We start from the raw sequence: 56,018 nt of genomic DNA, 5'->3' as shown, positions 1-56,018 counted from the left end.
CGCGATCGCCTCGACACCGCAGTCGCCGCTTTCAGGGATCGCCAGTTCGGCCGGGCAGCGGACGGCTTGCGCCAGCTTGCGAGCGAACTCGCGCCGACCGACATGCCGTGGGAACTGCTGGCCAACGCCGAGGCGGCGACCGGCGACAGGGCAGCAGCCATGTCGGCGCTCGATCGCCGGCTGGCGCTCGATATCCGGAGCGTGCCAGCGCTGCTCCTCAAGGCGCAGCTGCTCGAGCAGGACGGCGATTCCGGGGGAGCGACGAGCCATTACCAGGCTGCGCTCAACCAGAATGCGGTTTCGGGAGGGTGTCCGGAGCAGTTGCGCCCGCTCCTGGAGCACGGGCAGGCGTACATTGGCAAAAGCCAGCAGCGCTATGCGGAGTATCTGCGCGACACGATCGGCAAGCCGCCGAGCCCGCGGCTCGCGATGGCGCTGGACCTCATGGCGGGGAAGCGGGAGGTTTTCCTGCAGCAACCGTCGGTGTTCTATTTTCCCGAGCTGCCGCAGCGGCAGTTCTACGAACCGGCTGAGTTCCCCTGGCTGGAGCCAATGCTTGCCTTGGTTCCCCGGATGCAAGCCGAGCTTGAGGCGGTCGAGAACGCGGCGGGCGCTGCGGATTTCACACCTTACGTCAAGGCCGAGCCCAATCGTCCCGCGCCGAACAACCCCTTGCTCGACGATCCGGCCTGGGGGGCATTCTATTTCTGGCGGGGCGGGGAGCGGGTGGCGGCCAACGCCGACCGGTGTCCGGCGACCATGGCTGCGCTGGAGCTTGCACCGATGCCGCGCATCGATGCCCGGTCACCCGTCTCGCTCTGGTCGCGCCTCTTGCCCGGGGCGCACATCCGCCCTCATCACGGGATGCTCAACACGCGGCTGATCTGCCACATTCCGATCCGAACCGCGCCGGGATGCACCTTGCGGGTCGGCAACGAGGTGCGTGAATGGCGGGACGGGGTGCCCCTAGTGTTCGACGACAGCATCGAGCACGAGGCGCGCAACGATGGGGACCGGTCGCGCACCGTGCTGCTGTTCGAAATCTGGCGACCGGAAATCGCCCCCGACGAGCGTGAGGCGCTGGCCCGGCTTTTCGCTACGATCGCCGCCTACAACGAGTAGACCCCGGTCCCAGGCCCTTGCCTAGGCCAGGTGCTCGGCGAAGAACGCCTCGGTGCGCGAGTCGGCGAGGTTCGCGCCGGCTTCGTCGCGGCGATTGCCCATCTCCGCAGCGAAACCGTGATCGAGGCCTTCGTAGTCGTGCAGAGTGACCTTGGGGTGGTCGTCGAGCCCGGCGTGCATGTTTGCCTGGGCGTCCGGCCCGACGAAATGGTCGGCGGTCGGGATATGCAGCATCAGAGGGTTGGCGATGGCGTGCGATTCGCCGAGCATCTGGTCGATCATCACGCCGTAGTAGCCGACCGAGGCATCGATGTCGGTCCGCGCCGCGGCCATGTAGGCCATCCGTCCGCCAAGGCAGAACCCGACGAGGCCCACCTTCGCGCAGCCAGCCTCGCCCTTGAGCCAGTGGATCAGCGCCTCGATGTCGCGGACGCACGCATCCGCATCGAATTGACCCATGTTTTCAAGGGCTTTCTGGAACTGCTCGGGCACGTCGGGGTCCAGTTCCTCGCCCTCTGCGAAGCGCCAGAAGATATCGGGTGCGGCGGCCAAGTAACCTTTCGCAGCCCAGTCGTCGCACTTGGCCCGGATGCCCGGGTTCACCCCGAATATCTCGGGAATGACGATGATCGCGGCGGTCGCGTCATGCTCTGGACGCGCGACATAGGCGGGGAACGCTTCGTCCCCCTCAAGGGTCGGGATTCGGGTGAGGTCGGTCATGGTATCTCCCTGGCTTATGCAAGAGCGTAACGGCGCGTGATGGACTTTGCCAAGCCCGTGTGACAGGTGTCGCAGGCGATAACGCAGGAGCGCGGGATGAAGGTCCATATCGAGATCGACTGCACCCCCGAGGAAGCGCGTACCTTCATGGGGCTTCCCGACGTGGGCAAGGCGAACGAGGTCTACGTCGATCTCATGGCGAAGGCGATGAAGGGCGTGGGCAGCGTGGACAAGCTGCAGGAAATGGCCGGACAGATGGCGCCGATGGGCCAGATCGGCATGAAACTGTTCCAGAATTTCATGGAAGGGGCCACCGCTGCGAGCAAGGGTTCGCAGGGCGGGCGTAGCACGAACAAGGACGAGTAGCGCGCCGCCGCACTGGGCCGGCCGTTCGGATCGAACCGATGGATACCATCTTCGCGCTGTCCAGCGGTGCTCCTCCCGCGGGAATTGCAGTCGTGCGGATCAGCGGGCCCGAAGCGAGCGCTGCGCTCGCGGGCCTCGCCGGCCGACTGCCCGCCCCGCGCCATGCAACCGCGGCAACCTTGCGTCGCTCCGACGGAAGCGAGCTCGACCGGGCGCTGGTGATATGGCTGCCCGGTCCGGGAACCGCCACCGGGGAAGACGTTGCCGAGCTCCATCTCCACGGTGGCCGCGCGGTCGTGGCGGCCGTCGAAAACGCTCTGGCCGCCATTCCAGGTCTCCGGCACGCCGAGCCGGGAGAGTTCACCCGCCGCGCCTTTGCGAATGGCAGGATCGATTTGTCCGAGGCCGAAGGGCTGGCGGATCTTCTTGCCGCCGAGACCGAGCAACAGCGGCGTGCAGCGCTTGCGGTGGCGGGCGGGGCTCTTTCGCGGCAGGTCGATCGGTGGCGGGAAAGGGTGCTTGCGCTCTCGGCGGCGGTCGAGGCCGTGCTCGATTTCGGTGATGAGGACGACGTCGGCGAGCTTCCGGGGGATTTCGTCCACGGGGTTTCCGCATTGGCCGACGAGATAGCCGCCTGGCTCGCGCGTCCCCCGGCCGAACGGCTGCGCGACGGGGTGAGGGTGGTTCTCGCCGGCCCGCCCAATGCTGGAAAGTCCAGTCTGTTCAATGCGTTGCTGGAGACCGACGCGGCCATCGTTACCGACATCCCCGGGACCACGCGCGACACGCTGGAGCGGCCGGTCGCGGTCGATGGAACTCCACTGGTCCTCGTCGACACGGCGGGCGTGAGGGCTAAAACGAGCGATCCGATCGAAGCCATGGGCATTGCCCGTGCCGAGGCGGAGTTCGCGCAGGCGGACATCGTATTGTGGCTGGGACCCGAAGGGGAGGGTCCTGCGGGAGCGTTCGAAATCGACGCCAAGATCGATACGCAAGCGGGACGCAAAAGCGCGCCGTTCGCTGCCGTGTCCGCTTCGACCGGCGAGGGGATAGCGAGGCTATGGGCCTATATCGTGCGGGAAGCACGGGCCGTGTTGCCCGTTCCCGGCGAGGTTGCTCTCAATCGTCGCCAGCGGGAGGTTCTGGAAGTCGCGATAGACGAGCTGAGGGACGGGTTCTTGAGCGACCCACTGATCGTGGCGGAGCGACTGCGGATCGTGCGGCATCAGTTCGATCGGATCACGGGCCGCGCCTCGACCGAAGACATGCTCGACGCGCTGTTCGGGCGGTTCTGCATCGGAAAGTGATGTTTCACGTGGAACATCGGAGGTTTTGACCGCCGGGCGTCGCTCGACTAGGGGCGTGGCCATACCATCATGCGCGAATTCGACATCATCGTAGTCGGCGGAGGTCACGCCGGGGTCGAGGCGGCAGCCGTTGCCGCCCGGATGGGTGCGCGCGTCGCACTGGTGACTTTCGATCGCGCAACGATCGGTGCGATGAGCTGCAACCCGGCGATCGGAGGACTGGGCAAGGGCCACCTCGTGCGCGAGGTCGACGCCTTCGACGGACTGATCGCCCGGGCAGCGGACACTGCCGCCATACATTATCGGATGCTAAACCGGTCCAAGGGCAGCGCAGTCTGGGGCCCACGCATCCAGGCCGATCGCACCCTTTTTCGTGGCGCAGTTCAGGCACTTCTGGCGCGGCAGGGTGACCTGACAGTCATGGAGGGCGAAGCAGCGGCCCTTTCTCTCTCCGGCGACCGGGTATCGGGACTGTCGCTTGCCGATGGCACCGCGCTTGCGGCGAAGGCTGTCGTTCTGTGTACCGGGACCTTTCTTGGTGGGCGGTTGTTCCGCGGAGAGGAGCGCCTTGAGGGTGGGCGTATCGGGGAGAACGCTGCCCATCGCCTCGCCTCACAGCTGCGAGACGCCAACCTACCCATCGCGCGGCTCAAGACTGGAACGCCGCCCCGGCTGGATGGGCGCACGATCGATTGGGCCGTTCTGCCCGAGCAGCACTCCGATCCTGACCATTGGACAATGTCCCCACTGACCCGCGGACGGTGCAATCCGCAGCTAGCCTGCGCGATCACGCGGACGAATGTCGCAACGCACGACCTGATCCGTGGCGCGCTTGATCGGTCGCCGCTCTTCAGCGGCGCGATCGGCGCAGCGGGGCCGCGCTATTGCCCGTCAATCGAGGACAAGATCCATCGCTTCGGTGACCGGGATGGCCACCAGGTCTTTCTGGAGCCCGAGGGACTAAGTTCGCACCTCATCTACCCGAACGGGATCAGTACGTCGCTTCCCACCGACGTCCAGATCGCAATGGTTCGCACCATGCCGGGTCTCAAGAACGTAGAGATTGTGGTGCCCGGTTACGCGGTGGAGTACGACCATATCGACCCGCGAGCACTCGATCGCACCCTTCAGGTGCGCGCGATTCCAGGTCTTTTCTGCGCTGGTCAGATCAATGGGACCACGGGATACGAAGAAGCAGCCGCCCAGGGCCTCGTCGCCGGTATGGGTGCTGCGGCATCCGTCTTGGGCCGCGAACCGGTGTCGCTCGACAGGTCTAACTCCTATCTGGCGGTCATGGTCGACGACCTCACATTGCACGGAGTTTCAGAGCCCTATCGGATGCTTACGTCGCGAGCTGAGTATCGGCTCCGTCTGCGCGCAAGCAATGCCGTGACGCGCCTGACGCCTATGGCGGCGTATATCGGCGCACTGGGCCCGGAACGATCGGAATGGGTTCGAGAGAGGGACGAGCTGCGTTCCACGTGGAACAACGCGCTGGATCGGAACGTGTCCGGAAAGGAACTCAACGAGAGCGGCGTGGAAGTGCGCCGAGACGTTGCGGCAAAATCTCTCCGCGAGTGGATATCCCACGGACTTGGGGCAGGCGAGCTGTCGACGATGCTACCCGAGGGTTTCACGGCGGACGAAGTAGGTGTCGAGCTACTCGAGGACGCCGCGTATGCCCCCTACGTGGCGCGCCAAGACGAAGAATTGCGCAGCCTCAAAGCGGCGGAGAATCACGCAATCCCGGACGATTTCGCGTTCCGCTCCGTACCGGGCCTCTCCAACGAGATGATCGAGCGTCTGGAAGCAGCGAGGCCTTCGACGCTCGCCGCGGCCGGTCGGGTGAGGGGGGTAACCCCGACCGCACTGGCGGCACTCATGGTTCATATCCGGCGCCCGAGAGCAGAGGCGGCATGATCGTCGATGAGGCGCAAGCGCGGGCGTTCGTCGCCGAGCGGTGCGATGCCGACGCGCTGGATCGGCTCGAGGACTTCGCGGAGACGTTGAGGGAAGAGAACGGGCGCCAGAACCTGGTATCGGCTGCATCGCTCTCGACAATATGGCAGCGGCACATTGCGGATAGCGCACAGCTGCTCGATCATCTCCCCGCTGGCCACAATGGACCTTGGATGGACCTCGGCACGGGCGCGGGTTTTCCGGGACTGGTTATCGCGGCAATGCGCCCTGGGCTGGAAGTTGAGCTGGTCGAATCGCGGCGGCTGCGAATCGACTGGCTGGAACGGTGCAAGGAGGCCCTGCACCTTGCGAACTGCACCGTCATCGGTTCGCGTCTCGAGCTCGTCCCCGACCACAAAGTGAACGTTTTGAGCGCGCGCGCGTTCGCGCCGCTGCCCAAACTCGTTGCGCTTGCGCGCCGCTTTTCCACAGGCGACACAGTGTGGTTGTTGCCCAAAGGACGGTCGGCGGAGCAGGAAGTCGCGGAACTACCGAAGCGATTGCGCCCGATGTTTCACGTGGAACACTCGGTCAGCGACCCCGAGGCGGGCATCGTGGTCGGAAAAGTGGCGGAAGGATCCGGTCGATGATCACCATTGCAGTCGCCAACCAGAAAGGCGGGGTGGGCAAGACGACCACGGCGATCAACATCGCCACCGCCATGGCTGCAACCGGCTGGAAAACCTTGCTTATCGACCTCGATCCGCAAGGAAACGCCTCGACCGGGATGGGTGTCGGCACCGACGACCGCGAACGATCGAGCTATGACCTCCTCGTCGATGGGGCATCGCTCGAATCGTGCATAGCGCCGACGTCGATCCCGGGCCTGGATATCGTCCCGGCTACGGTCGACCTGTCCGGAGCGGAGGTGGAACTCGTCAATGTCGAGGACCGAACCGCGCGACTGACCAAGGCCCTGGCAGACCACCGGGGGCACGAAATCGCCTTCATCGACTGTCCGCCGTCGCTCGGCCTGCTGACGCTCAACGCGCTTGGTGCCGCCGATACCCTGCTCGTGCCGCTGCAGTGCGAATTCTTCGCGCTGGAGGGCTTGTCGCAGCTCCTGCTCACGGTCGAGCGCGTCCAGCAGCGTTTCAATCCCGACCTCGGGATCATCGGCGTGGTGCTCACCATGTTTGACCGCCGCAACCGCCTGACCGACCAGGTCGCCGACGATGTCCGCGCCTGTCTTGGCCCACTCGTGTTCGAATCGGTGATACCGCGCAACGTCCGCCTCTCCGAAGCGCCCAGCCACGGGCTTCCGGCACTCGTCTACGATCACAACTGCACCGGCAGCCGCGCCTACATGGCCCTCGCGCGCGAACTGATCGGCCGTCTTCCTGCCGAAAGGAAAGCTGCATGAGCGATCCGACCGACCCGATTCGCTTCTCGATCCCCGATCGACCGAAGGACGATACGCGCAAACGGCTCGGAAAGGGGCTCGGTGCGCTGCTCGGGGAGACACGGCGCGAGGAACCTCTCGTAACGTCAAAAAGCGATGGAAGTTCAACCAGTTCCGTGTCTGGCGGACTCGCATCCCTGCCTGTATCGGCGATCGAGCCGTTGCCCGGACAGCCACGCCGTCGGTTCGACGAGGCGGCGCTGGAGGAACTCGCCGCCTCCATCGCGCAGCGCGGGGTGATCCAGCCGGTTATCGTCCGGCCGCTTGCTGGTGGACGCTTCCAGCTGGTCGCCGGCGAGCGGCGCTGGCGGGCGGCGCAGAAGGCGCGCTTGCACGAGATTCCTGCGCTGGTGCGCGACCTCGAAGAGCGCGAGGTGATGGCGCTTGCGCTGATCGAGAACCTCCAGCGCGAGGACCTCAATCCGGTCGAGGAGGGGCGTGCCTACCAGAGCCTCGCCGAATCGGAAGGAATGAGCCAGGCCGAGATCGCCGCTTTGGTCGACAAGTCCCGCAGCCACGTCGCCAATCTCCAGCGGCTGCTCCAGCTTCCCGAGCCGGTGCTCGACCTCGTCGAGGAAACCAAGCTCTCGATGGGGCACGCGCGCGCTCTGATCGGTCATCCCGACGCGGTCATGCTCGCGGCGAGGGCGGCACGCGACAACCTGTCGGTTCGCGAAGTCGAATCGCTCGTCCGTCGCAGCACCTCCAAGGAAGGAACGCGCCGGCAAGCCCGGGTTGCCCGCGATCCGGCGAAGGACGCGGATATCGCCGCGGTCCAGCGGCACCTTGAGGAGTTCCTCGGTCTTACAGTCCGAATCAAGACGGACGACGATCCGCGCTCCGGCGCAGTAACGATCCGTTATCGAACGCTCGACCAACTTGACCTTATTTGTCAAAGGCTTACGGGCGGCGATATCTGAAGTCCGATCGTCCTTTCGCGACAAGGTGAGCAAGCAGGCTTAAACGGCCGGTAAGTATTTGCCGCTAATGGCCCGCTCTGATGGGGGCCACTTGCCTTTCTTGCGCCAGGCAACTGCGCGTGCTCGTGATGGCGACGGGCGCGGTTGCCGCGCTATGCGCTTCACCGGCCAGTGCCCGCGAGAAGACCGCCACGACCGAAGTGCTCCTGCGCGTTGCGTCGACCTGTCGGGTGCAGGCTGACTGGCTCAATTTCGGATTTCCGCCCAAGGGCGCCACAACCGCGACTGCCTCGACGACGGTGACGCTTCAGTGCACGCCGGGCGTCGCCTACCGCGTAGGCATCGACAACGGCCTTCATTTCGACGGAGCAAGCCGACGGATGTATGGCGGTCAGGCCCAGGGCAAGGTCTGGTATGCGACATATCGCATCTATCGCGATGCGGCGCGGTTGCTCCCTTGGGGCGATACGCCGGCGAACAGCGTCCTCGGCACCATGCCGCTGACCGGTACGACCGTGCTGCCCGTCTTCGGCACCGCCGACCTCAAGAACGTACGTGCCTCGGAATACCGGGACACCGTCACCGTTACGCTCGAATTCTGATCAGCGCCACTTTCGAACAGCTCGGGATGTGCCCGGGCCGGAAGCGCGCATCTGCCTGCGTGTTTAACTTCGAATTAACCACGATGTCCTAGGTATTCGAACGGACGGAAGAACTAACGGGCTGTCAAGCCTTTAGCGAATTTTCAAGACTTGCGGCGTTATGGCGCACCCCGGCCGATTGGCCAGAGACCTAAGGGGACCTTTCACATGCGTAAGATTGCCGTAACCGCCGCCCTGGCTGCCGCGCTGGCCGCGACGCCTTCGCTTGCCGCCGAAAAGACCGCTGACATGGAAGTCACGCTCAACGTGCTCAACAACTGCACGCTGCAGACTCCCGCCGCCCTCGACTTCGGCACCGTGACCGACGTGACGACGGCGACCGCCAGCGGCACCGCAACCGTCAACTGCACGATCGACACGGCCTACGACCTGTCGATCAGCATGGGCGAAAACGAATCGGGCGGCTTCCGCCGCATGGCGAATGCCGACGCGACTGCATTCGTGCCGTACTACATCGAGATCGACGGCTCCTCCGGCGCCTTGAGCGGTACCGGTACCGGCGCCGATGTCGACCACTCGCTCGCGGGCGTCCTGAGCCCGTCGGGTCCGGTGGCCGCCGACAGCTACGCCGACCTCGTCGTCGTTTCGCTGCAGTACTGACCCACTTCAAGGAAAGCCCCTGCCGATGATCCGTCGTTCCCTGTTCTTCAGCCTCGCTGCAGCGCTCGGGATCGGCGGATCGCTGGTCGGGATGGCGTCCACTGCTTCGGCCCAGGGCCAGGCGGAGGCCGCCCAGATCGCCGACATCGGCGGTGCCAGCCTGTCGATCGCTCCGCTTCGTACGGAGATCGACAGCGGCACCTCCGGGGCGACGGTCTATCTGAGCAATACCTCGTCGCGCGAGATTGCTGTCCAGTCGCGCCTCTTTGCCTGGAACCAGGCCGAAGGTGCGGATGCTTATGCGCCGACGAACGAACTCGTTCTTTCCCCGTCCATTTCGATGATCCCTCCCGGGGAGACCCAGATCGTGCGCATCTTGCGCAAGGCCGGGTCAAGTCCGGGGGAAAAGCGGTTCAGGCTGGTCGTCGACCAGTTGCCGGACCCCAAGAGCGTGAAGGCCGGTCAGGCCGCAACGCGCATCCGCTTCTCGCTTCCCGTGTTCGTCGATCGCGACACGGCCACAGCCCCCAGCTTTGCCTGGAAACTGAAGGACGACCGACTCGAACTCGCCAACAGTGGCGGTGCGACGGCGCGGATCGTGAATCTCGCGGTGAAGACTCTTGGTGGGGAAGACGTCCAGCTCGGCGAGAACTCGCTGCGTTACGTCCATGGCAACTCGACAATCACCTGGCCGATCGGAAGGGGCTGCTCTCTCGGCGCGGTGAAGATCGTTGCGCAGATCGACGGCCAGACGGTCGATGCGCAGCCCATCGCTTCGTGCAGCTAGACCGCTTCTAGCCCTCGCGGCCGGTTTCGCCGGCCTCCTCTCCCACTCCGCACAGGCGCAAAGCGACCCGTTCGCCCTGCCCAAGACGCTGACTGTGGATTCGGCCCAGTCGATCGAGACCGGGCCCCTGCTGTCGGAAATCGTCGTCGACGGGCGCCAGAAATCGCGCATGGTCACAATCGAGGGCAAGGGGGACAATGCCACCATCGATGCCGAGGAGGCGCGTGCGGCAGGGCTGCCCGTTCCTTCCGGCGCCAAGGGCCAGATCGCGCTCGCCTCGCTCAAGCTTTACCAGTGGAAGTACGATTCGTTTCGCCAACGGCTCACCGTGGCGCTGTTCCGGCAGAACGACGGGCCCAACTTTCGCGACCTGAGTGCGCGCAACTATGGTCCCAGCGAGAGCACGCCGCTGCTCGCCGTCAGGCTCGACTACGACCTCACCACGGCGATCACTCCGCGCGAGGTCACGGCCGGTGGCCTGTTCGACGCCGCACTCGTCCGCGGCAATCTCTCGTTCTCGACCAGCGCCCGGATCCTGGGTTCGACGGGAGATGGAGGGGTCAAGGCAACAAGGCTCGATTCTCGGCTCGAATACCTCTGGGATCGCAAGGGGCTTGTCGCCACAGCCGGCGATTTCACCAGCGCCGGCAGCCACTCCCAGCGTCCCGTCAGGATGGCCGGACTCAAGCTCGGTACCGACTTCGACCTCCGTCCCGACCTTGTCGGACTGCCGCTTCCCGCCTTCAGCGGGACGGTGGCGGTGCCGACCACGATCGACATCGTCAACGCCGACCGCAGCAGGGAAGTCGCCAAGCTCGAGCCCGGCGATTTCACCGTCCAGAACATTCCCGCACCGCTCGGCCGCGGCCAGGTCACTGCAGTCCTGCGCGATGCCCTGGGGCGCGAAACGATCCAGACCGCGCGTTTCTATGTTTCGCGGGACCTGCTCGCACCGGGACGATCGGCCTATGCCGTCAACGCCGGTTTCGTCCGACGAAGATACGGACTGGCCAGCGCGGACTACGGTCCTGCGGCCACGTCCCTCTATTATCGCAGAGGTCTCTCTCCGGGACTGACAGTCGAGGCCAGCGGTGAGTGGACCGCCGGCCTCGTCAACGTGGGTGCGCGCGCCGATTTCGTGATCGCGAAGTTGGCTAAGGCAACTTTCGAAGGGCGCTTCAGCGATGACGCGGACGCGGGATCGGGCCGGCTTGTGAACTTTGGATTCGAGTCCATCGCGACAAAGTTGGGCCTGATTGCCGGCGCAACTTTGCCTGGCGCAACTTATCGCGACGTAGCCAGCAGGCTGGGAGATCCCACGCCGCCCAAGCGTTTGTTTGCAAACGCTTTCTATCGTCCGACAGACGATATACGGATGCAGGTGGGCGTCGTCCGCTCTGAAGAGAGAGCCGATCCGCGCTTCGCAAGGCAGGCGCGGCGGATCGATTCTGCGGTCGCCAGCGTGCAGGCCGAGGTATTCGGTGGCGCGCGGGCGATCCTCGCCGCCAACTACCGCAAGGCCAACGGTGTCGCCGAACGGTCGGTTTCAGCGGGCCTGTCGTTCTCGTTTGGTGGCCGCAACCGGGTGGCGGCGCAGGCCAAGTACGGCACCAACGACCGGTCGGGTGGGATCTACTTCTCCCGCGATGAAGAGCGGGAAGGCGACATCGGCTACGGCTTCTCCGCACGAACCGACCAGGGCGACCAATCGATCAACGGTCGGGTCGGCTGGCGCGGGCGGATGATGCAGCTCGACGGCGAGGCGGAGTGGGTATCGGGCCGCCCGGCGGTTCGCGCCAACGCGCGCGGGTCGCTGCTGCTCGCAGGGGGTCAGATATATGCCCGCAATCGCTCGCAGACCGGGTTCGCGCTCGTCCAGACGGGCACGGTAGCGGACGTTCCGATAACTCTCGAGAACCGATTCGTCGGGAAGACTAACGCCAAGGGCCGATTGCTGGTCCAGGATATCGCACCGCGCTTGCCCGTGCGGATCGACGTCGACGACAAGCAGCTTCCGCGCGATGCCCTGGTGCGCGAAACGAAGCACGTGATCCGCGTGCCGCAAAGAGCGGTCGCGCTGGTCGAGATCAACGCGATCCGGTTCGTGCCGGTCATGCGGGTCCTGGTCGACTCGGCCGGCAATGCGCTTTCGCCCGGGCTGCCCGTTCGCGCTCAGCCTTCGGGAGAAGTCTCGCTGACCGGGTTCGACGGCTATGCGGAAATCAATGCTGGCGCGGGCGATCGCCGCCTGATCGTCGGCACTCCCGGGAGCGGGTGCGTGGTCGACCTGACCGGCGTGGACCTCGAGGCCGGTGACGGACCGCTGGTCTGCGTCCCGTCGACGATCGCCGCCGACGACATCGAGCCGCGGACGGTGGCCAAGCGGAACGGTCGCAAGCCTGCCCGGGCCGCGCGCGGGCTCTCCCCCGCCGACCCACCGCGCGCGACCGTCCTGGCTGCTACTTCGCCTTGATCAGCTTGGTGCGCTTGTCGGCGCGGGGCGCGGGGGCGGGCTGACGAATGATCTTGGTCTGCGTCGTCGAGTGCGACTTCGCATGCGGTTTCGCCGGCACGTCGACCCATTCCTCGGTCACGTATTCGCGAACGACGGCGCGCTGCGGGACCTGGACGAGCACCGGAACGTAGGCGATCGCCGGATAGGCATAGCCGTATCCGTAACCATAGGCGGGGTGGCCGTAGCCGTATCCCGGTTGACCTGCGGCCATGTAGCGATCGAGGTACATGGCGCATTCGTCCTCGCGGCGACGGTTGCCGGCGGCACCGATAGCGGAGCCGATCGCGAGGCCGGCAAGTCCGCCGACACCGGCGCCCAGCAATGTGCCGGCCAGGCGTTCCGAATCCCATGCGCGGTTGCCGATGACACCACCGGCCACGGCGCCGAGCAAGCCGCCGATAACCCCGGCGCGATCCCTGCGGTCGACGCCGCGAATGCGATCGCGGCAATCGGCCAGCCACGCCTCGCGATCGAAGCGGGGGGGTGCCGGGAGATGGCCGACATGATGCGGTGCCGGATAAGGATAGGCCGGCCCGGCGTGCGGCACGGCGTGGTGTTGCGGGGGATACGGCGTCGCGGAATGCGACATGGGATGTCCCGGATGGGAGTGAGGCGCCGCCGGCGCGGCAACCCCTTCGACCTCCACGATCTCGACCGGAGGGGTGACGATAGCGCCCGGCACCGACTGGATCACCGGATCGCTACGGAAGACGACCTCGCCTTCGGGAACAGGCTCGGCGTACTGATACCCCGGGTCCGACTGTGCCAGTGCGGGTGCAGCAATTGCGAAGGTGCTGACCGCAGCGGTCAGGGCGAACAGGCGGTGTGCGGTCATGCGCAAGATTCCCCAGTTTGCGCGCGATCGTCGGATGATCGACTCGGAGCGCGCGTTAACGGAAAATTTAGCATTACCTAACGCAGGCGCCCAAGGGTCCGCGGCGCGCGTGTCCCGAAACGGGTCGCTCAGATCCTGTGCGACAGCATCTCGGCCAGCGCCTCGATGCCCGCCGCATCTTCCGCGTCGAACCGGGCGAGTTCGGGGCTGTCGAGGTCGATCACGGCGACCACCCCGGCGCCCTTCCGGACAGGAACGACGAGCTCGCTGCGACTCGCCGCATCGCACGCGATGTGCCCGGGAAAAGCGTGAACGTCCTCGACCAGCTGGGTCGTGGCGGTGGCGGCCGCGGTGCCGCAGACCCCTGCGCCCATGGCAATGCGGATGCAGGCCGGACGTCCGATGAACGGCCCGAGGATCAGTTCGTCGCCAACAACGCGGTAGAAGCCGGCCCAGTTGAGGTGCGGCAAATACTCCGCCATCAGGGCGGCGACATTGGCCATGTTGGCGATTGCATCCGGCTCGTTTTCCGTCAGCGCATCGGCCGCCTGAAGCAGATCGCGATAGAGTTCGGGCTTCGGCAGTGCCGCGTCGGGTCGAAAATCGTACATCCGCCGCGCTCTAGCGTCGCGCGCCGTTGCCGCAAGCGCTCGGCTCGCCTAATCGTGGTGGAATGAGCACCGGCCGCAAGATCCTCGCCGGCGTCCTTGTCGCGATCCTCGTGGGTCTGGGCATCGTCGCCTATCTTCTCACTCCCGATCGGGCACGCCAGCCTTTGGCGGATGTCGCCGGTACCGACCCCGAGCTCCTCCGGCCGCGCTACGAATCGTTTCCGACCGTCGGCATCGCCGAACCGACCGGCTGGGCTGCGAACGAAGTCCCCACCGCAGCGGAAGGGCTGGCCGTCACCCGTTTTGCGGACGGACTCGACCATCCGCGCACACTCTACGTTATGCCCAACGGCGATGTCCTGACGGCTCTGACCAATCGCCCTCCCAGTACCGGCCCAAGCGGGATCGAGGGCATGATCGCCAAGTTCCTCTTCCGCAAGGCCGGCGCCGGAGGGGCCAGCGCGAACAAGATCGCCCTCCTGCGCGATACCGACGGCGACGGGCGCGCCGAGCAGAAGACGCTCCTGTCGCACCCGGCGCTTTCGTCGCCTTCGGGAATCGCCTGGAAGGACGGAACGCTTTACGTGGCCAACCACGATGCACTGCTTGCCTTCGCATACGAGGAAGGTGCCACTGCACTGACGGGAACGCCCAAGAAGCTCATGGACCTGCCGCCAGGCGGCAACCACTGGATGCGCAACATCGCGCTCTCCCCCGACGGCGAGCGCATCTTCATCGCCGTGGGTTCGGCTTCGAATGTCGGCGAGCGAGGCATGGAAGTCGAGCAGGGACGCGCGGCCATCTGGGACTACAACCTCGAGACCGGCCAGCAGCGCCAGTATGCCAGCGGCTTGAGGAATCCCAACGGGCTTGCCTTCTCGCCGTGGAGCGGAGAGCTGTGGACCACGGTCAACGAGCGCGACATGCTCGGATCCGACCTGGTGCCGGACTACCTGACAAACGTTCCGATCGGCGCGCAGTACGGCTGGCCCTGGGTGTGGTGGCGCAACAACTTCGACGACCGGGTCGATCACCCCACCCCGGTCGGCTTCAACCCCGATTACATCCGCCTGCCCGAATATGCCCTTGGCCCGCACGTTGCGGCGCTTGGCCTCGCGTTCACCGGCAACGGATCGACGCTGGGCGACAGGTTCGGCTCGGGCGCGGTAATCGCGCGTCACGGATCGTGGAACCGTGAGCCGAAGGCGGGTTACGACGTGGTCTATGTCGCGTTCGACGGGCGCGGCAACCCGACCGGCAAGCCGGTGCCGGTGCTGACCGGCTTCCTTGCCGATGACGGCAAGACGACCCGTGGTCGGCCCACCTGGGTCGCTTTCGCCAGGGATGGCGCGCTGCTGGTGACCGATGATACCGCCGGAATCGTCTGGCGGGTCACCGCCCCCGGGGGCAAGCCATCCGCGGCGATCGACAAGATCACCGGCGACCGCATGCCACCCCAGCGTGAATTGCGCGGAGGGACTGCGACGTTCGGCGATGATTTTGCCCGGAACCCGGTGCCTTAGCCTAAAGCGTCCGACCCTCGCGGCCAGCCAGCTCGACGACGAACTGCCACGCGGTACGGCCCGAGCGGGCGCCGCGCCGCTTCGACCATTCGAGCGCGTCACCCTGCTTCCACGCCAGCCCGAGCGGGTCTGCATAGGCGGCGATGATCGCGAGGTAATCGTCCTGGCTCGCGGCGTGGAAGCCGACCGACATGCCGAACCGGTCGGCCAGCGCCTGCAGGTCGTCGAGAGCATCGCGCGGATTGACCGGGTCGTCCTGCTCGTTGAGGTGGCGCGGAACGATCGCGCGCCGGTTGCTGGTGACGGCAAGGCGGACATTGCCCGGCCGCGCCTCGACCCCGCCTTCGAGCCATGAGCGCAGGTGCCGCGGGCCGACCGTGTCGCCCTCGGCGAACCCGAGGTCGTCGAGGTAGACGAGGAAGTTGCGCGAGACACCTCCGAGCGCAGCAAACAGCGCTGGCAGGGTGGGCAGGGCGTCGGCGGCGACCTGGACGAGAGCGAGTCGCCCTGATTCGGCTTCCTGCGCAGCCACCGTCGATGCGCGGACGAGCGCGCTCTTGCCCATTCCGCGCGCGCCCCACAGCAGCATGTCGTGCGCAGCCGCGCCTGCCGCGAGCCGCGCGACGTTCTGCGCGACAGCGTCCTTCTGTCGATCGATGCCCTTGAGCTGGTCAAGCGCGGGAGCGTCGATTCGCTCGACGGGCCGCGCGTGCGTGCCGTCCCAGACGAAGGCCGGCGCCGCGGTCCAGTCGGTTTCGTCGTGGGCGGTTGGCGCAAGACGCTCGAGCGCTGCGGCAATCCGCTCGAGCGGATCGCTCATGCGACGAGCGCCTCTGCGTCGAGCGCGTAGAACAGGTCCGCGCCGCTCCGGGCCGCGGCAGCCATTCCGAGCGCTTCGGGCACCACGTGGTCGAGGAAGTAGCGGGCGCTGACCGGCTTGCTCCTCGCCAGCGAAGGCGCGGCCCCTGCCGCCACGGCTTCGGCCTGACGAGCGAGCTGCCACCCGGCCACGGCCACCGCGCACATCGCGGTGAAGGGGACGCTACCGGCCAGGCGGTCGTCGAGCGATGCGTCTTCCCGCATCCAGAGCGCGATGTCCCGGCACGCCTGTGCGAGCGCGGCCAGCGGACCGCTCGTGCCGCGCTCGACATCGGCCAGCAGGGCGTCGAGCGCCTCGCCGCCGTCGAGGCCGAGCTTGCGGGTGACGAGGTCAGCCGCCTGTATGCCGTTGGTGCCTTCGTAGATCGGCGCGATGCGGGCATCGCGATAGTGCTGCGCGGCGCCGGTCTCCTCGACGAAGCCCATGCCGCCGTGGACCTGCACGCCGATGCTGGCGACCTCCACCCCCACGTCGGTCCCCCAGGCCTTGAGCATCGGCACGAGGCACTCGGCCCGCGCCGCTGCGCCGGCATCGCCCAGCGTCCCGCGATCGACCTGCCCGGCGGTGTAGTAGAGCAGTGCCCGCGAGGCTTCGGTCAGCGCCTTCATCCGCAGCAGCATCCGGCGCACGTCGGGATGCTCGATGATCGCGACTGGACTGCGGTCGGGCGATCCCGCGCGGACCGACTGCACGCGGTCCCTGGCATAGGCCATTGCCGCCTGCGTCGCGCGCTCCGCCACCTGCACGCCCTGGTTGCCGACGTTGATGCGCGCATTGTTCATCATCGTGAACATCGCCATCAACCCGCGGTTGGGCTCGCCGACGAGCTCGCCCACGCACTCGCCGCTGTCGCCGTAGCTCATCACGCAGGTCGGCGAGGCATGGATGCCGAGCTTGTGTTCGAGGCTCACGCACTTGAGATCGTTGCGCGGGCCGAGCGATCCGTCGGGTTTCACAAGGTACTTCGGGACCACGAACAGCGAAATGCCGCGGCTGCCCTCAGGTGCGCCGGGCAAGCGCGCGAGGACGAGGTGGACGACGTTCTTCGCCAGCTCGTGCTCACCCCAGGTGATGAAGATCTTGGTACCCGCGATCCGGTACTTGCCCGCGTGTTCTCCCTCTTCGATCGGCGCTGCGGTGGCGCGCAGGGCGCCAAGGTCGCTGCCGGCCTGGGGCTCGGTAAGGTTCATCGTCCCCGACCATTCCCCGCTGATCATCTTCGGCAGGTACAGCGCCTTCTGCGCCTCCGAACCGTGCTGCTCGAGCGCGTCGATCGCGCCCGTGGTCAGCATGGGCAGGAGGTTGAAGGCGAAGTTCGCCGTGCCGAGATTCTCGAGCACGTTGACGCCGAGACTGAACGGCAGCCCCTGACCGCCGAACTCCGCCGGAGCCGCGATCGCGTTCCATCCCTGCTCGACATAATGCGCGTAGGCGTCGGCGAACCCGTCGGGCAGGCGCACCACACCATTCTCGAGCTTTGCGCCTTCAAGATCGCCAACCCGGTTGAGCGGGGCCCATTCCCCGGCTGCGAACTGGCCGATCCCATCGACGATGGCTTCGACCATTTCGGGCTCGGCAGCGGCGAAACGGTCCGATTTGGCAAGCTCGCCGATACCCGCGCAGACCTCTAGCGCGAGCAGTTGGTCGGCGGTGGCGGGGCGGTACATGCGCGCGGGACTCCTTGCAGGGCGTGCCAAGCGCTTATAGCGCGGCGCGATGGGCGACAAGCACGCTACGGAAAGGCTGGATGCCGGGGCCGAAGGGATCGCCCGGGCTGCGGCCTTGCTCGAATCGGGCGCGCTGGTCGCCCTTCCGACCGAGACGGTATATGGCCTCGCGGGGAGGGCGGATCGCGTCGAGACGGTCGCCGCGATCTATCGCGCCAAGGGCCGGCCCGACTTCAACCCGCTGATCGTGCACGTGCCGGACCTCGCGGCAGCGGAGCGGATCGCACGGTTCGACGATCGTGCGCGGATGCTCGCGGACCGTTTCTGGCCTGGCCCGCTGACGCTCGTCCTGCCGATGGAGGGCGGTGCACCCGTCGCCGCCGCAGTGACCACCGGGTTGCCGACGGTCGCGCTGCGCTGTCCCGCGCATCCGGTCATGCAAGAGGTGCTGGCGGCAGCGGGTGTGCCGTTGGCGGCGCCCTCGGCCAACCGCAGCGGGGCGGTCAGTCCCACCACGGCGGGCCATGTGCTGGCCTCGCTCGATGGGCGGATCGATGCGGTGCTGGACGGCGGGCCGTGCGAGGCCGGGGTGGAATCGACGATCGTCGCGCCGCGGGCCGCGGGCTGGCAACTTCTCCGCGAGGGGCCGATCGCTCGGGAAGTCCTGGTGGACTTGCTCGGCGAGCCGCTGCCCATCAGCGCGAAGCGTATCGAGGCGCCCGGCCAGCTCGCCCAGCACTATTCCCCGGGAAAGCCGGTTCGCCTCGAAGCGAGGAGCGCGGGGGCCGACGAGTTTATGATCGGCTTTGGCGGGGTGCCAGGCGACTGCTCGCTTTCACCGACCGGGGATCTCGCCGAAGCTGCGGCGCGGCTCTACGAGTGCCTCCATCTCGCGGCGGCGTCTTCTAAGGCCGGAGTGGCGGTCGCACCGGTTCCGGATACCGGGATCGGCCGCGCGATCAACGACCGGCTGCGGCGCGCGGCCGCCTAGCGAGGCTCTTCGGGCTCGTAGGGGACTTGCGGCATCAGTGCGCGCATTTCCGCGTTGACGGCGGCCGCATCGTCGCACGCCCGGCGCACCCCTTCGAGGCATTTCTTCTGGAGCTTGTCGCGTTCCCGCTCCAGCTGTCCGAGGCGCTCCTCGCGCTTGCGGATCTCGCGCCCGCGCTTTTCGTCCGCCTCTGACTGGCTGGTGGTGGCAAGATCGACCGCCTTGGACGCCACGCGGACCGGCGCGGTCGCAACGTCGAATGCCGTCTTCGCGAGGCAGCCCGACAAGCCGAACGCCGCGATCGGCAGGAGAACGAGTGTTGGGCCGCGCATCGTGCAATCCTTGTGAGGCGATGCACGGCCCTAGGAGGACTCGGGTTGCAGGTCGATGAACTACTCGGGCTTGCTGGGCGCTTCGGGCGCAGCAGGCGCTTCCGGAGCGCTTGGTGGTGTAGGTGGCGTGGGAGGTGAATCTCCGCTGCCCGCATTGCCGGCAGTCGCCTGGGCCTCGCCCCGGTCGCACTTGAGCGTGCCGGAGCCCATCGACTTGATCGTGCACTTGGCATCGCCCTTTACGGCGACCGTGCCCGATCCCATCACGGTCGCCTTGACCGTTCCGTTCGAGGCGAACGACGCGTCGCCCGCGCCGGCAATCGTGACTTCGGCGGTCTCGGCATAGAGTTCGGCCATGTCGGCGCTGCCCGATCCGGCGACGGTCAGTTCGAGATTGTCGACCTTGCCGGCGGCGCGGTAACTGCCCGAGCCGGCGATCGTAACTTCATGCTTCGACGAATCCACCCGCGCGACCTTGGCCGTTCCGCTTCCCGCAATCGTCACTTCCGACTCGCCGGCGAGCGAGTTCGCATCCACCGTGCCGGAACCCGCTACGACGAGCTTCTCGAGCCCCGGCAGCGTGACCGTGACGGTAGCCTTTTCGTCGCCATCATACGCGCCCTTCTTGCGCATGATGCCGAGCGTCTTGTCGTCGAGCGTGAAGCGCAGTGCCGCGACGGCCTCGGGATCGCCGGCCACGTCGATCCGGAGCGTGCCGCCATCCTTCACCACGACCGAGTCGGGCCCGGCGAGGGCGATGCCAGTAGGTGACTTCCCCTCGGTCTCGAGCTCGGCGAGCGGGACGCCCTTTTCGCCATTGATCGAGATATTGCCGTCGCAGGCGGCGGTGCCGAAAGCGGCGGCTATCGCGAAGACGGGGGCAATCCCCTTGATGATCTTGTGCAGCATGTCGTGTGCCTCGTCGGTTGCGTATTGCCGATATAATACAGCAAGCGACCCGGGGCAACGGTGCAAAGGAAAAGGGCCGCCCGGTGGGCGGCCCTTTGTCGGCTCGAAACGACCGTCGGTCGAAATCAGGCCTCTTCGGTGTTCTCGTAGTACTGGGGCGCGTGTTCGCGCAGCACGGCGAGGATCTTGCCGAGCGCCGCCGGCTCATCGGTCTTTTCCATCGCCGCCAGCTCGCGGGCGAGACGGCTGGAGGCTGCTTCGAAGATCTGGCGCTCCGAATACGACTGCTCGGGCTGGTCTTCGGGGCGGAACAGGTCGCGCGTCACTTCGGCGATCGACACCAGGTCGCCCGAGTTGATCTTCGCTTCGTATTCCTGCGCGCGGCGCGACCACATGGTGCGCTTCACCTTGGGCTTGCCCTTCAGGGTCTCCATCGCTTCCTTGAGCGTCTTGTCGCTCGACAGCTTGCGCATGCCGATCGATTCGATCTTGTTCATCGGTACGCGGAGCGTCATCCGCTCCTTCTCGAAGCGCAGGACGTACAGCTCGAGCTGCATTCCGGCGATCTCCTCCTTCTGGAGCTCGATCACACGGCCGACACCGTGCTTCGGATAGACCACGTAATCGCCGACGTCGAAGGCGGGGGCCTGGGAAGCCATCAAAATTCCTTTCGTGCGGACACGATCACGGGCAAGACCGACAGACTTCCTGGCGACCGGGCATACGCGCGGTCGGGTCGAATCCTGTCGTTTTGCTGGTGTGCTCGCGCCTTTCTGACCGTTCGCTTGAGCCGTCGGGAATCGCTCACCGGCGGGCTTGTTGGATTATATAACATAATCGCAACAAAATTTCTAGTCCGCGCGTCGCGGCGCGGACTCGGACGGCTAACGGCGGCGTAACGGGCTTCGCTAGCGACCTCAGTCGCCTTCGCCGGGCTCCGGCGTGAAGAACTTTTCAAACTTGCCTTCTTCACCCTTGTGCTCGTCCGCGTCTTCCGGCGGATCCTTCTTCTGGGTGATGTTCGGCCATTCGGCGGAGAACTTGGTGTTGAGTTCGAGCCACTTCTCGAGCCCGTCCTCGGTATCGGGCAGGATCGCCTCGGCCGGGCATTCCGGCTCGCACACGCCGCAGTCGATGCACTCGCTGGGGTTGATGACCAGCATCGTTTCGCCCTCGTAGAAGCAATCGACGGGGCAGACCTCGACGCAGTCGGTGTACTTGCACTTGATGCACGCGTCGGTGACGACGTAGGTCATTGCGGCTGGCCCCCTTCAGGCGTTTCGTGTTCGGTCGCAGCTATGGCGGGAAACGCTTGCGGGTCAAGCGTGCGGTAGCAACCTTGCGCTTCTGCCGCGGGTCCGCGCCGGACGGGAAGGGCGAGAACCTCGATCACGCGCACACCGGACGGAAGCGGAATGGTCAGCGTGTCGCCTGCGCCGACATCCTGGCTGGCGCGCGCAACCCGGCTGCCGTTGCGGCGGATGTGACCGGTCGCGACCAGCGCCTGTGCCTGGGCCCGCGTCTTGGTGAGCCTGAGCTGCCAGAGGAGCTTGTCGATCCTCATGCGATCGGCGTCACAAAGCGAGATCGGCGAGCGCGGCAAAGGCGGAGCCCTGGCGGGGTTTGGCCTGTACCGGCGCAACGCCCCGCCGTGCCGGGCGCCAACTCCACCTGTCGGGAGTGGGCGGTCCGAATGCCTCCGTGGGGAGCTTTCGCCCGCGCTGGACCTTGAACCCCGCGGCTCCGAGCAGGCGCGCCCAGCTTTCGACCCTCAATCCGGTGGAAACCGCAAGCGCGGGATCGAGCGTGAAATTGCGCGTCCTGGACGCGACCCGGGCTTCATGCGCCGTCCGCACGAGCTTGTCGGCTACATCGACCCGAACCGCCTGCTCGCCTGCGGACCGGTAACCTGCAGGGAGATTCTTTGCCGAGGACAGGACAGAGGGCATTTGTGCCGCGAGCGGTCGGCGATCGATTCCGGCCGCCGCGAAGGCTGCCCGCGCGGCCGGCTTGAGCAGCGCCGGGGCAAACACGTCGAGCGCCCCGAAGACGACGCCAAGACGGCGCAGGTACGGACGCGCTTCCCGCGGAAGATGCTCGATACCGACCCGCTCGCGGGACATCGCGCCGTGCCCGGCGACCAGGTTCAGGAGAAGCGCGCGCGCTTCGCTTCCCGCCGCCGGATCGCGTGCGGCCTGCTCGATCTTGGCCAATGGGGCGAGGGGAGAGAGTTGCACCGCGAGCCACGCTTCGATGGCCGAGACCAGGCGCTTGCGCTCTGCCTCGGGAATCGGCGCAAGGTCGCGGGACGGCAGGATCCTGAGCGTCGTCGCCGATGCGCCGCGCTCGACCACCGCGAGCTCGCGACCGCGCCACCGCAGCCGGCCATGCGATAGCTCGATCCCCGACATGTCTTCCGACAGCGCCAGTGCCCGCTGGGCGAGGAGGCGCGGCAAGGCCTTCTCCGCCGCGGCGAGCAGCATTTTCCGGTCGGCATGGTCGGCCAGCGGATCCACCACGAACCGGAAGCCCTCGAGGTGGCCGATCGCCTCGCCCTCGACCGTCACGACGTCATCGTCGGCCAGCGCGACCGGCAGGAGGGCGGGATCGGTGCCGAGGCTCTTCATAAGGATTGCTGTCCTCCGGTTGACGAAACGCTCGGTCAGGCGCGCGTGGAGCGCGTCGGACAGGCGCGCCTCCACCGCGCGGGCGCGGGCGGCCATCTCGTCGCGCGCGAGCACCCAGTCGGGACGCTGCGCGATATAGGCCCACGACCGGATCGAGGCGATCCGGCCCTGCAACGTGTCGATGTCGCCCTGCGGCCGGTCGAGTTCCGCGATCCGCGCGGCCATGTAGTCGGCCCCCAGGTGCCCGTGCCGCAAGTCCTGCCACAGCCGGGCGACGAAACGCGCATGGGTATCCGCGCCGCTCTGGCGAAAGTCGGGTAGCGAGCAGACCTCCCAGAACCGCCGGACGAGCCCGGGCGTCGTGACGTCGCCCGCCAGCGGCTCTTCGGCAAGGCGCTTCAGCACTGCAAGGTCGATCGCCTCGGGCGCACGGACGAGGCCGGGTTCCCCGGGTGGCGCCTCGAGGTCCTCTATCAACGCGGCCAGGGTGTCGTATCGAGGCTCGGCCTCGCGCCAGTAGAGCGAAGTCAGCGGCGCGAAGCGATGCTCCTCGATCGCGTAGACTTCCTCGTCGGTGAATTCCGGAGAGTTCGCGCCGGCGCCCGACAAAGCCCCGAAGGTCCCGTCGGTCTGGTGCCGACCCGCGCGCCCGGCGATCTGTGCCATCTCGGCCGGGGTGAGGCGTCGCTGGCGCACGCCGTCGAATTTGGAGAGGCCCGCGAACGCGACGTGGCGGACGTCGAGGTTGAGCCCCATGCCGATCGCATCGGTGGCGACGATGTAGTCGACCTCGCCCGATTGAAAGAGCGCGACCTGCTTGTTGCGCGTTTCGGGGGAGAGTCCGCCCATGACCACTGCCGCGCCTCCGCGGAACCGGCGCAGCATCTCGGCAACCGCATATACCTGCTCGGTCGAGAACGCGACGACGGCGCTTCGCGGCGGCAGGCGGCTGAGTTTGGTCGTGCCAGCATAGCGCAACGTGGAGAAGCGCGGGCGGGTCACGATCTCGGCCCTGGGGATCAGGGCGCGGACCATCGGCTCGAGCGTAGAGGAGCCGAGCAGCATCGTCTCTTCGCGCCCGCGGGCATTCAGCAGCCGGTCGGTGAAGATATGCCCCCGCTCGCGGTCTGCGGCGAGTTGCGCTTCGTCGAGTGCGACGAAGGCATGGCCCCCGCCCGTTCGGGGCATGGCCTCTGCCGTGCAGCAGAAATAGCGCGCATCCTTCGGCTCGATCCGCTCCTCGCCGGTGATCAGTGCGACCGCCTTCTCGCCCTTGATCGCGACGACCCGGTCATAGACCTCGCGCGCCAGCAGGCGCAGCGGAAAGCCGATCGCGCCAGAGGAATGGCCGCACATCCGCTCGATGGCGAGGTGGGTCTTGCCCGTGTTTGTCGGCCCGAGGACCGCCTTGATCGTCACGCCTGCCAATGTGGCATCGGCCACGCCGCCTGCCAACCGGTCGCCGCGCACGACCCACAGCCCGTCCCGCGCCAGACTCCAATCGTCCGATTTTAGGGCGGCGTTAACTTCAATCAGGCAGGAAAAGCGGGCACGGGACCGTTCGGGTCCGGGTCGCATCGGAAGGGATCTCCGAACGCGGCCTGTTTGAGTGGAGGGCGCGTTGTTTCAACCGCGCGAATCTGAGGCGTCGGGGCATGGCCCCGCCGACGGAGTGCCGGGCTGGCGCGCCGCGGCGCTGACGCATGCCCAGATCGAACGTGAGAACGCGCCGCAGGTCCTGCGCCGGGTGCGCGGGTTTGCCGAACGGTGGGACGCGCTGCGCTGGCGGGCGGAGGAACGGCTTGCAGAGGTAGACCTCGCTCCCGACCTTGCCGAAGCCATCGGCAGCCGCCGCTGGTTCCGCGGGCTCGGCACCTTCCTCGGCCTGACCGCATTCAGCCTGGCATTCTGGCCCGGCTTCGCCCCGCTCGAGGCCGCACCGGCGACCCGCGTCGACGATTCCGTTCGCGACGAATTCCGCAGCCAGATGATTATGCCCCTCGCTCTCGGTGCGGACAGCGGGCGACAGATGGGCGCGACGGCCAAGGTGGTGAAACTGAAGGCCGCGCCCGAGCGACCTTCGATCCAGGTCACCGCGACGCTGGCCAGTGGCGACAGTTTCACGCGGATGCTCCAGCGTGCCGGAATCGGCGGGGCCGACCTCTCGCGCGCCGCCGGCCTCGTCGCGCAGGTCATGCCGCTCGACGAGATCGAGCCCGGCACGAAGATCGACATTACACTTGGCCGTCGGCCCGAACCGGGCGCCGCCCGCCCGCTCGATGCGCTCGCGTTCCGCGCACGGTTCGACCTGGCGCTGGCGGTCGAACGCGGTGACGATGGCGGCCTCGCCCTCGAACGCAAGACGATCCGGGTCGATAACACGCCGCTGCGGATCCGCGGTGTCGCCGGCAACAGCCTCTATCGCTCGATGCGCGCGGCGGGCGCGCCGGCGAGCGCGGTGCAGCAGTACCTCAAGGCCCTTGGCGACCAGATCGACCTCGATTCGGGCGTCCGGCCGACCGACACCTTCGACATGATCCTGTCCTACAAGCGTGCCGCGACCGGCGAACGCCAGGCGGGCCAGCTGCTCTATGCCGGCATAGACCGGGGCGGAAAGCCGAAGACCCAGCTCATGCGCTGGGGCAGTGACGGGCGGTTCTACGAAGCATCGGGCGTGGGCGAGCAACGCACGGGGCTTCTCGCGCCGGTGCCCGGTGCGGTGACCTCGCGCTTCGGAATGCGGCGGCACCCGATCCTGGGCTATTTCCGTCGTCATGCGGGGATGGATTTCAAGGCGGGATACGGCACTCCGATCGTGGCCGTGACCGACGGCGTCGTGGCATCGGCAGGGCGCGCGGGTGGGTGCGGCAATGCGGTCCGCGTCAATCACGCGGGAGGTATCCAGACCCGCTATTGCCATATGAGCCGGATGGCTGTTTCGCCCGGACAAGGCGTGCGCCGGGGGCAGGTGATCGGCTACGTCGGCTCGACCGGTCTCTCGACCGGCCCGCACTTGCACTACGAGATGTACCGCAATGGCCGCGCCGTCGATCCCGGCTCGATCCAGTTCGTCACGCGCGCGCTGCTTTCCGGCGAGAACCTGCGGCGTTTCCGCGAGGTACTTGCCCAGCTGAAAACCGTCGAAGCTGGCGCAGCCCTCACCGACCTAGCCCCGACCGCCTCCGAAGTGCGATCGGAAGAGCCCTTGCGGGAAATCGACCGGGTCGACCCGGCCACGACTTCGATCTGACCGCGATTGCGCTGAACCGAGCATTGCGGCAACAGCGCAAGCGATGACCGCCGCCTATCCCAACCTCCGCCTGCGGCGCACGCGCGCGAGTGCGTGGAGCCGTGCCCTCCACCGCGAAACGGTGCTTACGCCCAGCGATCTCATCTGGCCGCTGTTCGTCACCGAGGGTTCGGGCGTGGAGGAGCCGATCGGATCGCTTCCCGGCGTATCGCGCTGGTCGGTCGATGGAATCGCCGCCCGCGCCAGGGAAGCGCAGTCGCTGGGCATTCCCTGCATCGCCCTGTTCCCCAATACGCCGTCCGATCGTCGCAGCGATGACGGGGGAGAGGCGCTCAACCCCGACAACCTGATGTGCCGCGCAATCAAGGCCATCAAGGATGCGTGCGGCAGCGATATCGGCGTCCTGACCGACGTGGCGCTCGATCCTTATACCAGCCACGGCCAGGACGGGCTGCTCGACGAGAGCGGTTACGTCGTCAACGACGATACCGTCGCGGTGCTCGTCGACCAGGCGATCAACCAGGCGAATGCGGGCGCCGACGTGATCGCCCCTTCGGACATGATGGACGGCAGGGTCCGCGCGATCCGCATGGCGCTCGAAATGAACGGGCATCCCAACGTCCAGATCATGGCCTATGCGGCAAAGTACGCGAGCGCGTTCTACGGCCCGTTCCGCGATGCGGTCGGTTCCGGCGGGCTGCTGAAGGGCGACAAGAAGAGCTACCAGATGGACCCGGCGAATGCCGAGGAAGCGCTGCGCGAGGTTGCGCTCGACCTTGCCGAAGGGGCCGACAGCGTGATGGTCAAGCCGGGCCTGCCCTATCTCGACATCGTGCGGCGGGTGAAGGAACGGTTCGAGGTGCCGGTCTTCGCGTACCAGGTGAGCGGCGAATACGCGATGATCGAGGCGGCCGCAGCGGCCGGCGCGGGGGACCGCGATGCGCTCGTGCTCGAGACGCTCATGGCCTTCAAACGCGCCGGCTGCGCGGGCGTGCTGACCTATCATGCCGCGCACGCCGCGCGGCTGCTCGGCGCATGATCGAAACCGAACGGCTGGTCCTGCGCGACTGGCGCGACGAGGACGTCGACGATTTCCTGCGCGTCTGCTCCGATCCCGAAACGATGGAATTCCTCGGGCCGGTGATGGACCGGGGCCAGACGGCCGCGCTCATCGAAGTCCTTCAGGAACGCAGCCGGCAGACCGGCCACACGTTCTGGGCCATGGAACGCAAGGAGGATGCGCGCGTGATCGGCTTTACCGGCGTGATCCGCGCGCATGCCCCGGAGATCGAAGGTGAGCTCGAAGTGGGTTGGCGAGTGGCGCGCGATTGCTGGCGCAAGGGCTATGCCCACGAAGCGGCAGCCGCGACGCTTGAATGGATCGCCGCCAATCGGCCCGGCGAACGCGTCGTGGCGATCACGGCCGTAACAAATCAAAGGAGCCGTGCACTGATGGAGAAGCTCGGCATGACATATCAGGATGGATGCGACTTCGATCACTACAGGGTGCCGGTGGAAAGCCCGCTCCGGCGACACGTGATCTATGCGCTGGACGCGGCGCGGTGAGCCGTTCCGCGCGGCGGCGACTGTTCATCGCCACCATTCTCCTCGGCAGCTTCCTGCTTTTCCTCGTCCAGCCAATGGTCGCGCGCATGGCGCTGCCGCGGCTCGGCGGTGCACCCAACGTCTGGAACAGCGCGATGCTGGTCTATCAGGCGTTGCTGCTCGGGGGGTATGCCTATGCGCACCTCCTCGGGCGACTGGCGCTGAAGAAACAGGCGATCGTCCATATCGTCGTGCTCGGGCTTGCCGCACTTACCCTGCCGATCGCGCTCGCCGAGCTGCCGCCCGCGGCTCCGGGCGCGGAGGTATTGTGGGTGCCGTTACTGTTTCTCGCAACCATCGGCCCGCTGTTCTTCGCGGTGTCGGCCCAGGCGCCGCTCATGCAGCGATGGTACGCCGCGGACCCTCAAGCCGACGATCCCTATCCCCTCTATGCGGCGAGCAATCTGGGCAGCTTTGCCGGCCTCATCGCTTACCCGCTTGTGGCCGAGCCGCTGCTTCCCATCGCCCGGCAAAGCGGCGTGTGGACCGTCGGCTATGTCGCGCTGCTCGTGCTCGTCATCTTCACCGCGCGCGCGTTGCCCAAGGCCGAACCGTCGACCAGCGAGACGACCAGTGCATCGCCGGAACAATCGTCCGAAGAAATCGGCTGGCGCCGTATTGCCCTGTGGGTGTGTCTGGCCGCGGTCCCTTCGGGGCTGATGTTGTCGACGACGACCTACCTGACGACCGACATCGTCGCGATGCCGCTGCTCTGGGTTATCCCTCTGGGCCTTTACCTGCTCTCGTTCTCGATCGCTTTTGCGGAAAATCGCGGCCTTGCGAATGGCTTTGCCCGGCACGCCGCGGCGCTGACCATGGTCCTCGGCTCGATTACCATCCTGCTGTCCGCACAGGGCTCGGTACCGGCGGCGCTCGTCAGCGTGGCGCTGCTGTTCGTGGTGGCGGTAGCGCTGCATGGGCGACTCTACGAAACCCGACCGAGCCCGGCCAAGCTGACGCTGTTCTACCTCGTCATGTCGGCGGGCGGAGTGCTCGGCGGCGCCATCACGGCGCTCTTCGCGCCTGTGGTGTTCGACTGGACCTGGGAGCACCCGCTGCTGATCGTGGCCGCATCGCTGTTGGTGCCGCTGCCTGCCTATGCACGTTGGAGCGAGCGGCTGGGATGGAGCGCGTCGCGCACGCGGGTTGCGATGGCGGCTTCCTTTGCGCTCGCGTTGCTGGCGATTGCCGCACTTTCCCGGGCAATGGTTGCCAGCCCGCAGTCGCCGCTCGTCGTGCAGGGCCTGCTGGCACTTGTGGTGATCCTCGCCCTGCTGGTCGTGCGCTGGCGACCTGCATTCGCCGCAATCCTGGCGCTGGCGATGCTGGCGCTTGGCGGAATGCAGTCGCTTCGGACGTCGCTCGCCGGCGAGCGGACGCGCAGCTATTTCGGGGTCTATACGGTGCGAGACATCGACGACGCTGCGCGCACGCTCGCCCACGGAACGACGTTGCATGGGGTCCAGTTGCGCAAACCGGGGCTCGAACTGCAACCGACCACGTATTACGGACGATCTTCCGGAATCGGACTTGCGCTCGGAGCCGGGGATGCGCTCCTCGGCAAGGGGGCGAACATCGGGATCGTCGGGCTAGGGGTCGGAACGCTCGCCTGTTACCGAAAGCCGGGACAGGACTGGACCTTCTACGAAATCGACCCCGCGGTGCTCGCCTACTCGCAAGGCGGGCAGTTCACGTTCGTCGAGAAATGCACGCCCGATGCAAGGATGGTGATAGGCGATGCGCGGCTCGAACTGGAGAAGGCGCCGGCGGGCACTTACGACTTGCTTGCGATCGACGCCTTCTCTTCCGATGCAGTCCCGCTCCACCTTCTGACCGACGAGGCATTCAAGGTATACCTGCGGTCATTGGCGCCCGACGGGCTGCTGTTGGTGCACATTTCCAACCGTTACATCGACCTCGTTCCCGCGCTGGATGCGGCGGCGCGGGCGAACGGGCTCACGGCAATCCGCCGTCACGATCGTGGGGCGAAGCCACCACGCACCAGTTCCATGTGGATCGCGATGGCGCGCGACCCGGCGCGGCTGACGGCCCTGCAGGATTCCAATCCAGCGACCTGGGACGAGCTCGAGCGTACGGACCACCCGCTGTGGACCGACGACTACGCGTCGATCCTGCCCGTCCTCAAATGGGAGAAGTTCCTGTGAGCACCCATCGCCCCGGCGTTACCCTGGTCCCGATCCACGGGCGGGCGCCGCAGATCCACGACAGCGCCTTCATCGCCCCGGGGTGCACGATCATCGGCGACGTCACGATCGGGGCGGACTCGAGCGTCTGGTACAATTGCGTCCTGCGCGCCGACGTCAGTCGGATCGTAATCGGAGAGCGGACCAACATCCAGGACGGCAGCGTGCTCCACTGCGATCCCCAGCGGCCCGGCGATCCCGATGGCAGCCCGCTGATCATCGGCGACGACGTACTGGTGGGCCACATGGTCATGCTCCACGGTTGCCGGATCGAGGATCGCGGCTTCGTGGGCCTCGGTGCGATCGCGATGAACAAGGCGGTGATCGGGTCCGACGCGATGCTCGCCGCAGGTGCCATGCTGACTGAAGGCAAGGTCATGGAAGCGCGCGAGCTCTGGGGCGGCCGTCCGGCGCGCAAGATGCGCGATCTCGACGACATGGCCGTCGCCGGCATGCGCATGGGCGTCGCGCATTACGTCGAGAACGCGAAAGCGCACGCCCTCGCCATCGCGGGTGCGCTGGGCCCGCACCCCGATGATGGCCGCACGCAAGGCTAAGGTTGCGCGGCGCGACTTTCGCTAGGGATCAAGCGGCTGGGGGTTTCGCGTAGCGCAGCAGGAACCCCATGAAATCGACCTTGCCGAGCGCCAGTCCCTCGCGGCGCAACAGCCCGTACGCCGTCGACGCGTGGAAGTAGACGTTCGGCATTGTCCAGTCGCGCAGATACTCGTGCGCCTGCATCACGAAGCGCATGCCGTTGGGCAACGTCATGTCGATCTCTGCATCGGAAGGTGCGGCTTCGCGTTCCTCCGCTTCCGTAATGCGATCCCTGGCCGCCGCCAGCCGCTCGCGCACTTCGGCAAACGTCGCGTAGGCTGCTTCGTCCAGGGGGATGTCCATGCCCCAGACGCGGCCGAGGCCCATGTAGGCCTGGTTTATCGCGATGCGGAACTGGGTTTCCAGCGGGAACATGTCGTCCGCCAGTTTTGCATCCGCAAGCAAGTTGTCTGGAAGTCCCGCAGCCTCCGCTTTGGCCGCGAGGTGGTCGAGCGTGCCGAGTACGTTGTTGAAGGTGGCGATCGCGGCGGTCGAGTAGGACAAGGGCGGGTCTCCGGTTGGTTTCGCTACCGGTAGGCCGCGCCTAGTCCCTGATCAACGCCCGCAGTGCCTCGATCCGGTCGGCCTCGTGCACGGGCTTGTCCCAGCGGATCCGGTGGATGCGCGGGAAGCGCATCGCGAGGCCGGACTTGTGGCGCTTGCTTTCGTGCACCGAATCGAACGCGACCTCGAATACCAGGCTGCGGTCGGTCTCGCGTACCGGCCCGAAGCGGTTGACCGTGTGGGTGCGCACGTGGCGGTCGATCTTCTTGAGCTCCTCGTCGGTGAAACCCGAATAGGCCTTGCCGACTGGGAGCAGTTCCGCGCCGGCGTCCGGGTCGCCGTCCCAGCAGCCGAAGGTGTAATCGCTGTAGAAGCTCGACCGCTTTCCGCTGCCGCGCTGGGCGTACATCAGCACGCAGTCGATCAGCAGCGGGTCGCGCTTCCACTTGTACCACAGGCCGACCCGGCGCCCAGCGATATAGGGCGAATCGCGTCGCTTGAGCATGAGGCCCTCGATGGCGTCGTCGCGGGTCCGGCTCCGGATCTCGGCAAGGTCGTCGAAATGGGCCGCTTCGATCACCTGGCTGAGATCGAAATGGCTGACGGGCAGACGCGGCATCAGCGCCTCGAGCGCGGTCCGCCGCGCCTCCCACTCACGCTCGCGCAGGTCTTTCCCTTCGAGTATCAGCACGTCGTAGAGCCGCACGAAGGCCGGGTATTCGGCGAGCATCTTCTTCGCCACGGTCTTCCGGCCCAGACGCTGCTGGAGCGCGTTGAAGCTCGCCGCCCCGCCCTCTTCCCCGCCCTGGTGACTGCCGCGCACGAGCAATTCCCCGTCAAGCACCGCATCCATCGGCAGCACGTCGAGGAGCTCGGGGAAAGTCGCGGAAATATCGTCGCCGCCGCGGGAATAGAGCCGAGTCTCGCCGCCCATGCGGACGAGTTGCACGCGAATGCCGTCCCATTTCCATTCGGCGGCGTAGTCCGCCAGGTCGACCACCGTATCTTCAAGCGGATGCGCGAGCATAAAGGGGCGGAACGTCGGCATGTTCGCGGTGTCCGGCGGCGCTTCGCCGTGCGCGGCCCAGGCGAACAGCGGTTCGTAGGGCGGGGTCAGCCCGTGCCAGTGCTCCTCCACTTCCTCCACACCGACATCGAATGCCTGCGCGAACGCGACCTTGGCGAGGCGGCTCGAGATGCCGATCCGCATCGCGCCGGTGGCCAGCTTCAGGAGCGCGTAACGGCCCGAACTGTCGAGCCGGTCCATCAGCGCGGGCAGCTCGGTAAAGACCGTCTTGCGGTTCATTGCGCCGAGCAAGGCCACCGTTTCGCTCACGCTCGGCGGGTCGGGCGGATTGTCCGGCGTCGGCCAGAGCAGGCTCGCGGTTTCGGCGGTATCGCCCACGAAGTCGCGGCTCAGCGTCCAGAGCACTGGGTCGATCCGCTCCATCAGCATCGTGCGGATCGCCGACGACTTGACGGCGGGAAAGTCGAGCCCGTCGGTCAGCGCCGCGAGCGCCCAGCCGCGATCGGGATCGGGCGTTTCGCGCAGGTATTCGGCGATCAGCCGCAGCTTCTCGTTGCGGCTGCGGGTATAGACGAGAGCGTCGATCAGGGCGGCGAGTTCGTCCATCTAGGCGCGGTTCATCTGGGCTGGTACAGGGACGCCGTCACGCGGGGCACGGAGCGCCGCGGATCGGGAGTTTCGACAGACATGATCAGGTATCTCGCCGCCGCTGCGGTGCTCGCGGCCGGTCCGGCCTTCGCCCAGGCAGCGCCCGCCCAAGACCATTCGATGCACGCCGGCATGGACCATTCGGCGCATGCTGACCACTCCGCCCATGCGGCTCACGGTACCGCGGCGGCGAAGCTCTCGCTCGACACTCCGATCGAGGCGTTGATGGCGAACCCGAAGGCCAAGGCTGCGGTGGAAGCATCGCTTCCCGGCGTCGACGCGCATCCGGCCTACGGCCAGTTCAAGGCGATGAGCCTGAAGCAGGTGCAGCCGTTCTCGAACGGCATGATCACCGACGAGATGCTCGCCAAGATCGAAGCCGCGCTGACCGCCATCGAGGGGTGACCCGCCGTCAGTCATCCTCGTCCTCGTAACCGACGAGGGCGAGGGCGCGCGCCTTGCGCTGGTGCAACTGGTGCCAGCGCAGGAGCGCCTCTTCGCGGCCATGGGTGATCCACGTCTCGCGGGGGTCCACTTCCTCGACCGTGCGGGTGAGCTCGCCCCAGTCGGCGTGGTCCGATATAACCAAAGGCAGCTCGACATTGCGCTGGCGGGCGCGCTGGCGCACGCGCATCCATCCGCTCGCCATCGCGGTGATCGGCTCGGGCAGGCGGCGTGACCACCGGTCGTTGAGTGCCGAAGGCGGACACATGACTACGCGCCCTCGCATGTCGTCCTTCGTTGCCCCGCTCACAAGTCGCAGTTCGCCGAGATCGACGCCGAACTCCTCGTAGAGGCGGCACATCCGCTCGAGCGCGCCGTGCAGGTAGATCGGCTCGCGGTGACCTGCCGCGCGCAGCTCGGCGATGACCCGCTGCGCCTTTCCCAGCGCGTAGGCACCGACGAGGACGCAGCGGTCGGGATGCGCCGCCAGGCGGCCCAGCAGCTTCGCCATCTCGTCGGCGATCGGCGGGTGGGTGAACAGCGGCAGGCCGAAGGTCGCTTCGGTGACGAAGATGTCGCAGGGCGTCACTTCGAAGGGCGGACAGGTCGGATCGGGTCGGCGCTTGTAGTCGCCGGTCACGACAACACGTTCACCGGCGTGCTCGAGCAGGATCTGCGCGCTGCCGAGAACGTGGCCGGCTGGTACATAGGTGGCGCGGACGCCGCCTTTCAGGTCGATACTCTCGCCATAGGCCACCGGGGTGGCTCCCTCGCGGGTGTTGTAGCGCAGGTCCATGATCGCCAGCGTCTCGGGTGTCGCCACCGTGACGCCGTGACCGCCGCGCGCGTGATCGGCGTGGCCGTGGGTTACGAGCGCGTGCGGTACCGGCCGCGCCGGGTCGATCCACGTGTCCGCGGGGACCACGTGGATGCCCCACGGCTCGGGCCGGATCCATGCGAAGTCGCGCGCCATCGCCTGCCCAACGGACGGGACGCGCAGGCGTTTCCTATTTCGTCCGGTACTTGTCGAACCAGGCGATGATCGCGCTCGCCCTGGCGGCCGACTGGCTGGGTCGCGCGGTGATCGAGTGGCTCGCGCCCGGCACGCGGACCAGCGCGGTCGGGACCTCGCGGGCCTGCAGCGCGGCGTAGTACTGCTCGGCTTCGACCGGCGGCGTCCTGCGGTCTTCTGTGCCGACGACGACGATGGTCGGGGTCTTCACGTTGCCCACGAGGCTCAATGGCGAGCGCGCCCAGTAGGCCTCGGGCGCTTCCCACGGCATCTGGCCGAACCAGTAGGGCCCGAAATAGGCGGGGTTGTCGGCCACCAGCACCTGGCTGACCATGTTGATCACCGGCTTCTGGACGGCGGCGGCCTTGAACCGGTCGGTCTTGCCGATCGCCCAGGCGGTCAGCACGCCGCCGCCCGACCCGCCGGTGATGAACAGGTTGTCCGGATCGGCGATCCCGGCGGCGACCGCGGCGTCGACCGCCGCCATCAGGTCGTCATGGTCCTTCCCGGGATAGGCGCGCTCGATGTGGTCGGTGAACGCCTGGCCGTAGCTCGTCGATCCCCGCGGGTTGGTATAGAGCACCGCATAGCCGGCCGCGGCGTAGAGCTGGTAATCGGTCGCGAAATACGGGCCATAGGCGGTCGCCGGGCCACCGTGGATCTCGAGAATCGTCGGGACTTTCGTGCCTTCGACGTAGCCGGGCGGGGTCAGCAGCCACGCCGGCACGCGGAGGCCGTCGGGCGCGGTGACCGCGATCTCTCGCACCTGCCCCAGGTCCTTGGCGCGAAGCTGTGCGTTGAGGTCGGTCAGCACGCGGGTCCGTCCGCCCGCGATGACGGCCACGTCGCCGGGCGTGTCGACGTCGCCGGTGGTGAACGCGATCGACCCGTTGTCGGCGGCGCTGAATTCTCCCCCGGTGTAGGGCCGGTCGAGGCTCCCGCCAGCGAGCGCATCGGTGATCGGGCGAACCGATCCGTCGAGCCCGATGCGGGCGAGCCGGCCCTTGCCGTCGTCATCGTACTTGATCAGCAGCGAGCGACTGTCGGCCGACCATTCGAGCGCGTCGATTCCGCGGTCGAGGCCCGGAGCCAGTAGCCGGGCTCCTGTGCCGTCGGCGTTGCCGACGTAGAGGAGTGTGCTGGCGAATGCCTTGCCGATGTCGTCGTTGCCGAGCCAGGCGATCATGCGACCGTCGGGCGATACGACCGGCCGGAAGTCGGGTCCCTTGCGGCTGGTGATGGCGCGCAGGGTCCCGCTGGAAAGATCGATCCGGAACAGCTCGCTTTCGCGCGCCTCACGCTGCCAGCCTTCGTTGCGATTGCCGCCGACGATTAGCGCCCGGCTGTCGGGCGTGAAGTCGAGCCCGCCGTCGTGATTGAACGTGCCGAAGGTAAGCTGGCGTGGCGCGCCCCCGGTCGCGGGGATCGTGAACACGTGGCTGAACCCGGGCTTGAGGTCGCCCGCGCCGTCTGCGCGAAAGGTTACCCGGTCGATGATCTCGAGCGGCGGCGCCCACTGCGCACCCTCGGGCTTGTTCGCCGGTGCCGCGCCGAGCTTGGGCCCCTCATCGGGCACGATCATCGCGTAGGCGATCGTCCGGCCATCCGGAGACCATGTGAGGCCCGTCGGGCTGTTGGGCAGGCCGGTCAGCCGCGCCGCTTCCCCACTGTCCATCCAGCGCACGTAGAGCTGCGGCGCGCCGCCCTCGGCAGTCGAGACATAGGCCAGCCGCTTGCCGTCGGGCGACCAGCGCGGGCTCATATGCGAGCCCGGTCCGGCGACGAGCGGTTCTTCCGCGCCGGTGCCGACGTCCACCAGCCAGATGGTCGGCCGCATCCGGTCGGTCATCACGTCGGCCGAGCGACGCACGTAGGCGATCCTGCGTCCGTCGGGACTGATCTGCGGGTCGCCGGCAACCGAAATCCCGAACAGGTCCTGCCCGGTGAAAGTCCGGCTGGGGCCGTCCTGCGCCGCGAGCGGGCTCGCCAATGCCAGAAACAATGCTGCCAGACCGATTGCACGCACGACCAAACCTCCCCCGTGGAAACGGAGGAGGTTCAATCACATGCGGACGGACTTGACCAGTGGGCGCGGATCAATCCTCGCCCTTGGTCTCCTTGGCCTGCGACGGTTTGCCCTTCTTCGCCGCGGGCTTTTTCTTCGTGGGCCGCGACTTGGGCGGAGCCGGGGTCAGCTCGAAGGCGGGCTGGCCGTCCTTGAGGCTGACGTGGACCTCGCCTCCACCCGAAAGTTTGCCGAACAGCAGTTCCTCGGCGAGCGGCTGCTTGATCTTTTCCTGGATCAGGCGGGCCATCGGGCGGGCACCGTAGAGCTTGTCGTAACCCTTGTCGGCCAGCCAGCCACGCGCGTCCGAATCGAACTGGATGTGGACGTTCTGATCGGCGAGCTGCATTTCGAGCTGCAGGATGAACTTGTCGACCACCCGCGCCACGGTCTCGCGGCCGAGGTAGGTGAACGGCACGATCGCATCGAGGCGGTTGCGGAATTCGGGGGTGAACATCTTCTTCACCGCCTCGTCCTGCGCGTCTTCCTTGCTGACGTCGCCGAAGCCGATGCCCTGCCGCGCCATGTCGGACGCGCCCGCGTTGGTCGTCATGATGAGGACGACGTTGCGGAAATCGACCGTCTTGCCGTGATGGTCGGTCAGGCGGCCGTTATCCATCACCTGCAGCAGGATGTTGAACAGGTCCGGGTGCGCCTTCTCGATCTCGTCGAGCAGCAGCACGCAATGCGGCTGCTGGTCGATCGCATCGGTGAGCAGCCCGCCCTGGTCGTAGCCAACATAGCCCGGAGGCGCGCCGATCAGCCGGCTGACGCTGTGCCGCTCCATGTATTCCGACATGTCGAAGCGCTGAAGCGGGATGCCCATGATCGACGCGAGCTGGCGCGCGACCTCGGTTTTGCCGACGCCGGTCGGGCCCGAGAACAGGAACGAGCCGATCGGCTTGTCCGGATCGCGCAGGCCCGCGCGGGAAAGCTTCATCGCGGTCGACAGCTTCCGCACCGCCTCGTCCTGGCCATAGACGACCTGCTTCAGATCGCGTTCGAGGTGCTCGAGCGCCTTCTTGTCGTCGCTGCTGACCGACTTGGGCGGGATGCGCGCCATCGTCGCGATGACCGCCTCGATCTCGCGAGCGGTGATCTTCTTCTTGCGGCGGCTGGGCGGGACCAGCATCTGCATCGCGCCGACTTCGTCGATCACGTCGATCGCCTTGTCGGGCAGCTTGCGGTCGTTGATGTAGCGCGCGCTGAGCTCGACCGCGGTCTTGATCGCGTCGGGGGTGTAGGTGACCTTGTGGTGGTCCTCGAACGCGCTGCGCAGCCCTTTCAGAATCTTGACCGTGTCCTCGACCGTCGGCTCGTTCACGTCGATCTTCTGGAACCGGCGCAGCAACGCGCGGTCCTTTTCGAAGTGATTGCGGAATTCCTTGTAGGTGGTCGAGCCGATGCAGCGGATCGTCCCGCCCGACAGCGCGGGCTTCAGGAGGTTGGAGGCGTCCATCGCACCGCCGCTCGTCGCGCCGGCGCCGATCACGGTGTGGATCTCGTCGATGAACAGCACCGCCTCGGGCATTTTCTCGAGTTCGTTGACGACCTGCTTGAGCCGCTCCTCGAAGTCGCCGCGATAACGGGTGCCGGCGAGCAGCGCGCCCATGTCGAGCGAATAGATCACCGCGTCCTGCAGCACCTCGGGTACATCGCCCTCGATGATCTTGCGCGCGAGGCCCTCGGCGATGGCGGTCTTGCCCACGCCCGGATCGCCCACGTAGAGCGGGTTGTTCTTCGAACGGCGGCACAGGATCTGGATCGTCCGGTCGACTTCCGGACCGCGGCCGATCAACGGATCGACCTTGCCGCTCTTCGCCTTCTCGTTGAGGTTGACCGTGAACTGGTCGAGCGCGGACTGGTCCTTGCCGCCCTTCGCCTCGCCCTTCGATTCCTGCTGGGCCTCGCTCTCGCCCGGACCCTGCGGCGGCTTGGATTCGAGCTGCTTTCCGCCCTTGCCGATGCCGTGGCTGATGTAGCTCACCGCGTCGAGCCGGCTCATGTCCTGCTGCTGGAGGAAATAGACCGCGTAGCTGTCGCGCTCGGAAAACAGCGCCACGAGCACGTTGGCGCCGGTCACGGTGTCCTTGCCCGACGACTGCACGTGGAGGATTGCGCGCTGGATCACCCGCTGGAACCCGGCGGTGGGCTGCGGATCGGCCTCCTCGCTGGTCTCGAGCTTCTGGTATTCCTCGTCGAGATAGCGCCGGACAACCTCGCCCAATTCCGACAGGTCGACACCGCAGGCGACCATGACCGCAGCGGCGTCCTCGTCGTCGATCAGCGCAAGCAGCAGGTGCTCGAGCGTCGCGTACTCGTGGCGGCGCTCGGCCGCACCCGCAAGCGCGGCGTGGAGGGTCTTTTCGAGGTTCTGGGCGAAACTGGGCATTCAGGTCACTTTCGGTGGGAAATGCGAGCATCCGCTTGCGCGAAGGTATGAACGGGAATGGTTAACGGCGCTTTTACGCTCGCCATCGAGGGGGATATCCGACGATATGGGAAGCGGCCCGGCGATTGCGAGGCCGCCCGCGTCATGACGACGGCTTTCCGAAAAGTGAGTCCGCCGCGGATCGGTGGGCCGCTGCCTTCAGACGGTGGCTCTCGACGCGTGCGATTTCCGCTTCGAGCAGGGCAATGCGTTCGGCCAGTTCGTCTTGGGAATAAGGCGCAAGGTCCTCCTTCGCGAGGAGGCTGGCGGCATCGCCTTTGGGTCTGGGACGGTCGTCGTCCATCGGCATGAATCATCGCAAGACCAGACGCTTGCTGTCAATGGCCTGCCCCGCTAGTTGCCCGCCCTATCCGGTGCGCTGTCGCAATCGGGCAACAGGGGGCATTTGTCGTGGCACTCGCCATTCCCGCTACGATGACCGCGATGGGCTACGACGCGCCGGGGGGCGCCGACGTTTTCCGGCCCGAAACGATGGACGTGCCGCGACCCGGCAAGGGCCAGGTCCTGATCCGTGTCGCTTTCGCCGGGGTCAATCGTCCGGACGTGATCCAGCGCCAGGGCTTTTACCCCCCACCGCCGGGCGCGTCGCCGATCTGCGGGCTCGAAGTCGCCGGCACAGTGATCGACATCGGTGAAGGCGCGCCGCCGGAAATGCTCAATCAGCAGGTCTGCGCGCTCACGCCCGGTGGCGGGTATGCCGAGTACTGCCTGACGGATGCTCGCCACTGCCTGCCGGTCCCCGCCGGTCTCTCGCTCGCCGAGGCCGCCGCGCTACCCGAGACGATGTTCACCGTGTGGCACAACGTGTTCGAGCGTGGGCTCGCGGGCGAGGGTGAGACGCTGCTCGTCCATGGCGGCACCAGCGGGATCGGCACCACCGCGATCCAGCTTGCCAAGGCCTTCGACATGAAGGTGGTCGCCACCGCGGGCAGCGACGAGAAGTGCGCGGCGATACGCGAACTCGGTGCGGACCTGGCGGTAAACTACAAGGCGCAGGATTTCGTCGAGGAGGTGAAGGCATTCACCGGCGGCAAGGGGGTGAACGTCGTGCTCGACATGGTCTCGGGTGATTACGTCGCGCGCAACCTGGAATGCATGGCCGAAGACGGCCGCCACGTGACGATCGCGGTACTCGGAGGGCTGAAGGCCGAGATCAACATGGCGCTGGTGATGAGGAAGCGCCTTACACTGACCGGCTCGACCCTTCGCCCGCGCTCGGACGATTTCAAGGCGCTGCTGGCGGACGAAATCCACGAGGTCGCCTGGCCCCTCGTCGCCGAGGGCACCGTGCGCCCGGTGATGCACTCGACCTTCCCGCTCGCCGAGGTGGGCAAGGCGCACGCGCTGATGGAAAGCGGGGACCTCATCGGCAAGATCGTGCTCGAGGTCGGTGACGGCTGACCCGCCCTGAGCGTCACGGTCCCGTCACACTGTCGCGCAATCGACTGCGAACCGTCGCGAAGGTTTCGCAGGGCCGCGCTATCATCGCAAGCGTGGGAAACAGGACAAGGTCGATCACCATGCTGCAGGATTGGGAACAGGGTCTGGTCGGAAACAACCGCGGGACGATCTCGGGCCTCGCGAAGCGCGAAACTCTGGCGCAAGTGATGGTGCGCGCTTTTCGGCCCATCCAGGCCCGGAGAGAAACGGAGTCGCTGCCGCGCGCCGCATAGGCTTGCGATAGCTGCCTGCATCGCCTAGATCGGAATCGCACGGCCGCCCCGCGAGGGGCGGCCTCTCTATTTTCCGGACCCCGATCCCTAGGAATTCCCCATGGCCGACCAACCCAAGCCGCTCATGCCGCACGCGACCGCCACCTGGCTGGTAGACAACACCGCGTTGTCGTTCGAACAGATCGCGGAGTTTTGCGGACTCCACATCCTCGAGGTTCAGGCGATGGCCGACGACCTCGCGGGCGCCAAGTACACCGGGCGCGATCCCGTCCACGCCGGCGAGCTGACGAACGAAGAGATTGAAAAGGGCCAGGCAGACTCGAACTACGCCCTCAAGATGCACAAGGCGCCCGTCGCGGTCGTGCGTACCAAGGGTCCGCGCTACACCCCGGTCTCCAAGCGGCAGGACAAGCCCGATGGGATCGCCTGGATCCTGCGCAACCACCCCGAGGTGTCGGATGCGCAGATCGGCAAGCTGATCGGCACCACGCGCAACACCATCACCGCGATCCGCGAACGGAGCCACTGGAACATCCAGAACATCAATCCGAAGGACCCCGTCACGCTCGGCCTGTGCTCGCAGCGCGAACTCGACGCGACGGTCGCCAAGGCTGCCAAGAAGGCCGGGCTCGAGGAAGATACCGCTGCGCGCGAGACGCGTCTCGGCAACGACCGCGAAGCGCTGATCACCGAGCTGCGGGCCGAGCGCGACGCTGCCGCCAAGGCTGCTGTCGAGGCCGCGCAGGAAGCCGAGGCCGCCGCCTGGCTCGAGAACAAGCGCGCCGAGGAGGCGAGCGAGGGCTAAACCCCCAACAAAGCTTGCCAATAGGGCGCGCTTGCAGCATCCTTTTTTACATGGATGTCAGTAGCGCGCCCGTCCCCTATCACCACCCTTGTGCGTGGGATGTCGCGCTGCCGGAACTGACGGTGCCGCAACTTCTCGAGCGCGCCGCTGCCGAAGCGCCGCATGCGCCGGTGATCGATTTCATGGGGCGGACGTACAGCTACGCGCAGGTGCTGGCAGAGGCGCGGCGCGTGGCCGCGGGACTGGCTTCGCGAGGCATCGCCAAGGGCGACCGGGTCGGGCTCTACCTGCCCAATGTGCCGATCTACCTTGCCGCCTATTACGGGGCGATGATGGCGGGCGCGGTGGTGGTCAATTTCTCGCCGCTCTACACCGTCGAAGAACTTGCGCACCAGGTCGCGGATTCGGGTACGCGGCTGCTCGTCACGGTCGACGTCGCAAGCCTGCTGCCGACCGCGCTCAAGGTGCTCGATGGATCGGCACTCGAAACGCTCGTCGTCGGAAGTCTTGGCCAGATGCTGCCGTGGACAAAGCGGATCGCACTCAAGGTACTGGGTCGCAAGGCTTTGGCGGCGATCCCGAGGCGGGCAGATGTCAGCAAATGGGAAGATTTGCTCGTCGAGTCCAATTGGTCGCAATTCCTGGGGGATGGCCCTCCGATATTGCCGGCTGCAGGCCGCGATGACCTCGCGCTGCTCCAGTACACCGGCGGCACGACCGGGCGGCCCAAGGGCGCGATGCTGTCCCACGCCAATCTCGCCTCGAACGCCTTGCAGGTCGAAGCGATCGATCCGGATGCAGGGTCACGCGACGTGATCCTGGGCGTGTTGCCGCTGTTCCACGTCTTCGCGAACACGTGCGTCCTCAACCGCACGGTCGCCAACAAGGGCTGCATCGCCATGCTCCCTCGGTTCGACGCCAAGCAGGCGCTCCAGACCTTGCAAAGGGTTAAGGCGACAGCCTTTCCGGGTGTGCCGACGATGTACCAGGCGCTGCTCGACCACCCTGAGCTCGCGAAAACCGATTTCTCCTCTCTGCGTGTGTGCATTTCCGGAGGGGCGCCGCTTCCCGCCCCGGTGCGCGACGCCTGGGAAGAACGCACCGGATCGCGGCTGGTCGAAGGATACGGGCTTACCGAAAGTTCGGGCGTGGTCTCGACTAATCCCTACGAGGGCAAGCGCAAGCCGGGCACGATCGGTCAGGTCCTGCCGCACACGCGTGTGGTGCTTCTCGACAAGGAGGATCCCACTCGCCCCGCGCCCGATGGGCAGCCCGGCGAACTTGTCGTGGCGGGGCCGCAGGTCATGCAGGGCTACTGGAACCGGCCCGATGCCGCAAAGGATGCCTTTGCCGAGGTCGATGGAGAGCGCTGGCTGCGCACCGGCGACGTCGCGGTGATCGACGAGGAGGGCTTCATCGCGATCGTCGACCGGATCAAGGACATGATCGCGGTCGGCGGGTTCAAGGTCTTCCCGAGCCAGGTCGAGGCGGTGCTGGTCGAGCATCCGGCGGTCAAGGAAGCGCTCGTGCTGGGCCTGCCCGACGCCTACCTCGGCGAAATGCCGCGCGCGTTCGTCACCCTGAACGACGAGGTGTCAGCGACTGGCGAGGAGCTGGCAAGCTGGCTCAACGCGCGCGTCGGCAAGCACGAGCGGGTAAGCGGGGTCGAACTCCGCGCAGAGCTCCCCAAGACGATGGTCGGCAAGCTCGACCGCAAGGCCCTGATGGCGGAAGTGACGGGCGCCTAGGCCCCGGTGTAGCCCCGGTACCAGCGCACGAACGCCGGTACCCCGACTTCGATCGGGGTCGAAGGGCGATAGCCGGTCGCTGCGGTCAGCGCGTCGATGTCGGCATAGGTCTTGTGGACGTCGCCCGGCTGCATCGGCAGCATCTGGAGGTCGGCCTTCCTGCCGCATTCGGCCTCGAGCAGGCCGATCACTTTCATCAGGTGTTCGGAGCGGTTGTTGCCGATGTTGTAGAGCGCGTGGGGGCTGCTGCTGCCGCCGGCCTTCTCGCTGCCGTCATCGGCGGGCGGTCGATCGAGGCAGGCGAGCACGCCTGCGACGATGTCGTCGATGAAAGTGAAGTCCCGGTACATGTCGCCGTTGTTGAACACCGGCAGGCTTTCCCCCGCGAGGATGCGGCGCGTGAAATTCCACAGCATCATGTCCGGCCGCCCCCACGGGCCGTAGACGGTGAAGAAGCGCAGGCCGGTGAGCGGTATCCGATAGAGGTGCGCGTAGCTTTCGCTCATCAGCTCGTCGGCCCGCTTGGTCGCCGCGTAGAGCGAGACCGGGTGATCGCTGCGATCGGCGACCGAGAACGGCAGTTTGGCGTTGCCGCCGTAGACCGAGCTCGAACTGGCATAGACCATGTGCGCGACCTTGCGGTGGCGCGCGGTCTCGAGCAGCGCCAGATGCCCGACAAGGTTGGCGCGCGCGTACTTGAACGGATGGTCGAGCGAATAGCGCACCCCCGCTTGTGCGCCGAGGTGGACGATGGCGTCGAAATCGTCGCCGGCCAGCGCCGCGTCGAGCGCTTCGTGGTCGGAGAAGTCGAGCCGGCGGAACGCGAACCGGTCGCCCGCGGGGGCGGAGCGGACGCGCGCGAGCCGGTCCTCCTTGAGCGAGACCGCGTAATAGTCGTTGAGGTCGTCGATCCCGAGCACGGCGTCGCCACGCGCGACCAGCGCTTCGCTGACCGCCGAGCCGATGAACCCGGCCGCTCCGGTGACGAGTACCTTCATGCCGGCGCGGGGTTAGGGGCGCGCGGGGCCGGTGGCAACGCTCAGCTTGCGAGCGTGAGCTTCGGCTCGCTGTCGTCGGACGGCTTGGGCGAAGCCAGCGGAGCGGCGGTGGCTCTGCTCGGTGTACGGTGCGCGAAGCGGCCTTCGACTTCCGCGCCCTGCTCGATCGTCAACGCGTCGTAGTGCACGTCGCCGTTGATCTTCGCGGTGCGCAGCACGACGAGTTCGCGCGCAGTGATCGATCCGCTCACCGCGCCGCCGACGCGCGCGGTCTCCGCAGTGATCGCGCCATCGATCTGGCTTCCGTCACCCTGCACAAGGCTGGCGCACTTGATGTCGCCTTCGACACGCCCGTCGATGTGGAGATCGGCCGTGGCCTCGATATCGCCGCGAATGACGACGTCGCTGCCGATGACCGAGAAGGTCGATCCGCCTGCGGTCGGCCTAGCCACGGGCCGGGTCTCGCTCGGGCTGTACTCGTCGGGCTTCTTTGAGAACATGGGGGGCTGCCTCCAGGAAGGGGCGCGGGTTCACCGCGCGGTCGTTGACGCGCACCTCGAAGTGCAGGTGCGGACCGGTCGAACGACCGGTCGATCCGATCGCGCCGATGACGTCGCCGGCGGCGACCTCCTGCCCCACGCGCGAATGGAATTTGGACATGTGGGCATAGCGGGTGATCATCCCGTTGCCGTGGCTGATCTCGACCACGTTGCCGTACCCGCTCTTCTGGCCGACGAAGCTCACGCGGCCTTTCGCGGCGGCGTAGATCGGTGCGCCCGTGGGTCCGCTGAAGTCGATACCGGCGTGCATCGCGGTCGTCCCGTTGAAGGGATCGCGGCGGACGCCGAAGCTGCTCGTCATGGAATGCGCCGCGGGGCGATACTGCGGGATGCCGGACAGGCTGCGGTCGAGCGCTTCCATGCGGGCGAGGCTTGCACCGAGCCGCTCGAAGCGGGGGTCGAGCGAGCCGTCGCTGTCCGAAGCCAGACGCTCGAGCGGACCACCCATCGCACCCTTGCCGGCGGCCCGCATCATCGAATTGGGATCGAGCCCGAGCTGGCGGATCGCCCGCGCGCTCCGCTCGGCGCGCTGGTCCGCGTAGCGGGTCAGCTTTTCGACGTAGGCCAGTTGCCTCGCCTCGATCGCGGCCAGCGCAGCGGCCTCGGGGATCATCGCCGATACCTTAGACACGGTCTTCGCCGCTTCGCCCGACGAATCGCTCACCGTTCCGCGATTCTTGACGTCGTCGGGGAGTGCCTCGGTCATTTCCTCGAGGAAATCCTGCCGCGCCTTGAGGTCGTCAGCGACATCCTGGATGTTCGCACGATAGGCGCCCACGCGCTCTTCGGACTTGGCGACGGTGGCCTCGCGCTCGAGCAGCGACAGGCGGTCGGCGGCGGCGCGATACTGCAGCCATCCCATGACCGCCATCGACAGGCCCCAGAGGACGAGCGCCGATACGACGGCGCCCGCGGCGATCATCTGCACCCTGCCGGTGATCTTGATGAAGCGAACCTGTCCCTGGGACCGCATGAAGAATTCGCGGTCCGGGAACCAGGTACGCAGGCGGCTTAACCAACCGCCAGCGACTGCGTTCATGTGAGGTACGACCCCTATGTCCCGTTCTTATCCCGGGAGGGCGGCTAACAGAGGTGTCAGCAGAGGTCGAATCGACTTGTTAAGACTCGGGGCGAGTCGAGCGAGAGTCGGGACGAAACGTTCCCAACGCGCGAAATTTTTGAATCCGCCGCGGAACGATTAGCCCCGGAATGGGTTTCGCCGCCCCCAGATTTCTTCGCTGGCTGGGCAACCCCCAAGTGTTAAGAGGGGGCGATGGCGCTTGCAGATCCCTCCACTGATGCCCGACTGCTTGTCGAACGACTGGCCCGCGAAGGACGCGGGGCACAGGCAACGCTTGCAGGCATGGATTCCCGGGCGCGGGCAGACGCCCTGCTGGCGGCCGCAGAAACCCTTCGCGCCGACGAGGCCGCGATCCTTTCGGCCAATGCTGCGGATGTTGCCGCTGGTGAAGCTGCGGGCCTGACCGGCGCGATGCTGGACCGGCTGCGGCTCGACCCGTCGCGGCTGGCGGGAATCGCCGACGCTGTCGCCGCCGTTGCCGGACTGCCCGATCCGGTCGGTGAGGTCATCTCCCGCGACGAGAGGCCCAACGGCCTGGTTCTCGAGCGGGTACGCATCCCGATCGGCCTTATCGGCATCATCTATGAAAGCCGTCCCAACGTGACGGCCGATGCCGCCGCGCTTTGTGTGAAGGTGGGCAATGCCGTCCTGCTGCGCGGCGGGAGCGAGGCGGTCCACTCGAACCGCGCCATCCATGCGGCGATGGTGCGCGGCCTCGCGAGCGCCGGGGTACCCGCGGCAGCAGTCCAGCTCGTCCCGACGCAGGATCGCGCAGCCGTTGGTGCCATGCTGGCGGCGGCCGGTCTTATCGACATGATCGTCCCGCGCGGTGGGAAGGGCCTTGTCGCCCGGGTCCAGGCCGACGCGCGCGTGCCCGTGCTCGCCCATCTCGACGGCCTTTGTCACACCTATGTCCACGCAGCCGCCGATCCGGCGATGGCGCGGCGGATCGCGCTCGACGCAAAGCTGCGGCGGACGGGTATCTGCGGGGCGATGGAAACGCTCCTGGTCGACGCGGCATTTCCCGATACGCCGGCATTGCTGGGCGACTTGCTCGACGCCGGGTGCGAGCTTCGGGGCGACGCGCGCGCACAGGCGATCGATCCGCGCATCGCGCCCGCCTCGGACGAGGACTGGGAAACCGAGTACCTCGATACGATCCTGTCGGTCGCCGTGGTCGACGGCCCCGAAGCGGCGATGGCGCACATCGCGCGTCACGGTTCGCACCACACCGATGCGATCGTGACCGGCGACGAAAGAGTCGCGCGGCAGTTCCTCACGCAGGTCGATTCGGCGATCGTCATGCACAATGCCTCGTCGCAGTTCGCCGACGGCGGCGAGTTCGGGCTCGGCGCCGAGATCGGCATCGCGACCGGCCGCCTTCACGCGCGCGGACCGGTGGCGCTCGAAGGACTGACGACCTACAAGTGGCTGGTGCTGGGGTCGGGGCAGGTGCGCGGTTGAGCGCGCCGTGCGGCAATTCGTTTTCCTACACGCTGTCTTTGGGTTTATCCGGGGGTGGTGATCGAACCTTTCGCCCTGTCCTCGAACAAGCCCGGAACGGGCGGAACCCGAGAAACGACGCGAGCTCGTTTTGGTGTATACTTCGTGTAACCTTTCACCGCTGAAACGGGCCATCGGAGACTTTCATGCGTTATAACCGCCTCGGTTCGACCGGACTGATAGTATCTGAGCTGTGCCTCGGCGCGATGACCTTCGGCACCGATCCGGGCCGGTTCGCCAACGTGGCCGGTCTTGACCAGACCGCTTCGACCGGACTCGTCAAGCAGGCGCTCGATGCGGGGATCAACTTCATCGATACGGCCAACGTCTATACGCGCGGCCAGTCGGAGCGTTTCGTCGGGCAGGCGCTGAAGGACCTTGGGATCGCGCGGAGCGACGTGGTCATCGCCACCAAGGCGATGGGGGCGATGGGCGACGGGCCCAACGATGCCGGGGTGAGCCGCTACCACCTCATGCACCAGATCGACGCGAGCCTCGACCGGCTCGGGCTCGACCACGTCGACCTCTACCAGATCCACGGGTGGGATTCGCAGACCCCGATGGAGGAAGCGCTGCGGGCGATGGACGACATCGTGAGGTCGGGCAGGGCGCGCTACATCGGCGTGTCGAACTGGGCGGCCTGGCAGATCATGAAGGCGCTGGGCACGAGCGAGCGGCTGGGGCTCGAGAAGTTCGCCTCGCTGCAGGCCTACTACACCATCGCCGGGCGCGACCTGGAGCGCGAAGTCGTGCCGATGCTGCTGAGCGAGGGCGTCGGCCTCATGGTCTGGTCGCCGCTCGCAGGGGGGCTGCTGTCGGGCAAGTACACCCGCGGCGACGACGACCGGAGCGAAGGCGAAGGGCGCCGGGCGGCATTCGACTTCCCCCCGGTCGAGATGGACCGCGCCTACGACCTCATCGACGTCATGAAACGCATGGCAGATGCGAAGGGCGCGAGCGTCGCTCAGATCGCGCTCGCCTGGCTGCTCCACCGACCAGTCGTCTCGACAGTGATCGTCGGCGCCAAGCGGGCGGACCAGCTGGCCGACAACATCGGCGCCTGCGACGTCGAATTCACGCAAGCCGAATGGGACGAACTCGACAAGCTCAGCCGCCTGCCGCGCGAATACCCGGGCTGGATGCTCGGATTCCAGGGCGGCTATCGCGGCGATAAAGTCTCGCCCCGGCGCACTCCGAAGTAGCGGATGAAGGTCACGGGCCTCCTCGGGGGCAGCTTCAATCCGGCGCACCGGGGGCACCGCTCGATCAGCCTTGCCGCCATCGAGCGGCTCGCGCTCGACGAGGTGTGGTGGTTGGTTTCGCCGGGCAATCCATTGAAGCCAGTCGCGGGCATGGCGCCCCTGCGGGCCCGCGTGGCGTCGGCGAAACGAGTTGCGCGCCGTGCGCCGATCCGCGTCACCGCGATCGAGCGCGAACTCGGCACGCGTTACACGATCGACACCTTGCGCGCGCTGGTCCGGCGATATCCTCGCCGCCGGTTCGTCTGGCTGATGGGGGCGGACAACCTCGCGCAGTTCCATCGTTGGCGGAACTGGCGCGGCATCGCGCGGACGGTGCCGATCGCGGTCTTTGCGCGCCCGGGCTACGAGGCCAAGGCGATGGCGAGCCCGTCGATGGCCTGGCTGCGCCCCTACCGCGTGCCCCCCCACGCGCTGCGCGGGACCCCGCCCCGGCTGGCGTGGCTGCGCTTCGATCCCGACCCCATCTCCGCCACCGCCCTGCGCGCCGCCGATCCGGATTGGGCGAACCGCTATTCGGACGCTCACGCGAGAGACGGAGTAACGGGCCGGATCATCGGATAGGCGGCTGGTGCGGCTGGATTGTCACGCCCGACAGTTGGATTCGCCCGAATCGGGCATCGACGTTGCAGGGAAGGCGCGCGCCCGCTATGATCGCGGTGTCGGTTCGATGTCTCGGACCGGCCCAACCGCGCGGACGCCCGCTCGCGCATACGGCTCCACCAGGCGGGCAAACGGAGTGCCTCGGCCCCTCGTGCTGACGCGGACAGATTGTCGATCGTTGCCGGCCCCTAGCCGGTTTGCCCGCTCAGTGGCCGCCACACTCCTTGACGCATCCACGCACCCATTGGTCCGCTCGAAGGAAACTTCGCCGGAATGATGCGCGTTGGTGCCATTGTGCCGAGCGCAATCCAACACAGGAGCAAGACACCCGCCTATGCAACAGGCGCACCCCTTGCCGGCGAATGCCGGCCTTTCCGGAGGAACGGCAACGTCCTCCGCTAGCCCCACCGATCGCCCCGAAATCAGGGACAGCGACGGGCTGCACGCGCTCGTGCTCGCGCAGCTCGACGACGACCAGGCGCAGGAAGTCGTCTCGATCCCGCTCGCGGGCAAAAGTTCGATCGCCGATTTCATGGTCATCGCCTCCGGCCGTTCGACACGCCAGGTCGCGGCGATGGCGCAAAAGCTCGCCGAAAAGGTCAAGGCCGCTGGCTTCGGCCCTGCGCGTGTCGAAGGCCTGCCCGCCGCCGACTGGGTGCTGATCGACGCCGGCGATGTCGTCGTGCACCTGTTCCGGCCCGAAGTGCGGAGCTTCTACAATCTCGAGCGCATGTGGGGCTTCGGCGACGATAAGGTCGCCGGGACGGGAACCGCTTAGCATCCTTCTCCACGTCATCGCCCGCGGCAAGATCGGCCGCTCACCCGAGGCGGACCTCGTCGCGCGCTACGCCAAACGGCTCACCTGGCCGGTGCGCCTGACCGAACTGCCCGAGAATGGCGGCCGGCCGCCGGAACCGCTTTCGCCGACACGCATCGTGCTGCTCGACGAACGCGGCAGGACCCTGTCCTCCGAACAATTCGCCGCGATCCTCGCACGTTGGCGCGACGAAGGCATGCGCGAGGCCCGTTTTGTGCTGGGTGCAGCGGACGGTCACTCGGATGCCGACCGGGCCGAGGCGGACCTGCTGCTGGCGATGGGCGCGATGACATGGCCGCACCTGCTCGCCCGCGCGATGCTGATGGAACAGCTCTACCGCGCGACGACCATCGTTGCCGGGCACCCCTATCATCGCAGCGGTTGATCGGGTTAGAGGATCCCCGTGCGTCATCTCTTCCCGATATCCGCGCTCTGCGTGGCCGGACTGGCCGCGGCCGTCCTTGCCCAAGGCGATGCGCGCTTCGCCGATGCCGCCGAAACCCGCGCCGCCCTTGCATCGGCCCGCGAACAGGCCCGCAACGCCGGTGCCCGCGCGGCCGAACTCGAGGTCGAGGCGCGCGGGACTCGGGCCGCCGCCGAAAAGACCGCCCGCGAAGCAGCGGCGCTTGCCGCGCGCATCCAGCAAACCGAGGCGCAGATCGCCGCCGCGCGGGCCCGCAGCCTGATCGCACGCGCCGAGCAGGATCGGCTCGAGAAGCGACTCGCTGCACGACAGGGGCCGCTCCTTCGGCTCACCGCGGGCCTGCAAAAGCTGGCCCGCCGTCCACTGGCGGTCGCGGTGCTTCGTCCGGGCTCCCTTCGCGAGACGGTCTACTTGCGCGCGATGCTCGAAACCACCTTGCCCGAGGTTCGCCGCAGGACCTCTGCCTTGCGCGGCGAAATCGACCGTGCCCGGGCGATCGAGAGCGAGGCGCTTGCCGCTTACTCAGCCTTGAAGTCGGGCGAACGCCAGCTGGCCGAGCGCCGCACGCGGCTTGCCGCACTCGAGACACGGCAAAGGCTGGCGTCGCGTCGTGCCGGCGGCGCTGCGGCACGCGAGGCCGAGCGCGCCTTGGCCTTGGCCGAGGAAGCGCGCGACCTCGATGGACTTGTCGATCGGCTCGATGCAGCGGGATCGCTCCGCAAGGAGCTTGCTGCATTGCCGGGGCCGCTGCTTCGGCCCCCGCGCCCTGGCGCCAGCGAGGTGCTGATCGATTCGAGTCCGCCGCCATCATTGGTCAGCACCGCCGCGCCGCGTTTCCTGATTCCCGTTGCCGGCCGAACCGTCACCGGTTTCGGCGCGGTGGACGATGGCGGTGCACGTTCGCGCGGGATTGCGCTGGCTCCGGCAGCGGGGGCGCAGGTGATTTCGCCCGCCGCGGGCCGGGTCGCATTCGCAGGCCCCTTCAGCGGGTTCGGCCGGATCGTCATCATCGAGCATGCGGGCGGCTACACCAGTCTCGTCACCGGGCTCGCGCGAACCGATGTCGACGTCGGCGAAGAGCTCGTCCGCGGATCACCGCTGGGTGTCGCAGGGGGTAGAAGCCCGGTCGTTGGGTTCGAGCTCCGCCGCGCAGGCGAGCCGGTCAACCCGGTCGAATATGTGCGTTAATCGAACCCGATCGATGCATCCCGGCCCGGGACGGACCCGCATGCATCATCTGGCGTTAACGCGGGATGGGCGATACAAACGCCGCACGTCGTACGAGGAATGCCCATGAAGCTTGCCGCTCTCCTTCGCTCCGCTGCGCTGGTCAGCGCGGTAGCGCTGCTTCCCGCGACCACCGCCGGGCTCGCCCAGGTCGATGGGCGTGCCGGACCCGAATTCGCCAAGCTGTTCGCGGTCTACCAGCGCATCAAGGCGAGCTATGTCGAGCCGGTCGAGGACGACAAGCTCATCCGCGGCGCGATCGACGGTATGCTCGCGAGCCTCGACCCGCATTCGGCCTATCTCGACGGCAACGACCTCCAGCGCCTCGAGACGATGATCGACGGCAACTACTCGGGGCTCGGCCTGTCGGTCGTGCTGGAGGACGGCGCGGTCAAGGTGATCAGCCCGTTCAAGGGCAGCCCGGCGGACAAGATGGGCATCAAGGCGGGCGACTTCATCACCCACCTCGACGGGAAGCTGATCTACGGCGGCGAGCTCGACGACGCGGTCGCGCAGATGCGCGGCCCAGCGGGTTCGAACATCCGGCTGACGATTTTCCGTTCCGGACGCGAGGAGCCGTTCGACGTTACTGTGACCCGCGGGGTCATCGAACTCGAGCCGGTTACTCACGAGCTCAAGCCGGGCAACATCGGCTACATCTCGGTCAACGAGTTCAGCCGCGACGTCGGCTCGGACGTGTTCTCTGCATGGAACGCGATCAAGCGCGAGGCATCGGGCCGGGTCAACGGCCTGGTACTCGACCTGCGCCAGAATCCCGGCGGCTCGCTCGATGAGGCCGTGGCTCTCTCCGACCTGTTCCTCGACAAGGGCCAGATCGTCTCGCAGCGCGGCCGCGCGCGGGGCGAATCGCTCGTCTACGACGCCGAGACCGTGTTCAAGGGCGACATGGCCAAGGGCGTGCCGGTGATCGTGCTGATCGATGCGGGCTCGGCTTCGGCGAGCGAGATCGTCGCGGGCGCGCTGCAGGACCAGCGTCGTGCGGTGGTCATGGGCGACCGCAGCTTCGGCAAGGGCAGCGTCCAGACCCTGCTACCGCTCGGGCGCGAAGCCGCGCTCAAGCTCACGACGGCGCGCTACTACACGCCGCGCGGTCACTCCGTCCAGGAAGGCGGTATCGAACCGGACATCCTCGTCCCGCAGCTCAGCGATCCCGATCTCGCCCGGCGCGAGAAGTTCCGCCTGCGCGAATCCGACCTGCGCGGCCACCTCGTCAACGAGGCGGCGATGAAGGACGAAGAGCTGACCAAGGACCGCAAGGACGATCCGCGCTTCCAGCTCACGGCAGAGCAACTCAAGGCCAAGGGAATCGACGACTTCCAGCTCACCTATGCGCTCGATACGCTGCGGCGCACCGCGCCGAACGCGATCGCCCGCCGCAACTGATGCAAACCCTCCGGTCGATGCCGCTGGCGCAGCGCCTGGCGCTGGGCGTGCCGCTGCTCCTGCTCGGCGGCGCCTATCTGAGCGAGTACGGCTTCGGGCTGTTCCCGTGCGAAATGTGCTGGTGGCAGCGATACCCCCATTTCGCTGCGCTGGCCTTCGCGCTCGTTTCGCTGTTCGTGGCGCCGAAACGCATGTGGGTGGCGCTCGCTGGGATCGCGATCCTCGTCTCGGGCGCGATCGGCGGTTATCACGCCGGGGTCGAGTATGGCTGGTGGGAAGGGGTGACCGCGTGCACGACGGTCGATGCCGGCGGCGGGAGCGCGCTCGATGCGATCATGAACGCCCCGCTGATCCGTTGCGACCAGGCACCCTGGACGCTGGCCGGCATTTCGCTCGCAGGCTTCAATTTCCTGATCTCGACGGCCGCAGGACTCGTCGTGCTCCTGCGGCTTAAGGACGTGAAGTGACTGTCGATACCGCCCGCATGATCCGGGTCGACCAGGCCGGCGAATACGGCGCGCAGCGGATATATGCCGGGCAGCTCGCGGTCATGGGCGACCGCGCACCGCACGCCGGCGAGATCGCTGCCATGGCCGAACAGGAGCGCCGCCACCGCGAGGCGTTCGACGCGTTGATGGCGGCGCGCGGCGTTCGCCCGACCGCGCTGCAGCCCTTCTGGCACGTGGCTGGCTACGCGCTGGGCGCGGCGACCGCGCTGATGGGTCCGGAAGCTGCGATGGCGTGCACCGCGGCGGTCGAGGAGGAAATCGACCGGCATTATTCGGCCCAGCTCGATGCGCTGGAAGCGGAGGGCAGCGATCCCGAACTCGCATCGATGATAGCGGATTTCCGTGACGACGAGCGCGAGCATCGCGAGGCGGCGCTTGCTGCCGGGGCCGAGCGTGCGCCCGGTTATCCGCTACTGGCCGGGGCGATCCGGCTCGGCTGCCGCGTCGCGATTCGGCTCGCCGAACGGATCTGAGGAACCTTGCTGCAGATCAAAGCGCTTTCTAGAGGCGCTTCATAGGCAGTTCAGCGCCGCTATGGCCCATTTGCGACCGATCGATACGAGGATGAAACGATGATCCGCCAGCTAGCCCTTCCGCTTCTCGCTGCCGCCGCCACCGCGATGGCTGCCCCTGTCGCGGCTCAGGACGAGGCAGGCGACAAGGTCCGCATGCTCATCGTCTATGGCGACGACCCGGTGCCGCAGGCGAACGGCGACGAGATCCTCGTCGTCGCGCGGATGCCCGAGAACGATCGGTTTCGCATCCCCGAAGCGCTTCGCTTCAGCGAGGATCCTGCCAACATGGCCTGGGCCCGCCGCGTCGAGAAGCTCGACCTGATCGGGAAGTTCGGCACGATGTCGTGCTCGACGGCCGGAGCGGGCGGCTTCACCGGCTGCACCCAGCAGCTGATCGACGCGTTCTACGCCGACAAGCGCGAAGGCGCCGACGTGCGCTTTTCGCAGTTGATCGCTGCGGCGCGGGCCGAGCGGCTGTCCACGATCGATGCCACGTCTGCTGAGGAGCAGGCGCGCGTCGAACAGATCGAGCGGCAGTACATGGAACGGCTCGAGCGCGAACGCGCCGGAGCGCTCCCGGGAGAGCCGGAGAAAACGCCGCCGGGGGACGCCGAGCCGATCATGACTCCGCCGCAGGGGTGATCGCGGTTCACTAGGCCTGCCTTAACGTTTCGTGGTTAATGCGCTCGACATGACGAGCGCAACGACCAGACCCATCAAGGTTCTACAAGTCTTCGGCACCCGGCCCGAGGCGATCAAGCTGTTCCCGCTGGTCCATGCGCTCGATGGCGATTCGCGCTTCGAGGGGCGCGTCTGCGTATCGGGGCAACACCGCGGTATGCTCGACCAGGTGCTCGATATCGCCGGTGTGGTGCCACATCACGATCTCGACCTGATGCAGCCCGACCAGACGCTCGACGGTTTGACCGCAAACCTTCTGACCGGGATCGGCAAGGTGCTGGACGCGGAGCGACCCGACTGGGTCGTCGTCCAGGGCGATACCGCGACAGCGATGGCCGGGGCGCTTGCCGCGTACTACCGCAAGATACCGGTCGCGCACGTCGAGGCGGGCCTCAGGAGCGGGGACATTCATCATCCGTGGCCCGAAGAGGTGAATCGCAAGATCGTCGGCAGCTTCGCCGCCCTGCACCTCGCACCGACCGAGACGGCAGCCGCAGCCCTGCGGCGCGAGAACGTCGATCCGACCACGATCCACGTCACCGGCAACACCGTCATCGACGCGCTGCACTGGGTGATCGCGCGGATCGAGCGCGAGCCGACGCTCGCGTCGGGGCTCGCCGGACTCGAAGCGCGCTTCGCGGGCAAGCGGATCATCGGCATGACCACCCACCGGCGCGAAAACTTTGGCGAAGGGATGGAGGCGATCGCGTCCGCGGTCCGCCGCCTTGCCGCGCGCGACGACGTCGCGGTGATCTTTCCGGTCCACCTCAACCCCAACGTCCGCGCCGTGATGAACGATCGTCTCGCCGGGCTGGACAACGTCGCGCTCATCGACCCGCTGGACTATCCGCATTTCGCACGTCTGCTCGACATCTGCACGCTGATGCTCAGCGACAGCGGCGGAGTGCAGGAAGAGGCGCCCGCGCTCGGAAAGCCGGTGCTGGTCATGCGCGAAACTACCGAGCGGCCCGAAGGCGTGGAGGCCGGCACCGCGCAGCTCGTTGGCACCGACCCCGACCGCATCGTGGCCGAAGCCACTCGCCTGCTCGATGACCCGGCAGCCTACGAAGCCATGGCCCGCGCGCACAACCCTTTCGGCGACGGCAGGGCGACCGGGCGGATCGTGGAACTCCTCGCCGCGCGCTGATCAGCGTTACCGCTAAATTTACCGCTTGCCGCCTAGAACCCCGCGCGAACCAGCGACGGGAATATCATGCGCGGCGAGAACAATCCGGAAGTATGCGTTATCGGGCTCGGCTACATCGGCCTTCCCACCGCGGCGGTGATTGCGCGCTCGGGTTGCCGGGTTACCGGCGTCGACGTCAGCCAGCACGTCGTGGACACCATCAACCGGGGCGAAATTCACATCGAGGAAGTCGATCTTGACGGTCTCGTCCGCGGGGTCGTGCAGCGGGGGACGCTGCGCGCCTCGACCGAGATCGCGCCCGCCGACGTATTCGTCATCGCGGTGCCGACGCCCTTCGAGAAGGACGGCAACCACACGCCAGATATCTCCTACGTGATCGCCGCGGCGACGAGCCTCGCGACCGTCCTCAAAAAGGGCGATTGCGTGATCCTCGAATCGACCTCGCCGGTCGGCACGACCGATGCGCTGCGCGACCGGCTTGCCGCGCTGCGCCCGGATCTCGCCATGCCGGGCCTCGCGCC

General features: G+C 67.0%; 54 protein-coding genes (2 of these 54 only partly in view). 34 read left to right on the top strand and 20 right to left on the bottom strand.

The window, feature by feature from the left end:
* Positions 1-1,122, top strand: partial view of an aspartyl/asparaginyl beta-hydroxylase domain-containing protein gene (locus A6F68_RS02385; protein ID WP_067675834.1) — the 3' portion only. 15 nt of this gene lie to the left of the window's left edge; 1,122 of the gene's 1,137 nt are visible here — the last part of the coding sequence; the start codon falls outside the window, past its left edge; its stop codon occupies positions 1,120-1,122.
* 21 nt (positions 1,123-1,143) lie between these two features.
* Here A6F68_RS02385 and A6F68_RS02380 read toward each other — a convergent pair whose 3' ends face one another.
* Complete coding sequence (locus A6F68_RS02380) at positions 1,144-1,842, bottom strand: dienelactone hydrolase family protein (RefSeq protein WP_067675833.1); 699 nt, start codon at positions 1,840-1,842, stop codon at positions 1,144-1,146.
* A 96-nt stretch (positions 1,843-1,938) separates the two neighbouring features.
* On the opposite strand from A6F68_RS02380, the gene A6F68_RS02375 reads away from it, so the two are divergent.
* The 10 genes from A6F68_RS02375 to A6F68_RS02330 all read left to right on the top strand — a co-directional run bounded on the left by A6F68_RS02375 (position 1,939) and on the right by A6F68_RS02330 (position 12,318).
* The gene (locus A6F68_RS02375; protein ID WP_067681886.1) at positions 1,939-2,208 is read left to right on the top strand and encodes a DUF6489 family protein; all 270 of its coding nucleotides are present in this window, start codon (positions 1,939-1,941) and stop codon (positions 2,206-2,208) included.
* Positions 2,209-2,246: 38 nt separating this feature from the next.
* The gene (gene mnmE, locus A6F68_RS02370) at positions 2,247-3,515 is read left to right on the top strand and encodes a tRNA uridine-5-carboxymethylaminomethyl(34) synthesis GTPase MnmE (protein ID WP_067675829.1); all 1,269 of its coding nucleotides are present in this window, start codon (positions 2,247-2,249) and stop codon (positions 3,513-3,515) included.
* A 69-nt stretch (positions 3,516-3,584) separates the two neighbouring features.
* Positions 3,585-5,435 carry a tRNA uridine-5-carboxymethylaminomethyl(34) synthesis enzyme MnmG gene (mnmG, locus tag A6F68_RS02365; protein WP_067675824.1) on the top strand — a complete coding sequence of 617 codons (1,851 nt, stop codon included), beginning with the start codon at positions 3,585-3,587 and terminating at the stop codon, positions 5,433-5,435.
* Complete coding sequence (rsmG, locus tag A6F68_RS02360; RefSeq protein ID WP_067675818.1) at positions 5,432-6,064, top strand: 16S rRNA (guanine(527)-N(7))-methyltransferase RsmG; 633 nt, start codon at positions 5,432-5,434, stop codon at positions 6,062-6,064. The genes mnmG and rsmG overlap by 4 nt, the downstream gene beginning before the upstream one ends.
* Entirely contained in the window at positions 6,061-6,837 is a 777-nt protein-coding gene (locus tag A6F68_RS02355; protein ID WP_067675809.1) for a ParA family protein, read from the top strand. The genes rsmG and A6F68_RS02355 overlap by 4 nt, the downstream gene beginning before the upstream one ends.
* Positions 6,834-7,796 (top strand): ParB/RepB/Spo0J family partition protein, encoded by a 963-nt coding sequence (locus A6F68_RS02350; protein ID WP_067675806.1) that lies wholly within the window; start codon positions 6,834-6,836, stop codon positions 7,794-7,796. The genes A6F68_RS02355 and A6F68_RS02350 overlap by 4 nt, the downstream gene beginning before the upstream one ends.
* A gap of 80 nt (positions 7,797-7,876) precedes the next feature.
* On the top strand, positions 7,877-8,398 hold the full coding sequence (locus A6F68_RS02345; RefSeq protein WP_084001523.1) for a Csu type fimbrial protein: 522 nt from the start codon (positions 7,877-7,879) through the stop codon (positions 8,396-8,398).
* A gap of 207 nt (positions 8,399-8,605) precedes the next feature.
* A complete protein-coding gene (locus A6F68_RS02340; RefSeq protein ID WP_067675800.1) occupies positions 8,606-9,058 on the top strand; it encodes a Csu type fimbrial protein in 453 nt (150 codons plus the stop codon).
* Positions 9,059-9,083: 25 nt separating this feature from the next.
* Entirely contained in the window at positions 9,084-9,845 is a 762-nt protein-coding gene (locus tag A6F68_RS02335; protein ID WP_067675797.1) for a fimbrial biogenesis chaperone, read from the top strand.
* The gene (locus A6F68_RS02330) at positions 9,817-12,318 is read left to right on the top strand and encodes a fimbria/pilus outer membrane usher protein (protein ID WP_084001521.1); all 2,502 of its coding nucleotides are present in this window, start codon (positions 9,817-9,819) and stop codon (positions 12,316-12,318) included. Before A6F68_RS02335 ends, A6F68_RS02330 begins: the two co-directional genes overlap by 29 nt.
* Here the strand turns inward: A6F68_RS02330 and A6F68_RS02325 are convergent.
* A complete protein-coding gene (locus tag A6F68_RS02325; protein WP_067675791.1) occupies positions 12,305-13,195 on the bottom strand; it encodes a glycine zipper 2TM domain-containing protein in 891 nt (296 codons plus the stop codon). The genes A6F68_RS02330 and A6F68_RS02325 overlap by 14 nt on opposite strands.
* Positions 13,196-13,323: 128 nt before the next feature.
* Positions 13,324-13,806 (bottom strand): GAF domain-containing protein, encoded by a 483-nt coding sequence (locus A6F68_RS02320; protein ID WP_067675788.1) that lies wholly within the window; start codon positions 13,804-13,806, stop codon positions 13,324-13,326.
* Between the two features lie 62 nt (positions 13,807-13,868).
* On the opposite strand from A6F68_RS02320, the gene A6F68_RS02315 reads away from it, so the two are divergent.
* Positions 13,869-15,329: a PQQ-dependent sugar dehydrogenase gene (locus A6F68_RS02315; RefSeq protein WP_067675785.1), complete on the top strand. Its 1,461-nt coding sequence runs from the start codon at positions 13,869-13,871 to the stop codon at positions 15,327-15,329.
* A 1-nt stretch (position 15,330) separates the two neighbouring features.
* Here the strand turns inward: A6F68_RS02315 and A6F68_RS02310 are convergent, their stop codons facing one another.
* Complete coding sequence (locus A6F68_RS02310) at positions 15,331-16,149, bottom strand: DUF815 domain-containing protein (RefSeq protein ID WP_067675782.1); 819 nt, start codon at positions 16,147-16,149, stop codon at positions 15,331-15,333.
* The gene (locus A6F68_RS02305; RefSeq protein ID WP_067675779.1) at positions 16,146-17,876 is read right to left on the bottom strand and encodes an acyl-CoA dehydrogenase; all 1,731 of its coding nucleotides are present in this window, start codon (positions 17,874-17,876) and stop codon (positions 16,146-16,148) included. Before A6F68_RS02305 ends, A6F68_RS02310 begins: the two co-directional genes overlap by 4 nt.
* A 49-nt stretch (positions 17,877-17,925) precedes the next feature.
* On the opposite strand from A6F68_RS02305, the gene A6F68_RS02300 reads away from it, so the two are divergent.
* Positions 17,926-18,867, top strand: coding sequence for an L-threonylcarbamoyladenylate synthase (locus A6F68_RS02300; RefSeq protein ID WP_067675776.1), 942 nt, complete (start codon positions 17,926-17,928; stop codon positions 18,865-18,867).
* Here the strand turns inward: A6F68_RS02300 and A6F68_RS02295 are convergent.
* The 6 genes from A6F68_RS02295 to A6F68_RS02270 all read right to left on the bottom strand — a co-directional run bounded on the left by A6F68_RS02295 (position 18,864) and on the right by A6F68_RS02270 (position 24,205).
* The gene (locus A6F68_RS02295) at positions 18,864-19,199 is read right to left on the bottom strand and encodes a hypothetical protein (RefSeq protein ID WP_067675773.1); all 336 of its coding nucleotides are present in this window, start codon (positions 19,197-19,199) and stop codon (positions 18,864-18,866) included. The genes A6F68_RS02300 and A6F68_RS02295 overlap by 4 nt on opposite strands.
* Positions 19,200-19,259: 60 nt before the next feature.
* Positions 19,260-20,108: a head GIN domain-containing protein gene (locus tag A6F68_RS02290; RefSeq protein WP_067675770.1), complete on the bottom strand. Its 849-nt coding sequence runs from the start codon at positions 20,106-20,108 to the stop codon at positions 19,260-19,262.
* A 125-nt stretch (positions 20,109-20,233) separates the two neighbouring features.
* A complete protein-coding gene (locus A6F68_RS02285; RefSeq protein ID WP_067675767.1) occupies positions 20,234-20,767 on the bottom strand; it encodes a CarD family transcriptional regulator in 534 nt (177 codons plus the stop codon).
* A 258-nt stretch (positions 20,768-21,025) separates the two neighbouring features.
* Entirely contained in the window at positions 21,026-21,364 is a 339-nt protein-coding gene (gene fdxA, locus A6F68_RS02280) for a ferredoxin FdxA (RefSeq protein ID WP_067675765.1), read from the bottom strand.
* Positions 21,361-21,672 (bottom strand): RNA-binding S4 domain-containing protein, encoded by a 312-nt coding sequence (locus A6F68_RS02275; RefSeq protein ID WP_067675762.1) that lies wholly within the window; start codon positions 21,670-21,672, stop codon positions 21,361-21,363. The genes fdxA and A6F68_RS02275 overlap by 4 nt, the downstream gene beginning before the upstream one ends.
* A gap of 10 nt (positions 21,673-21,682) precedes the next feature.
* The gene (locus A6F68_RS02270; protein WP_418368989.1) at positions 21,683-24,205 is read right to left on the bottom strand and encodes a helicase-related protein; all 2,523 of its coding nucleotides are present in this window, start codon (positions 24,203-24,205) and stop codon (positions 21,683-21,685) included.
* Positions 24,206-24,356: 151 nt separating this feature from the next.
* Between A6F68_RS02270 and A6F68_RS02265 the strand changes: the two genes are divergently transcribed.
* From A6F68_RS02265 to A6F68_RS02245, 5 genes are read left to right on the top strand one after another with little or no spacing between them, the layout of a single operon-like run.
* Complete coding sequence (locus A6F68_RS02265) at positions 24,357-25,985, top strand: M23 family metallopeptidase (protein ID WP_232308184.1); 1,629 nt, start codon at positions 24,357-24,359, stop codon at positions 25,983-25,985.
* A 43-nt stretch (positions 25,986-26,028) separates the two neighbouring features.
* The gene (hemB, locus tag A6F68_RS02260) at positions 26,029-27,024 is read left to right on the top strand and encodes a porphobilinogen synthase (RefSeq protein ID WP_067675759.1); all 996 of its coding nucleotides are present in this window, start codon (positions 26,029-26,031) and stop codon (positions 27,022-27,024) included.
* Complete coding sequence (locus A6F68_RS02255) at positions 27,021-27,551, top strand: GNAT family N-acetyltransferase (RefSeq protein WP_067675756.1); 531 nt, start codon at positions 27,021-27,023, stop codon at positions 27,549-27,551. The genes hemB and A6F68_RS02255 overlap by 4 nt, the downstream gene beginning before the upstream one ends.
* Positions 27,548-29,755: a fused MFS/spermidine synthase gene (locus A6F68_RS02250; RefSeq protein WP_067675753.1), complete on the top strand. Its 2,208-nt coding sequence runs from the start codon at positions 27,548-27,550 to the stop codon at positions 29,753-29,755. Before A6F68_RS02255 ends, A6F68_RS02250 begins: the two co-directional genes overlap by 4 nt.
* Complete coding sequence (locus tag A6F68_RS02245) at positions 29,752-30,351, top strand: gamma carbonic anhydrase family protein (protein ID WP_418368988.1); 600 nt, start codon at positions 29,752-29,754, stop codon at positions 30,349-30,351. Before A6F68_RS02250 ends, A6F68_RS02245 begins: the two co-directional genes overlap by 4 nt.
* A gap of 28 nt (positions 30,352-30,379) precedes the next feature.
* On the opposite strand, the gene A6F68_RS02240 is transcribed toward A6F68_RS02245, so the two are convergent.
* Positions 30,380-30,895: a DUF1993 family protein gene (locus tag A6F68_RS02240; RefSeq protein ID WP_067675748.1), complete on the bottom strand. Its 516-nt coding sequence runs from the start codon at positions 30,893-30,895 to the stop codon at positions 30,380-30,382.
* A 40-nt stretch (positions 30,896-30,935) separates the two neighbouring features.
* Positions 30,936-32,528 carry a cisplatin damage response ATP-dependent DNA ligase gene (locus A6F68_RS02235; RefSeq protein WP_067675745.1) on the bottom strand — a complete coding sequence of 531 codons (1,593 nt, stop codon included), beginning with the start codon at positions 32,526-32,528 and terminating at the stop codon, positions 30,936-30,938.
* An 81-nt stretch (positions 32,529-32,609) separates the two neighbouring features.
* On the opposite strand from A6F68_RS02235, the gene A6F68_RS02230 reads away from it, so the two are divergent.
* Positions 32,610-32,975 (top strand): hypothetical protein, encoded by a 366-nt coding sequence (locus A6F68_RS02230; protein WP_067675742.1) that lies wholly within the window; start codon positions 32,610-32,612, stop codon positions 32,973-32,975.
* Positions 32,976-32,982: 7 nt separating this feature from the next.
* Here the strand turns inward: A6F68_RS02230 and A6F68_RS02225 are convergent, their stop codons facing one another.
* From A6F68_RS02225 to A6F68_RS02210, 4 genes are all read right to left on the bottom strand, one after another.
* Positions 32,983-33,987 carry a ligase-associated DNA damage response exonuclease gene (locus A6F68_RS02225; protein WP_067675740.1) on the bottom strand — a complete coding sequence of 335 codons (1,005 nt, stop codon included), beginning with the start codon at positions 33,985-33,987 and terminating at the stop codon, positions 32,983-32,985.
* A 34-nt stretch (positions 33,988-34,021) separates the two neighbouring features.
* Positions 34,022-36,052, bottom strand: a complete 2,031-nt coding sequence (locus A6F68_RS02220) for a S9 family peptidase (RefSeq protein ID WP_067675737.1) — start codon at positions 36,050-36,052, stop codon at positions 34,022-34,024.
* A 70-nt stretch (positions 36,053-36,122) separates the two neighbouring features.
* A complete protein-coding gene (gene clpA, locus A6F68_RS02215; RefSeq protein WP_067675734.1) occupies positions 36,123-38,483 on the bottom strand; it encodes an ATP-dependent Clp protease ATP-binding subunit ClpA in 2,361 nt (786 codons plus the stop codon).
* Positions 38,484-38,625: 142 nt separating this feature from the next.
* A complete protein-coding gene (locus A6F68_RS02210) occupies positions 38,626-38,826 on the bottom strand; it encodes a DUF1192 domain-containing protein (protein ID WP_067675730.1) in 201 nt (66 codons plus the stop codon).
* A 107-nt stretch (positions 38,827-38,933) separates the two neighbouring features.
* Between A6F68_RS02210 and A6F68_RS02205 the strand changes: the two genes are divergently transcribed.
* The 3 genes from A6F68_RS02205 to A6F68_RS02195 all read left to right on the top strand — a co-directional run bounded on the left by A6F68_RS02205 (position 38,934) and on the right by A6F68_RS02195 (position 42,769).
* Positions 38,934-39,944, top strand: a complete 1,011-nt coding sequence (locus tag A6F68_RS02205; protein WP_232308183.1) for an NAD(P)H-quinone oxidoreductase — start codon at positions 38,934-38,936, stop codon at positions 39,942-39,944.
* A gap of 372 nt (positions 39,945-40,316) precedes the next feature.
* Positions 40,317-41,021, top strand: coding sequence for a DUF1013 domain-containing protein (locus A6F68_RS02200; protein ID WP_067675724.1), 705 nt, complete (start codon positions 40,317-40,319; stop codon positions 41,019-41,021).
* Positions 41,022-41,071: 50 nt separating this feature from the next.
* On the top strand, positions 41,072-42,769 hold the full coding sequence (locus A6F68_RS02195) for a long-chain-fatty-acid--CoA ligase (protein ID WP_067675721.1): 1,698 nt from the start codon (positions 41,072-41,074) through the stop codon (positions 42,767-42,769).
* Here A6F68_RS02195 and A6F68_RS02190 read toward each other — a convergent pair.
* Genes A6F68_RS02190 through A6F68_RS02180 form a run of 3 tightly spaced genes read right to left on the bottom strand, consistent with a single transcriptional unit; the run spans position 42,766 to position 45,366 of the window.
* Complete coding sequence (locus A6F68_RS02190; protein WP_067675717.1) at positions 42,766-43,767, bottom strand: NAD-dependent epimerase/dehydratase family protein; 1,002 nt, start codon at positions 43,765-43,767, stop codon at positions 42,766-42,768. The genes A6F68_RS02195 and A6F68_RS02190 overlap by 4 nt on opposite strands.
* Before the next feature lie 41 nt (positions 43,768-43,808).
* Positions 43,809-44,219 (bottom strand): bactofilin family protein, encoded by a 411-nt coding sequence (locus tag A6F68_RS02185; RefSeq protein WP_067675714.1) that lies wholly within the window; start codon positions 44,217-44,219, stop codon positions 43,809-43,811.
* Positions 44,212-45,366: a M23 family metallopeptidase gene (locus A6F68_RS02180; protein ID WP_067675711.1), complete on the bottom strand. Its 1,155-nt coding sequence runs from the start codon at positions 45,364-45,366 to the stop codon at positions 44,212-44,214. Before A6F68_RS02180 ends, A6F68_RS02185 begins: the two co-directional genes overlap by 8 nt.
* A 234-nt stretch (positions 45,367-45,600) precedes the next feature.
* Here A6F68_RS02180 and A6F68_RS02175 point away from each other — a divergent pair, with 234 nt between their 5' ends.
* The 12 genes from A6F68_RS02175 to wecC all read left to right on the top strand — a co-directional run.
* On the top strand, positions 45,601-46,872 hold the full coding sequence (locus A6F68_RS02175; RefSeq protein WP_067675708.1) for a glutamate-5-semialdehyde dehydrogenase: 1,272 nt from the start codon (positions 45,601-45,603) through the stop codon (positions 46,870-46,872).
* A gap of 185 nt (positions 46,873-47,057) precedes the next feature.
* The gene (locus A6F68_RS02170; protein ID WP_067675706.1) at positions 47,058-48,113 is read left to right on the top strand and encodes an aldo/keto reductase; all 1,056 of its coding nucleotides are present in this window, start codon (positions 47,058-47,060) and stop codon (positions 48,111-48,113) included.
* Between the two features lie 3 nt (positions 48,114-48,116).
* The gene (locus tag A6F68_RS02165; protein ID WP_067675704.1) at positions 48,117-48,734 is read left to right on the top strand and encodes a nicotinate-nucleotide adenylyltransferase; all 618 of its coding nucleotides are present in this window, start codon (positions 48,117-48,119) and stop codon (positions 48,732-48,734) included.
* Positions 48,735-49,107: 373 nt separating this feature from the next.
* Positions 49,108-49,551 (top strand): ribosome silencing factor, encoded by a 444-nt coding sequence (gene rsfS, locus A6F68_RS02160; RefSeq protein WP_067675701.1) that lies wholly within the window; start codon positions 49,108-49,110, stop codon positions 49,549-49,551.
* A 1-nt stretch (position 49,552) separates the two neighbouring features.
* Positions 49,553-49,975 carry a 23S rRNA (pseudouridine(1915)-N(3))-methyltransferase RlmH gene (locus tag A6F68_RS02155; RefSeq protein WP_067681874.1) on the top strand — a complete coding sequence of 141 codons (423 nt, stop codon included), beginning with the start codon at positions 49,553-49,555 and terminating at the stop codon, positions 49,973-49,975.
* A gap of 18 nt (positions 49,976-49,993) precedes the next feature.
* Entirely contained in the window at positions 49,994-51,202 is a 1,209-nt protein-coding gene (locus tag A6F68_RS02150; protein ID WP_232308182.1) for a murein hydrolase activator EnvC family protein, read from the top strand.
* 105 nt (positions 51,203-51,307) lie between these two features.
* On the top strand, positions 51,308-52,645 hold the full coding sequence (locus A6F68_RS02145; protein ID WP_067675695.1) for a S41 family peptidase: 1,338 nt from the start codon (positions 51,308-51,310) through the stop codon (positions 52,643-52,645).
* A complete protein-coding gene (locus A6F68_RS02140) occupies positions 52,645-53,112 on the top strand; it encodes a disulfide bond formation protein B (protein WP_067675691.1) in 468 nt (155 codons plus the stop codon). The genes A6F68_RS02145 and A6F68_RS02140 overlap by 1 nt, the downstream gene beginning before the upstream one ends.
* Positions 53,113-53,129: 17 nt before the next feature.
* Positions 53,130-53,627, top strand: a complete 498-nt coding sequence (locus A6F68_RS02135; protein WP_084001869.1) for a demethoxyubiquinone hydroxylase family protein — start codon at positions 53,130-53,132, stop codon at positions 53,625-53,627.
* A 99-nt stretch (positions 53,628-53,726) separates the two neighbouring features.
* Entirely contained in the window at positions 53,727-54,311 is a 585-nt protein-coding gene (locus A6F68_RS02130; RefSeq protein ID WP_067675685.1) for a hypothetical protein, read from the top strand.
* 49 nt (positions 54,312-54,360) lie between these two features.
* A complete protein-coding gene (wecB, locus tag A6F68_RS02125; RefSeq protein ID WP_067681871.1) occupies positions 54,361-55,497 on the top strand; it encodes a non-hydrolyzing UDP-N-acetylglucosamine 2-epimerase in 1,137 nt (378 codons plus the stop codon).
* A gap of 66 nt (positions 55,498-55,563) precedes the next feature.
* Positions 55,564-56,018, top strand: the beginning of a protein-coding gene (gene wecC / locus A6F68_RS02120) for a UDP-N-acetyl-D-mannosamine dehydrogenase (protein ID WP_067675682.1). Its footprint extends 847 nt past the window's final position; the window shows 455 of its 1,302 coding nt (coding positions 1-455); the start codon lies at positions 55,564-55,566; its stop codon lies beyond the right edge, outside the window.

This window comes from Tsuneonella dongtanensis, from assembly GCF_001698205.1.
GTDB lineage: Bacteria > Pseudomonadota > Alphaproteobacteria > Sphingomonadales > Sphingomonadaceae > Tsuneonella > Tsuneonella dongtanensis.
The sequence above is the reverse complement of the archived record's forward strand: the minus strand, read 5'-3'. Positions and strand labels throughout refer to the sequence as shown.

Bases quoted from the DNA above. Each gene is read 5' to 3' on its own strand.
- A6F68_RS02380 (WP_067675833.1), bottom strand. From the start codon at position 1,842: ATGACCGACCTCACCCGAATCCCGACCCTTGAGGGGGACGAAGCGTTC.
- A6F68_RS02375 (WP_067681886.1), top strand. From the start codon at position 1,939: ATGAAGGTCCATATCGAGATCGACTGCACCCCCGAGGAAGCGCGTACC.
- mnmE (WP_067675829.1), top strand. From the start codon at position 2,247: ATGGATACCATCTTCGCGCTGTCCAGCGGTGCTCCTCCCGCGGGAATT.
- mnmG (WP_067675824.1), top strand. From the start codon at position 3,585: ATGCGCGAATTCGACATCATCGTAGTCGGCGGAGGTCACGCCGGGGTC.
- rsmG (WP_067675818.1), top strand. From the start codon at position 5,432: ATGATCGTCGATGAGGCGCAAGCGCGGGCGTTCGTCGCCGAGCGGTGC.
- A6F68_RS02355 (WP_067675809.1), top strand. From the start codon at position 6,061: ATGATCACCATTGCAGTCGCCAACCAGAAAGGCGGGGTGGGCAAGACG.
- A6F68_RS02350 (WP_067675806.1), top strand. From the start codon at position 6,834: ATGAGCGATCCGACCGACCCGATTCGCTTCTCGATCCCCGATCGACCG.
- A6F68_RS02345 (WP_084001523.1), top strand. From the start codon at position 7,877: ATGGGGGCCACTTGCCTTTCTTGCGCCAGGCAACTGCGCGTGCTCGTG.
- A6F68_RS02340 (WP_067675800.1), top strand. From the start codon at position 8,606: ATGCGTAAGATTGCCGTAACCGCCGCCCTGGCTGCCGCGCTGGCCGCG.
- A6F68_RS02335 (WP_067675797.1), top strand. From the start codon at position 9,084: ATGATCCGTCGTTCCCTGTTCTTCAGCCTCGCTGCAGCGCTCGGGATC.
- A6F68_RS02330 (WP_084001521.1), top strand. From the start codon at position 9,817: ATGCGCAGCCCATCGCTTCGTGCAGCTAGACCGCTTCTAGCCCTCGCG.
- A6F68_RS02325 (WP_067675791.1), bottom strand. From the start codon at position 13,195: ATGACCGCACACCGCCTGTTCGCCCTGACCGCTGCGGTCAGCACCTTC.
- A6F68_RS02320 (WP_067675788.1), bottom strand. From the start codon at position 13,806: ATGTACGATTTTCGACCCGACGCGGCACTGCCGAAGCCCGAACTCTAT.
- A6F68_RS02315 (WP_067675785.1), top strand. From the start codon at position 13,869: ATGAGCACCGGCCGCAAGATCCTCGCCGGCGTCCTTGTCGCGATCCTC.
- A6F68_RS02310 (WP_067675782.1), bottom strand. From the start codon at position 16,149: ATGAGCGATCCGCTCGAGCGGATTGCCGCAGCGCTCGAGCGTCTTGCG.
- A6F68_RS02305 (WP_067675779.1), bottom strand. From the start codon at position 17,876: ATGTACCGCCCCGCCACCGCCGACCAACTGCTCGCGCTAGAGGTCTGC.
- A6F68_RS02300 (WP_067675776.1), top strand. From the start codon at position 17,926: ATGGGCGACAAGCACGCTACGGAAAGGCTGGATGCCGGGGCCGAAGGG.
- A6F68_RS02295 (WP_067675773.1), bottom strand. From the start codon at position 19,199: ATGCGCGGCCCAACACTCGTTCTCCTGCCGATCGCGGCGTTCGGCTTG.
- A6F68_RS02290 (WP_067675770.1), bottom strand. From the start codon at position 20,108: ATGCTGCACAAGATCATCAAGGGGATTGCCCCCGTCTTCGCGATAGCC.
- A6F68_RS02285 (WP_067675767.1), bottom strand. From the start codon at position 20,767: ATGGCTTCCCAGGCCCCCGCCTTCGACGTCGGCGATTACGTGGTCTAT.
- fdxA (WP_067675765.1), bottom strand. From the start codon at position 21,364: ATGACCTACGTCGTCACCGACGCGTGCATCAAGTGCAAGTACACCGAC.
- A6F68_RS02275 (WP_067675762.1), bottom strand. From the start codon at position 21,672: ATGAGGATCGACAAGCTCCTCTGGCAGCTCAGGCTCACCAAGACGCGG.
- hemB (WP_067675759.1), top strand. From the start codon at position 26,029: ATGACCGCCGCCTATCCCAACCTCCGCCTGCGGCGCACGCGCGCGAGT.
- A6F68_RS02255 (WP_067675756.1), top strand. From the start codon at position 27,021: ATGATCGAAACCGAACGGCTGGTCCTGCGCGACTGGCGCGACGAGGAC.
- A6F68_RS02235 (WP_067675745.1), bottom strand. From the start codon at position 32,528: ATGGACGAACTCGCCGCCCTGATCGACGCTCTCGTCTATACCCGCAGC.
- A6F68_RS02230 (WP_067675742.1), top strand. From the start codon at position 32,610: ATGATCAGGTATCTCGCCGCCGCTGCGGTGCTCGCGGCCGGTCCGGCC.
- A6F68_RS02225 (WP_067675740.1), bottom strand. From the start codon at position 33,987: ATGGCGCGCGACTTCGCATGGATCCGGCCCGAGCCGTGGGGCATCCAC.
- clpA (WP_067675734.1), bottom strand. From the start codon at position 38,483: ATGCCCAGTTTCGCCCAGAACCTCGAAAAGACCCTCCACGCCGCGCTT.
- A6F68_RS02210 (WP_067675730.1), bottom strand. From the start codon at position 38,826: ATGGACGACGACCGTCCCAGACCCAAAGGCGATGCCGCCAGCCTCCTC.
- A6F68_RS02200 (WP_067675724.1), top strand. From the start codon at position 40,317: ATGGCCGACCAACCCAAGCCGCTCATGCCGCACGCGACCGCCACCTGG.
- A6F68_RS02195 (WP_067675721.1), top strand. From the start codon at position 41,072: ATGGATGTCAGTAGCGCGCCCGTCCCCTATCACCACCCTTGTGCGTGG.
- A6F68_RS02190 (WP_067675717.1), bottom strand. From the start codon at position 43,767: ATGAAGGTACTCGTCACCGGAGCGGCCGGGTTCATCGGCTCGGCGGTC.
- A6F68_RS02180 (WP_067675711.1), bottom strand. From the start codon at position 45,366: ATGAACGCAGTCGCTGGCGGTTGGTTAAGCCGCCTGCGTACCTGGTTC.
- A6F68_RS02175 (WP_067675708.1), top strand. From the start codon at position 45,601: ATGGCGCTTGCAGATCCCTCCACTGATGCCCGACTGCTTGTCGAACGA.
- A6F68_RS02170 (WP_067675706.1), top strand. From the start codon at position 47,058: ATGCGTTATAACCGCCTCGGTTCGACCGGACTGATAGTATCTGAGCTG.
- A6F68_RS02165 (WP_067675704.1), top strand. From the start codon at position 48,117: ATGAAGGTCACGGGCCTCCTCGGGGGCAGCTTCAATCCGGCGCACCGG.
- rsfS (WP_067675701.1), top strand. From the start codon at position 49,108: ATGCAACAGGCGCACCCCTTGCCGGCGAATGCCGGCCTTTCCGGAGGA.
- A6F68_RS02145 (WP_067675695.1), top strand. From the start codon at position 51,308: ATGAAGCTTGCCGCTCTCCTTCGCTCCGCTGCGCTGGTCAGCGCGGTA.
- A6F68_RS02140 (WP_067675691.1), top strand. From the start codon at position 52,645: ATGCAAACCCTCCGGTCGATGCCGCTGGCGCAGCGCCTGGCGCTGGGC.
- A6F68_RS02135 (WP_084001869.1), top strand. From the start codon at position 53,130: ATGATCCGGGTCGACCAGGCCGGCGAATACGGCGCGCAGCGGATATAT.
- A6F68_RS02130 (WP_067675685.1), top strand. From the start codon at position 53,727: ATGATCCGCCAGCTAGCCCTTCCGCTTCTCGCTGCCGCCGCCACCGCG.
- wecB (WP_067681871.1), top strand. From the start codon at position 54,361: ATGACGAGCGCAACGACCAGACCCATCAAGGTTCTACAAGTCTTCGGC.